Raw genomic sequence first — 43,338 nt, forward strand, 5'->3', positions numbered from 1 at the left:
TAAGCTCGTTTGTCTTTTCGAAAAAGACTAATGATTTAAACGTTGACGTTTTGTTCGTTCAGTTTTCAAAGATCAATTCCTCTTGTTATATTTTACCTAATCGCTCAGAAGCGACTTTATCAATATAACATGTCATCCAAAAACAAGTCAACAACTTTTTGAAAATGTTTTTTTATCTGTTCAACTTGCCTCGTTGAGGACAAGAATTAATATACCATGACTCATTAAATGTTTGCAATATAATTTTTAAAAAATGTTTATCTTTATATCTTCGATGCATTTTGTTTTTAATCTCATCTCTATTAAATGATTGATTTGGAACCAATTATTAGATTGCACCTTTATTGAAGCGGCAGAAAATCTAACTAATCTGCACCCGGATCTCATAATAGGTGCAAGTTCTACAAGCTAAATTAATGCGTATTTACCTTGAACTTTCAAAAGTAAGTTATATCAATATCATATTATTCGACAGCTATATCAGACATGCCCACATACTTATCCACTGCAAAATACTTATTATTTCAGTTGTCAACAGAGTTACACACAGTCTGTGGATAACTTTGTTCACTTTTCCACAGTTTTAAAAGCAACCATAAAGAATAATAAATTTATAAGTAATTTTAATAGCTGCTTATTGAAGTACAAACTCAAAGTTAAAATATAATCGATATAAAGAAGAAATAGTAATAGTTTGAGTTAATTTTCATAATATCTATTAACTCTACTTTAAACGGAAGGTGTGAATCATACTGGAAACCGCAGCACTATACCTATCAGTAATCATGGCCGTATTTTTGTTTGCTTATGCTTATGCAGAGGGAATTAAAATTGCAGACTCAGATGAAGAGGTCTACGGAGGCACCTTCATCTTTTCTGTTACAGCTGCATTTATTTTTTCAGCTCTGACCTATGTATTCAGATAAAAAAAATCTCCCCGCTTCAGGGAGATTTTTTCACTAATATACCTGTAGACAGCTCCCTTTTATCCGGAAACCGTTGTTTTTTTCTTCAATTCTTTCATTCGAATCCTTCTCTCATCTAATAAGAAGAGAGTTATTCCTCCAATTACAAATGTTCCCCCAAGAACTTGTGTCCATATAATAGACTCATGAAGCAAATAATAAGCTAAAACAGCAGCACCAACCGGCTCGAATAAGATGGCCATAGAAATGGTGGAAGTGCTGAGCCACTTTATTGACCAATTGAATAATGTATGTCCGAGCAGGGTGGGAACAAGTGCGAGCAGGATAAAATATACCCAATCACTGGTTCCATACGGGAGTAAAGGTTCTCCGGCGATTAACACATAAATGAACAATGTAATAGCGCTAATACTGTAAACAACAAAAGTATAAGTGATGAGCGAAAGCCTTTTTCTGACTGTCTGGCCAAACATTAAGTAAGCCGTCACAAGGGCACATGCAATGATTGCCAGTATATCCCCGAACAAAGCAGTCCCGCTGATCTGAAAATCTCCCCAGCTGATAATAACACTGCCTGCAATTGCGAGAAGCCCGCTAAGTATTGCTTTCCAGGTAAACTTTTCTTTAAAGAAGAAATATGTACCTGCAAACGCAAAAAGTGGCTGAAGAGTCACAAGAACTGTAGAACTGGCTACAGAGGTGTAGTTCAGCGACTCAAACCATAGAATAAAATGGAAGGCAAGAAACACACCGGCAATGATGGAATAGATCCAATCCCGCCTTGTAATAAGACGAAGTTCCGGAACATACTTTATAAGAAATACAGGCAACATGAAAAGAACAGAAAAAAATAATCTGTAAAAAGCAATGACTCCAGATGGAGCGCTGGATACCTTCACCAATATAGCGGAAGTAGAGACAGAAATGACGCCAATGGCCAGGGCAACATAGGGATTTATTTTGGTTTTAGACATTTTTTATACTCCTTGTTTCGGTTTCCTAATAATGAGGGTATATTTCATTTTACAACGGATAGCCAATCTTTTACTACGGTTTTATTAGATCCTATTTTGGATATATAATACTTTAAAAAGCGGGAGATATTATGAGCAGTTTAGAGATAGAAATATTAATGAAGCTGGGCATATCAGCAGTCCTGGGGCTTGTTATCGGCCTGGAGAGAGAATTAAAAAGAAAGCCGGTCGGCCTAAAGACCAGCTTAGTTATTTCCATAGTAAGCTGCCTCTTGACCATTGTGTCTATTGAATCAGCCTATATGTTTCCCGGTAATGATGACATCAACATTACGATGGATCCTCTGCGTTTGGCTGCCCAAATTGTTTCAGGAATTGGCTTTTTGGGTGCAGGCGTTATTTTAAGACGAGGAAATGATAGCATTTCGGGTCTTACAACAGCTGCTTTAATCTGGGGGGCAGCAGGGATTGGAATTGCTGTAGGAGCAGGCTTTTATATTGAAGCAATGGCTGGAGTAGCACTGCTGATTATTTCAGTAGAAGTAATTCCTTTTATAATGGGCTTAATTGGTCCTAAACGTTTAAGGGAAAAAGAGATAAACCTGCAGCTGAAAGTAAGGGATAAAGAAAATATCGCAGACATCATCCCAGCGGTAAAAGACCTTGATATATCTATTAAACATATTCGCATTAAAGATTTGGAGGATGAGAATCTGCATCTTGTACAGCTGATTGTCGCCGTCGACTACAAAAGAAGAACCACTGATGTATATTACAGTGTTTCAAGTATTCCTGGAGTCCAGTGCATGGAAATCGATAGTATGCAGTAAATTTTTTTAATAATTCCTCTTGCAAGATAGCCCCGATGTGGTTATAATTTTTCTTGTACCACCACCCGGGGGATTAGCTCAGCTGGGAGAGCGCAACGCTGGCAGCGTTGAGGTCAGGGGTTCGAGCCCCCTATTCTCCATAACTAAGAAAAGCTGCAGGGCCAAAATTGGCCCTGCAGCTTTTCTTATATCAATTACCTGTTATTCCTCTATTCTTCCATCCTTCCCCGCCAGCCAAAAAGCCGCTGCGATGGAACCAAAGATCACGATAAACGGTGCATAAAACATTACAAACTCCGCCATGTTTCTCCCCTCCTATGCATGGTCGTCACGCTTCCCCTGAACATAGTCTTTATTGAAAAGAAACAGCCTGAGCAGCAGATAAAGGGACGGCAGCAGCAAACCCAATCCTGCTATAAAAGCAATGACCAGTGCGATGGCCATAGCTTCGTTTGTGAAACCATCATATATGGTCAAGTATGGATAGAGCAGATACGGATAATGTGAGATCCCATAGGCAAAGAAAGCCACAAAGAATTGCCCTGTCAGCAGCCCGAATGCAAGGCCGTAGTACCTTCTCTTCCATATTAGATAAACCGTTCCCGCAAAGAGCAGGAATGAGATGCCGAACAGCCACCACAGGTTCATTAATCTGCTGAAATGTTCAGGGTTGTGATCCCTCAGTTCGACAATGATGCCTGCCGCTGTAACGATAGCAGGCACTGCCCAAATAAGTGCGTATTTTCTCAGCAGTTCTGCAGCCGGTTCATCGTTTGCTTTATTGGCATACCATGTCAGGAACACTGCTGAAATATAAAGTACTGCTGTTATACTCAGCACAACAATACTCCATGTCAGCGGGCTGGTGAACAATGTCCAATAGTCAAGCTCCAGTCCCACGTGACTCTCACTAACGAATCCGCCTTCTGAAATGGTCAGGACGATGGACAGGGATGCAGGAATAAAAAGACCTGAAAGCCCGTACAGATAGGTCCATCTTTTTTGTCTAAGCCCGCCGTAGGTGGTAAAAGCATAATAAGAACCGCGAATGGCAAGCAGGACTACTGCAATGCTTGCCGGCACCAGCAGAATCGTTCCATAATAGTAGGCTGTTTTTGGAAAGAATCCGACAATGCCAACAAAGAAGAACACCAGGAATACATTTGTAACTTCCCAAACCGGTGATAAATAGCGCTGTATAATTCGCGTTAAAATATGCTGTTTTCCGCGAAACAGGCTGTATGCATTGAAAAATCCTGCTCCAAAATCAATAGACGCAACGATGACATAGCCGAATAGAAACAGCCATAAGACGGAAATACCGAGGATCTCAAGCGTCATCGAAGCTCACCTTCTTTCTCCAGTTCACGGTCAGCCAATTCCTGCTCAACCGTATTTTTGCGGAACATTCTGGTGAGGACAATAAAACTTCCGATTGCCAGCACGAGATATAAGCCTGCAAACAGCAGAAGCATAAGGTCTACCTGGCCGCTTGAAGTGGCAGCATCTTCAGTACGCATAATACCCCGGAGAATCCACGGCTGCCGGCCCACCTCCGCAAGCCACCATCCCGCTTCAATCGCAATGATCGACAATGGCCCGCCAAGAACAATTAGCCAGCGGAACCATTTCGCCGAAACAAAGCGCATTTTAAACCAGGTGCCCAGAACATAGATGAGTGATAGTGCCGTCATCCACATGCCGATGGTCACCATAAGGTCAAATAAATAATGAATATAAAGCGGCGGAATTTCATCTTCAGGGAATTGATCGAGTCCGATCACCTCAGCATTCGGATTGCTGTGTGCAAGAATGCTGAGTGCATATGGAATCTTAATGGCATACTTCACTTCACCGTCATCAAGAACACCATATAGCATTAACGGCGCCCCTTCTTCTGTTTCAAAATGCCACTCAGCAGCAGCCAGTTTTTCAGGCTGGTATTCTGCAAGATATTTTCCCGAGAAGTCACCAATTACCGCTGTAGCGATTGAGAAAATCAATCCGATTTTCATTGTTAGCATTAAGGCCTTCTTATGATAAATATGATTCGATCCTTTCAAAAGGCGATAAGCACCTATTGATGCCAGAACAAACGCTGATGTCATATACGCAGTGGAAAGCACATGCGCAACCTTTGTCGGCATGGCAGGAGTGAACATCGCCAGTACCGGGTTAACATTAACAAGCTGCCCATTCACAATATCAAATCCCTGCGGCGCGTTCATAAATGCATTTACAATTGTAATGAAAATTGCTGAGAATGATGCCCCAATGGCCACTGGGATTAATAAAAGTAAATGCTTCTTCTGATTCTCAAAACGATCCCAGGTATAGAGATAGATCCCCAGAAAAATAGCTTCAAAGAAAAAAGCAAATGTCTCCATAAACAGAGGAAGCGCAATGACATTGCCGGCAAGTTCCATAAAGTTAGGCCACAGCAAAGATAGCTGCAGTCCGATGGCAGTGCCGGTAACAACTCCGACAGCCACGGTAATGACAAAACCGCGCGTCCATCTTCTGGCGAGCAGAATATAATGTTCATCCTGCTTTTTGATTCCCACCCACTGCGCTATCATAATCATGAGCGGGATGCCGACACCAATGGTTGCGTAAATGATATGGAAGGATAATGTCATCTCTGTTAAAACACGGCTGAAAAAAACTGATTCTTCATTTCCCATTTAACATTCTCCTTTTCCTATCCTGCAAAAATACGGCCAATAAAAGAAAGTCCCATAATGATAGCCACTGTAAAAGCAAGCCACATCAAAATACGTTCCTGTTTTTTATACATTCACTCACTCCTCTTGAATGCTCACTACATCACATTATTCCACAGCTCCAGCCTAAAAGCTGTGACACTTAAACAACATTTTTATGAGGAATATGTGAAACTATGTAATTCCTATACAGCTCCCTATTCCCTTTTGAGCATAGATTAAAACGAATAGGACATTGGAATTTGCCAATGCTAAGTTTCAGCAGATTATTTATTTATCTAACTTGTAGAATGACTTCCTATCTTCAGATTCAGGCGGATTCTCCATCCAGCCCCTTGCAATCAACAATTTGAGCCCTTCATTTCCATACTTCAAAATCTCACCAATAAATAATGTATACTTAACGCCCAAATCCTTGCGAATAGATACAGACAGAGCAGTTGCAAGCGCCGGAATTGCAACCTGATTGGAAGCAGAAATGATAAACAGCATCAGCTTCTCGGAAAAAGGGGGAACTCTTGATGCAGTTACCTCCAGTGAAACTGGATAAATTCCAAATGAATTGTCTTCTTTCAGAAATTTATTAAAAGTTTCTATTTGCCTCTCCGTCAGCTTTTTTCCTTTTAACAAATATTCTTTAACTTCCCTGTCTCTGGAGACTTGAATCAAACCAATAAGAAGCACAAGACCAATACTGTTCCGTTCGATTGAAAAGAATAATTCACTCATTTCCATTGAATTTAACGGGCGTCCATTTCCAAACCAGCTGCTCAGGAGAGAAGGTTCATTCTTTTTAAATTCCACTGAACCCGGATACTCGATTTTGGGAGGACGATCATAGATGCCTTTTTCCAGCATTATCGATAAAGACTTCTTATACAGCTCAATGGTCTTGCGCAAGCAGCCATCATAGAATTCCACAATATCTGCCCTTGCGATTTTTGTAAGAGCATTGGAATAAAAGTCAATAATCATCTGTCCGCCCCGGTAAACAAAGCTTAGAGCAAATAATTCCGTATAAAGAGGAGGAGCATTCAAATTTACATCTTTGTCTCCAAATCCCTTGGGTATAGGGAATTCTTCTTCTGCAAATATTTTTTTTATATTTTTATTAAAGGAAGCAGCGAGGCTCATCGCTTCCTTTAGATTTACCTTAATATGCTTATCCTCCACATACTGCATGAAATGGCTATAAAAACAAATCATGGCTGAGTTCTGTGTATATGTAGCCCATAATGCCGATATCTCTGCGGTTGTTAGCTTTGTCTTTTTTTTATCCATTGAGCCGGCTCCTGTTTTTCTTATTAATCTGTTCAAACTCGCCAAGTTTATTCTTTTTTGCCAATAAAAATCCCGGTGCATACACACCGGGAAAGAGTTATATTTTTTGCACTGCCATTTCTGGATCTTCATCGCCTGATACCAGGTCGAATGCCCGCTTATAGGTATTTTCCTTATCCAGCACAGCATAAAGGGTCTTAGCTACATCCTCACGGGGAATGAAGCCCCGCTCCAAGTTTTCCGCCGCTTTAATTTTGCAGGTTCCCGGATCATTTGTCAGGCCGCCCGGACGTACGATTGTGTAGTTCAAGCTGCTGTTTTCCAACATTCTGTCGGCATAATGCTTTGCAGCGTAATAAGGCTTGATCGCTTCACTCCACTTATCGCGATTATTTGCCTGGATAGCGCTGACCATAATAAACCGGTCCACCCCGGCCTTCTCTGCCGCTTCAATTGTTTTTGCGGCTCCGTCCAGGTCAATCAGCAGAGTTTTGTCATAGCCGGTATTTCCGCCTGAACCTGCAGTAAAAACAATCGCATCACAGCCTTTGGCTGCTTCAGCCAACTCATCAACTGATCCTTCAAGGCTTGCTAATGCCGTTTCCACTCCCATTTCTTCAAACTGGCTGACCTGCTCTTCTTTTCTGACCATAGCTCTTGCTGTATGTTTATCCTCTTCATTTATCAGCTTGACAAGCTGCTTTCCAATTTGCCCGTTTGCTCCGACGATAAGAACCTTCATGGATACCTGCCCCTTTCTGTTTAATGGACTTTATTATTTCAAAAGAAAAATGCGTTATCAAATGAACTGTTTATGAGCCCAAACGAACAATTCGCTTTTTATAAAGAGCCGCAATTGTATTCATAATTAATACAGGGATCTTCTTTGGAAAATATCTTCTTCTGTAAAATTTATAGAACGCATGCTTCAAGTCATCCCACTGTGTACAATTCTTCGTTTGCTTAAAACGGGCAACATCAATGATTTTAATATGCCCATCCTCTGTGAGAATAATATTGCGCAGGTGAATATCTGAGGGATTTAGCCCGCTTTCCCTCGCCAGTTTTAAGGCTTCATCAATTTCTCTTATTGTCTCCTCTTTTATTGGTACCCCTTGCGCAAGACAATCAAACAGAGTGAGCCCCTGTACATAATCAATGACTATATAGTTATCCCCAGAGTCATATAAAGAAGGGTAGTATGGATGGTCAGGCAATGCCCTGTAGATCTCTGCTTCCTCCCTGGCAATTCTTTTAAATTCCGGAAAAAAGACTTTTAATACAAGATTGGTTTCTTTAATCCTAAAAGCAAAGGCACTTCTCCCCGCCCCAATAAATTCCAGGCTGTCGTCCTTTTCAAGAAGTCTGGTCCAATTAAGACTTCTTGAAAATTTCACACTGTCTGCAAGCTCATAATACAGTTTCATTATTAAACCTCCCTGTTCCAGACTCTTCTAAAAAAATAAAAGACACTGAGCCATTTATTGGTCTCAGCGCCTTAAAAACAAAAGAGACCTTACCAAATAAATGGTAAAGGTCTCGCAAGCAACATCTGTTGCCAGTATAGCCGGAGATTTAACATCCCGTATTGACGACTCTACTTGAAAGCTACTCCCCTTTAGGAAGAATCCGAACTATTTTATTAACTTAATTATATGTTGTATGCATATATTAGTCAAATGATTCGGCCGCGGAAAAACGAATTACTCCTCAAAAATTGATTCAAATGTGGCAATGCTACTATTTTCCTAAAATAGTCTACTAAAATAGAAAAGAGGGACCAGAAAATGATCCCTCTGCTTCTCTACTTAAATGCTTTAACTCCACCCTGCACAGGAAGCATGATATGGCTTCTTTCCGGATCGATGGTTATTTTCGTGCCTGTCTCCGGTCTAATTGTATAGTTATAATCGCTTGATAAAACAACTACTCCCAGACGATCACCTTCTTTAAACACATAATCATCCGGCTGCATATCCCAAGTAAATGTATATTCACGGTTCGGTGTAAGCCCTGTTGATCTATTTTCACTGTGAAGGTTTTGCGGATCCATCCACCCTCTAGTAACAATTTCCGGCTTTCCTTCCCCATATTTTACAAGGAGGGCTGTTAAGTTGGCTGTTTTCCGATCAATGCTTGCACGAATCTGAATCTCCGGTGTCCCGCTCATGCGAATATCGTTTTCTAAAGGCGGGGTTAAATAGACGAGCCTATTAGCTAATGGAGCATCATGATTCAGAATCAGCTCTTCAGCCTTAATTGATGCATCGTCCACAAAATGCTGATTTTTCTTGTTCTTCTTCGGTACAGGCTGCAATTCTAAGCTGCCGCCTCCTTCTGAAGCCGGTTTAAAATGCAATTTCGTGCCTAAGGTTCCTTTAGCAGGCCAGTCGGCCTCTGAATGCCACGTCTTATCCTCTCTTTGAATATCAACCATCGGTTCATTCATGACATCATTATTAATATCATACAGCCAGTAATCAAACCATTTATTTAAAGTCGGGAGCCAAACATCACGTCTGAAGCTGTATGGGCTGGAATGGCCGCCCTGGTGAAGCCACATTTTCCTCGGAACATCGTTCTCGCCAAGTGCCTGCCACCAATCTGAAAAATGCTTTGTTTTAACATTCCAGTCATTTAATCCATGGACAATAAAGACACTTGCTTTAACCTGGTCAGTATCTTTTGTATAATCTCTTTTACTCCAGAAATTATTATAATCACCGGTTTCCCTGTCCTGTCCTTCGGTTAATTCTTTCATGACATTCCTGCATGCTTCAGGGTTATTCCTGGTTAAGATCGCTTCGGCCATATTATCTGCATCTTCACCTTGATACCCGCCTGGCGCAATCACAGCACCGTTTGAACGATAATAGTCATACCAGCTGCTGATTGCAGCAATAGGCACAATTGTTTTAAGGCCCTCAACTCCTGTGGCAGCCACAGCATTAGGCAGTGTTCCATTATAGGAAACTCCCGTCATCCCCACGTTACCTGTTGACCAATCAGCATTTATTTCCTGTCCCTCTGCATTGAAAGCTTTTGTTCTTCCATTCAGCCAATCAATTACAGCCCGTGTTCCAAGGATTTCATGCTCATCCCCGGTTGTAGGACAGCCATCAGACAGGCCTGTCCCTACGCTTTCCGCCAGAACAACTGCATAGCCTCTGGGCACAAAATAGTCATCATAATATCCAGGGAGATTTGCCTGCGGTTTTCCCTTTTCACCCTTGTCATTCCCTTTTCGCGGCACACTATTAAGTTCTGTATCCACATCATAAACCGGTACATTTTTAATTCCGGAACGGTAAGGGCTCATTTCATAAATAACGGGTACCTTTAACCCTTCCTCTGTTTCTTTTGGCCTGATAATATCTGCACGTACCCGATCCAGTTTTCCATCCCGATCACTGTCAGTTGCTGTTTCAACAAAAACTCTTTCGACAATGGCATCGTCCAGAGAAAAAACGGGCTGTGTCATTCCATTTTCGACATTAATCTGTGTTTCAGCTGAGGCAATGCCGGTGTGGCTGTCTTTACCTGTTGAAGGCAAAGCCCCGCCGGCAATCAGCGGGAAAGCGATGGCTGATGTTATGAACACTTTTAATGCAGCTTTTTTCATAGTAAATCCTCCCTTTATAAAACTTTATAATTTTCAGAATATATTAAAATCACTTAAGTTTCGATAGTCGAAAGACCTGTATTTTCCAAAAGAAAAGTGATAACAAGTCACCGGAGCCCTCCAAAAGTCATGACTGAAAAAGTATGAATCTTAGATGTAGCACTTTACAGCTACCATTTCCTCGAATCCAAAAAGTAAATATATTCCTTTTCTCCCAGGATTAATAAATCTGCTAGGATAATCGATTCGTTTTACTCTCTATTAAAAGGAAGCAGAGCTATGTAAGCGAATACATATAGCTGGACTACCAGTCGAGGGGGAATAAAAGATGAAAGTTGGAAAGAAAGCTTCTTCTGTCATGCTTGCGGCAGTTCTGACAGCTTCAAGTTTATATGGGGTGCCTGTACAATTTGTACAGACTGCTGAAGCAGCACAAAGCCAGACTGAACATCCCGGCTCAAAAGCGTTTGATCAGAAGGTTATCGCAAGGATAGATGCAGCTCGCATGATGGAGGATGTCAGGTATTTATCAGAAACCATCGGGCCGCGGGCTGCAGGAACTGATGCGGAAAAAGAGGCGGCAAATTTCATTCGCCAACGCCTTGAATCATATGGATACACAGTCGAAACACAAGAGTTCAGCATTCCTGATAAAATGGCGGGAGGTTTGCACACCAGTGATTTGAAGGAGATTCTTATAACTATTCCTTCCGGGTCAGGATCGACAGCTGAAGAAGGAATTACCTCTGGATTATATGATGCCGGATTAGGAAAGGCAGCTGATTTCACGGAGGAAGCATCTGGAAAAATAGTACTGATTTCACGAGGAGACATTACGTTCTCTGAAAAAGTTTTAAATGCAGTAAATGCCGGTGCTGCAGGGGTCCTTATTTACAATAATGTGGATCAGCCGGCCCCTATGAATCCTTCAATCGGGGGTCCATATAATATTCCTGTAGGAAGCATAACGAAAGCAAGCGGAGAAGCACTCCTTCAAGATGTTGCGGCACAAAACAAAACGGTTACGCTGACTGTAAAGAGATTTCAAAACATAAAATCGCAAAACATTATTGCCATCAAGAACCCTAAACCTAATAAAGGCGGGGAAGCTGATATTGTCCACATTTCTGCGCATTTCGATAGTGTCCCATTTGCTCCGGGGGCAAGCGATAATGCATCAGGTACTGGTGTTGCCTTAGAGCTGGCGAGAGTTCTGAAAAGTTATCCTGCTGACAAAGAATTACGATTTGCATTTGCAGGTGCAGAAGAAATCGGTCTTCTTGGTTCTCAGTATTATGTCAGCCAGCTGAGCGGCAATGAAAAAGAGCGGAGCATTGCAAATTTCAATATGGATATGGTAGGTACAGCATGGGAAAATGCAACTGCGATTTACATGAATACCCTTGATGGCCAGGCAAATATTGCAACAGAAACTGCTCTTGCCACTGCCGGGCGTATTGGCACACCATCTGAATTAGTACTTTATCAACGGGGCGCATCCGACCATGTTTCTTTTCATGATGCAGGCATCCCAGCTGTTAATTTTATCAGGCGCGAGCCTGTCACAGCCAATCTTGAGCCGTATTACCATACACCGCTGGATTCCATCGAGCACATTAGCGCCGAGCGGATGAAAGAAGCTGGGAATCTAATTGGCGCTTCAGTTTACAGCTTAATCCGAAAATAGAATTGTCTCAATGAATCCTCGGAAATACCACGAGGATTTTTTTGTTTTTTACTTACCAGCTATTTATTAACGCCATTGTGTTTACATGCAAAAAAAGAGGGTAGAATATATTCGTTCTAAATTTCATGTTTAATATTTAGACGTTTTTACCGTTTAAATTTTAAAGAATTCGGGTAACATAATTGTAACATTACAAATAAATAAATTAACTAACTGCCTGTTAGTCCTTTATATCCCTAAAGGAGGGAGTCATCATGGATTTTGAACACGAGGCTGTCATACTAAAGAGAGAACTCTCCCTTCTCATGGATGAATATGAAAGGTGCGAGATTGACGACGTGAAAAATGAAATATCAAAGGATATTCAACTGCTGAGCCGTGCAATAGACGATATACTTAATTAGTATATACGTGGCATGGCTTTTTTTTATATTTTAATAACATTTTTAAACACACATGTTTTTTATTAGGAGTGATGTTTTATGCCACAGCAAATTTATTACAGTTTCATCCGTCTGCCTTTAGTAATCAGGATTCTGTTGATTGCCCTGTTGGTGATCTTTCTTTTTGGCGGATTAATACATATAGTCGAACCCTCCTCCTTTCCGACCTTTTTTGATGGAATCTGGTGGGCTGTGGTTACAGCTTCCACCGTGGGATTTGGGGATTTATATCCGACAAGCACAGCCGGGCGCATTATAGGTATTGCGCTTATTTTAACAGGAGCGGGCTTTCTGTCTACATATTTTATTTCTCTCGCAACAGCTGCAGTGACCCGGCAGAATGACTTTTTGGAAGGAAAAGTTGAATATCGGGGCAAAAACCATATTGTTGTGATCGGCTGGAATGAACGTGCACGAGAGATCGTAAATACACTCGGGGGCGATGGGATGAACCATTCCATTGCTTTAATCGATGAAACATTAAAATCAAATCCTGTCCCCCATAATAATGTACATTTTATTCAGGGACGAGCTAACAGAGATGATGTCCTTATGAAAGCAAATATATTTGATGCGCAAAAAGTAATCATAACAGCAGATCAGAATAAAGATGAATTGCATGCTGATATGAATTCAATCTTAACCTTATTGGCAATCAAAGGGTTGAATCGGGATGTTCAATGCATCGTGGAAATATTAACTTCTGAACAGGCAGCAAATGCCAAAAGAGCGGGTGCTGATGAAATTGTCCAGACGAATGTGCTCACAAGCTTCGTTATGATCAACAGCATTTCTTCCCAGGAGCTCGTTACTTCTTTTCTTGATTTGCTGGGACAGCTTGATAAACGAAAATTAACGTTTCAGCCTGCATCGGAAGAAATTGAAAATAAAACCTTTGCTGAACTTAGTGCAGAGCTTATGAATGAAGGCATCCTCCTTTTAGGTGTTAAAAGAGGGGAGGAAACTCTGGTTAATCCTCCCCAGCCTTTTAAAATTCTTCAGCAGGATCAGCTGATTGTTATACTCGGTTAATCTCTTATTAATATGGATTCAAGCTCTTCGACAAGTGCTTTGCCAAGATCAATGAATTCCTTCGGAAAACTGGCGTCCTTATCCACTGGCTCAGAGAATTGATCAAAGGAGGCGCTGAAATTTCCGGTATAGGCGTGGTCATCAAGACCGCGCTGGTACTTATGGGAAAGCAGAAATGGCCTGCCTATCTCCACGGTACAGCTTGGATCATCAAGCTGCCCATCAATTGCCTTAAATGGGACCCTTAAAAACTGGTACCCCACCTCATCATCAATTTTATAGTCAAAAGAACCGTGATCATAATCCCAGTTCCCGCCAATCGAATAGCCAATCGGCTTCAAAGCCTGCTCCAGCTTATATAAATCAAAATGCTTTCCTTCCACTTTTGAAGGTATCTCAATCACTGAATCCATCCCCTTTTTCGCTTTTTGCTTAGTTTCTCCAAAGTGGGGGATATCATGAATGCGATGTTAGGAATTAGATGGAACTTGTTTTTCTCCAATAAAAAACGCCTGCCCGCAGGCAGACGCTTCTACACTATTACTTCAATCTCTTTTCAAGTTCAGCTTTTTTCTCTTCAAATCCTGGTTTACCCAACAAGGCGAACATGTTCACTTTGTATGCTTCAACACCAGGCTGGTCAAATGGATTCACTCCCAGAAGATAGCCGCTCATTGCACAGGCTTTTTCAAAGAAGTAAACCAGATAGCCAAATGTATAGGCATCCATTTTTGGAATGGAAACGATCAGGTTTGGCACTCCGCCATCTGTGTGGGCAAGCATGGTTCCTTCAAAAGCTTTGTTATTCACAAAATCGACAGTCTCACCCGCAAGATAGTTCAAACCATCAAGATCATTTTCAGCCTCTTCAATGGTAAGTTCATGTCGTGATTCTTCCACCTTGATAACCGTTTCAAAAAGGTCTCGGCGGCCTTCCTGCACATACTGGCCTAATGAATGAAGATCAGTGGAGAAGTTAGCTGATGAAGGGAAAATTCCTTTCTGGTCTTTTCCTTCACTTTCACCGAACAGCTGCTTCCACCACTCTGCAAAATATTGAAGACCTGGTTCATAGTTGATCAGCATTTCAATCGTTTTGCCTTTGTTATAAAGAACATTGCGGACAGCAGCATACTGATAGGCTGCGTTCTCCTGAAGCTCAGATTTGCTGAAGTCTTCGCGCGCCTGTGCAGCACCGTTCATCATATCTTCAATGCTTGCACCGCTGACAGCTATCGGCAAAAGACCTACTGCTGTAAGAACAGAATAGCGGCCGCCTACATCATCAGGAATTATAAATGATTCGTAGCCTTCTTCTGTCGCAAGAGTTTTTAAGGCACCTCTCGCTTTGTCGGTCGTAGCATAAATTCGTTTACGCGCTTCTTCCACACCATATTTTTCCTCGAGCATTTTGCGGAAAATACGGAAAGCCAATGCCGGCTCAGTTGTTGTGCCTGATTTGGAAATCACATTAATGGACCAATCTTTTCCTTCAAGCAGATCCATTAAATCCTTCATGTATGAAGAACTGATATTGTTGCCGGCAAACAGCACCTGCGGAGTACCGCGCTTTTCTTTTGGAAGTGCATTATAGAAGCTGTGCTGAAGCATTTCTATAGCCGCACGCGCTCCAAGATAGGAGCCTCCAATTCCAATGACAATAAGAACATCGGAATCGTTCTTAATTTTCTCAGCCGCTTTTTGAATGCGGGAGAACTCTTCTTTATCGTAGTTTGAGGGCAGATCGATCCAGCCTAAATAGTCGCTGCCAGCTCCAGTTTGTTCATGAAGGGAGTGGTGAGCAACCTTCACTGCATCCTGCAAATATGTAATTTCATGTTCGCCAAAAAAAGGAAGTGCTTTTGAGTAATCAAAACGAACGTGTGTCATGAATGTCCTCCAATTTTTCTCAAATTTAAACAGCTGTTATCAATTGCTGTCATCTCTACTCCACTTTAACGAAAGCATCAAAGTTAATCAAGAATCATCCCATATTGTAAGCGTGTCCAATTTTGACATATTTTTTACACATAAAGTGAAACTTCAATCAGTGGGGGTTTTCCTTATCCCCCACTGATTGTTAGTTGAACCAATCGGGCCTTTACGGGCAGTTTGACCCCCACTTATCCTCCTTTGCCTTTGATTCCTCTGAGTCTTGAAGTGGGGGTATTACTGCCCGTTAGACTGCGATAAATAACGCCGGGAGAAAATGTAAAAGGACCCCGCCCATTGGCAGAGTCCAATCTGAATGTTATAAAGAAGCGCGGTAGATTGAAACTACGTCGGCATGATTTAATTTTGCGAAATTGCCAAATTCACCATTGACCGTTGCTTTGTCTGCCATCAATTCGATCCTGCTGTCATCGATGTCATAATCAGCAAGGCGGGAAGGCGCCCCAATGCTGTTCCAGAATTCACGAAGCTTTTCGATTCCTTCAAGTGCTGCCTCTTCATCCGTTTTTCCTGCCGGATCCACATTGAATACACGGACAGCCAGCTGCTTAAAGCGTTCAGGCTTCACGTTCAGATTATGCTTCATCCAGTTCGGAAACAGAATAGCAAGGCCGCCGCCATGAGGAATATCGTAAACAGCCGATACGGCATGCTCAATATTATGCGTTGCCCAGTCACCACGATAGCCCATATTCAGGATTCCATTCAACGCCATCGTGCCTGAATATAATATGGTTGCACGATGCTCATAGCTTTCAAGGTCTTCAAGAAGCTTAGGAGCTGCTTCCATTATGGTAATCAGCAGCGATTCGCACATGCGATCCTGAAAATCAGTATTTTCTTCAAGATGGAAATAATGCTCCAGCACATGGGACATCATATCGACAATTCCATACACCGTTTGATTTCTTGGCACTGAAAACGTATTAACAGGATCAAGAATTGAAAACTTAGGAAATGTCACAGGACTTCCCCATCCGTATTTTTCGTTTGTTTCCCAATTCGTAATAACAGATCCGGCATTCATTTCAGAACCGGTAGCAGCTAGTGTAAGAACCGTTCCAAACGGCAGAGCTTCTGCAGCAAATGCTTTCTTGATAACCAGATCCCAGGCATCGCCATCATATTTAGCACCGGCAGCTATAGCCTTGGTGCAGTCGATTACACTCCCGCCGCCAACAGCCAGCAGGAAATCAACGCCTTCATTTTTACAGATTTCAACACCTTTTCGAACCGTAGAGATTCTTGGATTAGGCTCAACCCCTGCCAACTCAAAAACTTCAGCACCAATTTCAGACAGCTCAGCCATCACTTTATCATATAAACCATTTCGCTTAATGCTTCCTCCGCCGTATACAACAAGTACCTTCTTGCCGTACTGGGGGATTTCAGTCTGCAATTGGGACAGCTGATCTTTCCCAAAAATTAATTTTGTCGGATTATAGAAGGTAAAATTTTGCATATCACCATCTCCTTTTCCCCATCATTATCTTTCAAATTTTAAGCTATTGCAAAAAGTATGATTCGATATTCGGCCTCCTTTTCATTATGGCCCTTAACGAATATTAAGATGAATATTTTTTATTTCCGTGCAGCAACATAATAGTGAACCTATACTATAAGGAGGAAACATCATGAGTGGCATACAGCGTATTGCACTGGTTCTAACAATTATTGGCGCTATAAACTGGGGTTTAATCGGATTTTTCCAATTTGATCTTGTGGCAGCTATTTTTGGCGGCCAGGATTCAGCCCTTTCAAGAATCATATATGGCCTTGTAGGCATCGCCGGCCTAATCAACCTTGGCCTTCTCTTCAAACCGAATGAAGAACTGGAAAGAGAACCTGAAACTAGGCCAACCCGCTAATATATGCAAAAAATCCTTGCACGTTGAGTGCAAGGATTTTTTTAATGAATCAGTATATATATACCGGATTAAACCCAGCCTCTGAAGCGGGAGGCTTCAGACATTTTTCTTGCGCCGACCATGTAAGCAGCTAAACGCATATTTACCTTTCTCTGCTGTGAAGTCTGGTAAACATTATCGAAAGCCTGAACAAGCACTTTTTTAAGCTTTTCTGTAACTTCATCTTCAGTCCAATAGTACCCCTGGTTGTTCTGCACCCATTCGAAATAGGATACGGTTACACCGCCTGAGCTTGCTAAAACATCAGGAACAAGCAGGATTCCCCGGTCTGAAATAATTTTTGTAGCTTCAAGAGTGGTTGGGCCATTTGCTGCTTCTACAATGATGGAAGCCTTAATATTATGAGCGTTTGCAGCGGTAATCTGATTGGAAACAGCCGCAGGAACCAGGATATCGCAATCAAGTTCAAGCAATTCTTCGTTTGTCAAAGTGTTATCGAAAAGGGTCGTTACCGTTCCAAAGCTATCGCGCCTATCAAGAAGGTAATCAATATCCAGTCCATTCGGATCATATAGAGCACCATAGGCATCTGAAATGGCGACCACTTTAGCGCCTGCATCATGCATGAATTTTGCCAGGAAGCTTCCTGCATTTCCAAATCCCTGAACAGCCACACGTGCTCCTTCAATGGAAATGCCGCGCTTTTTCGCAGCTTCCTCGATGCAGATCACTACCCCTTGTGCAGTAGCCTTTTCCCTTCCTTGTGACCCGCCGAGAACAAGAGGCTTGCCTGTGATAAATCCGGGAGAATCATACTCACGGAGGCGGCTGTATTCATCCATCATCCAGGCCATGATCTGTGAATTCGTATAAACATCCGGAGCAGGTATATCTTTTGTAGGGCCAACGATCTGGCTGATTGCCCTAACATAGCCTCGGCTTAAGCGTTCCAGCTCCCCCATTGACATGGAACGGGGATCACAAATAATGCCGCCTTTCCCTCCTCCATAAGGAAGATCCACAATTCCGCACTTTAAACTCATCCACATGGATAATGCTTTTACTTCATCTTCATTTACTTCAGGATGAAAACGGACACCGCCCTTTGTCGGTCCCACCGCATCATTATGCTGTGATCTGTAGCCGGTAAAAATTTTTATCGATCCGTCATCCATCCTTATCGGAATTCTTACTGTGAGCATTCTCAGCGGCTCTTTCAGCAGCTCATAAATCTCATCCCCATAGCCGAGCTTGTTCAAAGCTTCCTTGATCACAACTTGGGTTGAAGTAAATAAATTTAAAGACTCTTCCATTTTTTGTTCAGATACTTTCCCAGCTACTCCTGCAGCTCCCATCATGGCACCTCTTGATTTTAATATTTAGGAAAATTACAGCAATAATCCATAACCAGAGGCCCTGCATCACAAATTCAGATACAGGGGCCAACTGTCCGTAAATTTGTATTAGCTTAATACTTTATTGATTCTTTCTATTGCCCAATCAAGCTCTTCTTCAGAAATGACTAAAGGCGGGGCAAAGCGAATAACCGTGTCATGCGTTTCTTTGCAAAGCAAACCTTGTTCTTTAAGCTCTTCGCAATATTTGCGTGCCGGCTCATTCAGCTCAACACCAATAAATAAGCCGCGGCCGCGCACTTCTTTAATGACAGGATTATTAATTTCTTTTAATTTGCCCATGAAATATTCACCCAGCTTAAGCGAGCGCTCTGCAAGCTTCTCTTCAACCAATACGTCCATGGAAGCAACTGAAACCGCACAAGCCATTGGATTTCCTCCAAATGTTGAACCATGGGATCCTGGATTAAATACCCCAAGAACATCTTTATTCGCAACCACACACGAAATCGGGAATACTCCTCCTCCAAGCGCTTTCCCTAAAATGTACATATCGGGATCCACATCTTCCCATTCGCAGGCAAACATTTTACCGGAACGCGCAAGACCTGCCTGAATTTCATCTGCAATGAATAATACATTGTTCTCCTTGCAAGTTTCAAATGCTTTTTTCAAGAAGCCTTCTGGAGGAATCACAATTCCAGCTTCACCTTGAATCGGCTCAATTAAGAAAGCTGCCGTATTCTCAGTGATTGCTTCTTTAAGAGCGTCAAGGTCTCCGTACGGGATCAGCTTAATGCCTGGAAGCATTGGTCCGAATCCGCGCTTATATTCTTCTTCTGAAGAAAGGGAAACCGCTGTCATTGTACGGCCATGGAAGTTTCCGACACAAGCAATGATCTCCGCCTGGTTATCTGCAACCCCTTTTACGTCATAAGCCCAGCGGCGTGCAGCTTTGATTGCCGTTTCGACTGCTTCAGCTCCTGTGTTCATAGGGAGTGCCATCTCTTTTTTTGTCAGTTCACAGATCATTTCATACCATGGTCCAAGCTGATCGTTATGGAAAGCACGTGAGGTTAATGTTACACGATCTGCCTGGTCCTTCAGCGCCTGAATAATTTTTGGATGACGGTGCCCCTGGTTTACAGCCGAATAAGCACTTAGCATATCCATATATTTATTGCCTTCAGGATCTTCCACCCAAACACCTTCCGCTTTGGAAATAACAATTGGCAGCGGATGATAGTTGTGTGCACCGTATTTTTCAGTTTGTTCAATTAGTGATTTTGATTTTGTCGCTTCAGTCAATTAAAATTCCTCCTTTTTCAGAATAGTCCTTTCTATTGTAACGTTAAGCTATTCTTCTTTAAACTATTTAAGGTTTTAGCATGTACAGGATATTAAATATCCCATACATGCTTTAAAGATTTTAATACATTTCAGAAGTCGTCTTTGCCTGCATGTGCAGCAGGATATAGTCAGGGCCGCCTGCTTTGGAGTCTGTTCCTGACATGTTGAATCCGCCGAATGGCTGGTATCCAACGATCGCACCTGTACAGCCGCGGTTGAAGTATAGGTTTCCAACATGGAAATCTTCACGCGCTTTTTGGATGTGTTCACGGTTCTGTGTGATCACAGCTCCTGTTAAGCCGTACTCTGTGTTGTTGGCAATTTCAAGCGCATGGTCGAAATCCTTTGCCTTTGTGAAACCAACGACCGGCCCAAAGATTTCTTCCTGCATTAAGCGCGCGTCTGGTGCAAGGTCAGCGAATACAGTCGGTTTGATGAAGAAGCCTTTTGAATTGTCCCCTTCTCCGCCTGTCATCAGCTTGCCTTCTTCTTTGCCGATTTCGATATAGCTCATGATCTTGTCAAATGCGCCCTGGTCGATGACAGGACCCATGTAATTGCTTTGGTCTTCAGGGTTGCCCTGCGTTAATTCGTTCGTCAGTTCAACCACACGGTTAAGCACCTGATCGTATACATCTTCTACGATAACCGCACGGGAGCAGGCAGAGCACTTCTGGCCTGAGAATCCAAATGCAGAAGCCACGATGGAAGTCGCCGCCAATTCAAGGTCAGCTTCTTTGTCGACAACGATTGTATCCTTGCCTCCCATTTCCGCGATTACGCGCTTCAGCCAGATTTGGCCATCGTTTAATTTAGAAGCGCGCTCATTGATGCGAAGACCCACGTCGCGTGATCCTGTGAATGAGATGAAGCGGGTATCTTTATGGTCAACCAGGTAGTCGCCCACTTCTGCCCCACTGCCAGGCACGAAGTTCAGAACGCCCTTTGGAAGGCCTGCTTCTTCCATTACTTCAACAAATTTCGCAGCCACAACCGGTGTTGTAGACGCTGGCTTTAATAGAACAGTGTTTCCTGCCACGATCGCAGCAACAGTTGTGCCGGCCATGATTGCAAGCGGGAAGTTCCAAGGAGAGATGATGATGCCCACTCCCAATGGAATGTAGTCATAACGGTTATATTCATTCGGACGGCTGTTGACTGGAACACCGTCTTTAATTTCTAAGATTTGACGTGCATAGTACTCAAGGAAGTCAATCGCTTCCGCAGTATCAGCATCTGCCTCGTTCCAAGGCTTTCCTGCTTCCTTCGTTAATAGGGCAGAAAACTCATGCTTGCGGCGGCGGATAATCGCAGCAGCTTTGAATAAAACATCTGCGCGTGTTTCCGGCTTTACTTTTCTCCATGTTTTGAATGCTTCCACAGCAGCCTGCATCGCTTTTTCCGCAAGCTCGCGGTTTGCCTTTGAAACACGGCCCACTACTTCTTCTTTATTAGAAGGATTGATTGATACAATTTTATCTTCAGTGGAAATTCTTTCTCCGCCTATTAATAAGTCATAGTCTTGTCCTAAATAGCTTTCGACTGTTTTTAATCCCTGTAAGTACGCTTCACGGTTTTCTTCTGTTTTAAAATTTGTGAAAGGTTCATGTTTGTACGGCTGTACCATGATGCCATCCCCCTTTAATAAATTCGTTTTTCATCCACCATTTAATAATGCAAGAAATGTGCCAAATATAAAAAGCTGATAAATGACAGTTCTTATAAGTTGAAAGCAAAATTTTTTTGCTCTTTTTGAAATACTAATAGTTTCTGGTGCAAATTTTCATTGCATATATTCAATTAAATATATACTATTGAATAAACTGCCGAGTGAAGGAGATTACAATGAATCACAGGGAAATTGAACAGCTCCAACTAAACAACAAGATCTTTCAGCGGATATTAGATGAAATTGATGTTGGTGTCCATGTAGTGAATGAGGAAGGAAGAACAACTTTCTACAATAAAAAAATGGCTCAAATAGAAGGCATGGATTATGAAGATGTATTGGATAAAAATCTTCTGGATGTGTTTTCTTTCAACCAGGACGAAGACAGCACCTTACTTCAGGCGCTCAAAAATGGCAGCAAAATTAAAAATGCCAAACAAACCTATTTTAACAATAAGGGGCAGGAAATCACCACGATCAATAATACTTTTCCAATTATGGAAGATGGCGAACAGATTGGCGCTATGGAAATCGCACGTGATGTGACCAAGCTTGAAAAGCTGATCAGAGAAAATATGAATAAACGGGGCGACACCCGCTATACTTTCGACAGTATAATTGGCTCAAGCGACGAGATCAATGAAGTGGTTGAAGCGAGCAAAAGAGCAACCCGGACAAGTTCTTCTGTCCTGATTATCGGAGAGACCGGTACAGGAAAAGAGCTCTTTGCCCAAAGCATCCATAATGGCAGCAGCCGATCTTCAAAACCATTTATCTCTCAAAATTGCGCTGCTCTTCCAGACAGTCTGATAGAGGGTCTTCTATTTGGCACAAAAAAAGGTGCATTTACAGGCTCCATTGAAAGGCCTGGATTGTTTGAACAGGCAAATGGCGGGACTTTGCTGCTTGATGAAATTAATTCACTTAATCCATCCCTGCAGGCAAAGCTATTGAGAGTTTTACAGGAAAAAACGGTCCGCAGGGTTGGTGATACGAAAGACCGGACAGTAGATGTTAGAATTATAGCAACCATTAACGAAGACCCGATTGATGCTATCTCAGAAGACCGCCTGCGAAAAGATTTATATTACAGGCTGAGTGTTGTTTCCCTCTTCATTCCGCCTCTGCGAAAGAGAAGAAAGGATATCCGGGATCTTGCACAATTTTTCATAGAAAAATACAATCAGCTCTTTGGAATGAATGTAGCGGAAATCGATGAAGAAGTAATGAGCAAATTCGAGCAATACGATTGGCCGGGCAATGTACGGGAATTGGAGCATATTATCGAAGGAGCCATGAATCTGATTGATCAGGAAGAAACCATCAGCTATGTGCATTTGCCTCTTCATTTCCGGAATAAGCCGCAATTCAAGGAGGAGCCGAACGAAACCGGCCATTTGGAGGATTTGCTGATTCAGAAAAACAAGCCTATTAAATCACTTGAACAATATATACAGGAAGCTGAAACCTACTATCTAAAGAAAGTCCTTAAACACCATGGCAATAATATAACCCAAGCCGCAAAATCCCTTGGCATGAGCCGGCAAAACCTGCAATATAGGCTGAGGAAGTACGGAGTCAGGAAAGAAAACAGCTGAGTGAATCCGGCGTGAGGACCTGCCAAAAATCGAGTAAAAAACGAAAAGCTCCCCACTGGGAGCTTATTTGTATATAATATCATCCCGAAGCGCTGCTACACGTGTCAATGCTTCATCGATATCTCGCTCACTCACTCCAAAATGCGCAAGTGCATCATGCAGATGCCTGGCAATCGCATCAAAGTGTTCCGGCTGCAGATTCATGCCCTCATGTGCTTTTGCCATGGAATTGCCTGAATATTGATTCGGCCCTCCCAGAGCATAACTGATGAACTTGGATTGATGGCGTTTCTGCTTTACCATATCGGTATGCTCGAAAAACTGATTGACGGTCGGATCCTTCAATACCAGTTCCTCGTAAAAATAATCGACAACCTTTTTAATAGATTCTCCGCCGCCTACTTTTTCGTAAAGTGTCTGCTCTGCCATATTTATCTCTCCTTTCAACAAACTATATTCTTTGCTGACTGACAGTTCCTATTCAAAAATAGTACAGTCAGGAACAATTTACCTTTACCCCATTATCTTTTCAAAAAAACAAATAGGCTCCGTGGGCACGGAGCATGAGATTTAAGAAGCTAATTGATCTTTCTCTTCCATTTCTTTTCGTTCCTGATCACTCATGAATGTTATTTTGTAGCCAAGCATCGCAAAGATAATAGCCAGAATCGGCACAGTGAAATTTAAAATCGCGTATGGTGCATATTCAAATGGATGAACCGCCAGAGTTGACATGATAAACACCGCACAGGTATTCCAAGGAACAAAAACGGACGTGACGGTACCTCCATCTTCAAGGGCCCGCGAAAGATTTTTAGATTGCAGATTTTTATCCTTAAATGCCTGTGTGTACATTCTGCCCGGCAGCAGAATGGAAATGTACTGCTCTGCAGCGGCTACATTGGTAAAGAAAGCAGATAGCACGGTAGTGGCTACTAAGCTCCTTGCTGAACGGGCCAATTTCAGGATCTGTTCAACAATGGCTTTTAGCATCCCGGTCTGCTCCATAACTCCTCCAAATGCCATCGCCACTATCGTAAGGGACACAGTATACATCATATCGTCAATGCCGCCTCTATTAAATAGCTCGTCCACCATTGTGTTTCCTGATTCAATCGAAAACCCGCCCTGGAGTGTATTCACAGCATCCCCTGCAGCGCCTCCCTGTACAAAAATATGGCAAAGCCAGCCAAGGAAAACACCAATAGCAAGCGCGGGCAATGCAGGCACTTTTTTTGCCACTAATCCTATAACAATTAAAGGAACCAATAATAGCCAAGGGGAGATGACAAAGTTCTCCGATAAAACATTCATAACACCAGAAATTTTATCATTATTCAAATCATCTCCGCCAAATTGCCTTCCCAAAAACCAATAAGCAATAATGGCAATGGCCAGCGCTGGAAGGGTTGTGTAAAACATATGTTTTATATGTTCAAAAAGATCTGTACCAGTAATTCCTGCAGCCAAATTAGTCGTATCTGACAGCGGTGACATTTTATCTCCGAAATAGGCGCCTGAGATGATAGCTCCCGCCACCATTGGAGCCGGAATACCCATGCTGATTCCAATTCCCATTCCGGCGACGCCAATGGTTCCCATTGTAGACCATGAACTTCCGATTGCCAGAGTGACAATGGCACAGATAATACAAATTGAGACTAAAAACATGGATGGAGTCATTAGATTTAATCCGTAAAAGACCATGGTCGCTACAATTCCTCCGCCAATCCAGGAGCCAATTGTCAAACCGACCATTATAATAATCAGAATTGCCGGGAGCGCTAACTTAATGCCTTTATAGAAGCCTTCCTCAATATCGTTCCATTTATAGCCAAAACGCCATGCAATGAAAGCGGATACAATTGTTCCGGCAATTAAAGGCACATGCGGGCTCCCTTCAAACTTAACAATCGTAATAATCATTGCAGCAATCATTACCAGCAGCGGCAGCACTGCAAACCAGAAGGGAATTTTCTTTCCTGTTGTTTCTTTCATATTGTTCCTCCTTTTAAAGTTACACGTCTGTGGTTAAACTATTGCAAGATTAATGCCAAGATATAAAATTCTAATATTTTTCAGACTATTTACCGTAAAAAAATTTAATTTTTCTCGGTTTTATGTAGGTAAGCATGCAAAATATATTGTCGAGCGCCCGCTCATTTTGCATACAAAAGCAAATATTTTTTGCATCAAATAAAAAATAAAAAACCGGGCAGCAAAACCCGGTTTTCATTTTTATTACTTCTTAATAAGATCCTCGCGCTGGGACTGGTCAATCCACTCTTGAAGCTTATCTTTAAGTGTATTGAATCCCTGTGCAGATTCGTCTTCCATTTTGATTGGAGCTGCCTGGCGCTTGCGAGGCTTTCTTGCTTTCGCTTCTGCTTGTGGCGCTTCTTCTGTTGCACGGATTGATAAACCGATTTTTCCTGCTGCTTCGTCAACAGAAAGAACCTTCACTTTTACTTCATCGCCCACTTTAAGATGCTCATTAATATCTTTTACGAAACCATGAGTCACTTCGGAAATGTGGACTAATCCCTGTGTATTCTCATCTAATGCTACGAACGCACCATATGGCTGAATACCCGTTACCTTTCCTGTAATAACACTGCCTACTTCGATTTTCTCAGACATGAAAACACTCCTATTTAAATTCAAATTTTATCTCTTTATACGCAATAAGAAATTATATCACAACTTGATCAAAATATCAAAAGGAATTCAAATGGAAACCCCAGACATTTTTATGCCATAAGGAATCACAGACTGTCATTCATTATAATAAAACAATCCGGAAACAATATGTAGACATTCTATTTGTTTGTTAACTAAATGTTCATGAAGTACAAAAAGGATCTTACGTTTGCCATGATAAAATATAGATAGAAGAAATTGTTAACGGGAGTGATGGATATGTCAAATATAGGCCATAACATTAAAGCTTGCCGCGAACGTGCAAACATGACCCAGCAGCAGCTCGCATTAAAGGTGAGAGTGGGGACGGGTACGATTGCAAAATACGAAAATGGAGATCAGATCCCTGATACACAGACTGTTTTAAGAATCTCAACAGCCCTGGATATTCCAGCTTCCGAACTGCTTGAACAGGAACTGCAGAAGGGCCAGTCAGGAATCGATTATGAAATCGAACAGCTTGTGCGTGAAATTGGCACAAAAAAAGCAAAGCTTATCTTGCGGAAGGCTAAGGAATTCAGTGAGGAAGATTTCCTGCGTGTCATGCAAATGCTATATGAAATTAAATATGATCAAAAAGTTTTATAAAAGGGAGTATAAAAAAAGGGAATACTGGTTAGCCTTGAAGTATAAGGCTTTCTAGTATTCCCCCCCTTTTTGAAGTTGACAATCTGTTGTGGATTGTCCTTTTTTTATGCCTTCTGATTTTGCTTTACAAAATGGCTAATTCTCTTAATCGCTTCCTGCAGAAGTTCCATGGAAGTGGCATAAGAGCAGCGCACATGGCCTTCCCCGCTTTCGCCAAAAATATTGCCTGGCACGACCGCTACCTTTTCCTCCAGCAGCAGCTTTTCTGCAAATTCTTCAGAAGAAAGCCCGGTACTTTCAATTGATGGGAAAGCATAAAAGGCTCCACCCGGCATATGGCATGTTAGCCCCAGTTCATTTAGAGACTGAACAAAATAATTCCGCCTGCGCTTATAGCTCTTTTTCATATCCTCGACATCGGATCTGCCAGTCTTCAAGGCTTCAAGTGCAGCAAACTGCGCCATCGTAGGTGCGCACATCATCGCATACTGGTGAATTTTCAGCATAGCCTGCGAGATCTCCTCAGGAGCACAGACAAACCCTAATCTCCAGCCAGTCATGGCGAACCCCTTTGAAAATCCCGAAATTAAGATTGTTCTTTTCTTCATCTCTCTGATGGCGGCAAAACTCGTATACTCATCATCATAAGCAAGCTCTGCATATATTTCATCAGAAAGAACCAGCAAGTCGTACTTTTCAGCTATTTGTGCAATTGCGTTCAGTTCATCTCCGGATAACATTGTTCCAGTCGGATTATTGGGCGAACAAAGCATAATGGCTTTAGTCCTGCCGGTTATTGCGTTTTGCAGCTGCTCAGGCATAATCTTAAACCCATTCTCCTTTAAAGTCTGGACCTGAACAGGCACACCTCCCGCCAGTGTTACTAAGGGAACATAGGAAACAAAGCTTGGTTCAACCACAATTACTTCATCACCCGGATCAAGGATTGCCCTTAGAGATATATCCAATGCCTGGCTCGCTCCCACCGTAACGATAATTTCATTTTGGGGTGAATAAGAAACTCCGAAGCTTTCCTGCATATAATCTGCAATTTCCTCCCGCAGCTCCATTAACCCGGCATTAGCCGTATAAGAGGTATATCCCTGCTCAAGTGAAAGGATGGCTGCTTCACGCACTGACCAGGGTGTGATGAAATCAGGTTCACCCACCCCAAGGGAAATGACTCCTTCCATTCCTGCAGCAAGGTCAAAAAAGCGGCGAATCCCGGAAGGTTTAAGCTCTTCTACCGTTTTGGATAAATAAGACTTTGTTCCCTTCATTACGGTGACACCACAATTCGTTTGTCATCTTCATTTTGTTCAAAAATAGTGCCGTCATGCTTATATTTTTTTAGAATAAAGTGTGTTGTTGTCGACAAGACGGAATCGAGAGTCGAAAGCTTTTCTGATACAAATCGGGCTACCTCATTCATGGAACGGCCTTCAATGATGACAGAAAGATCATAGGCGCCGGACATTAGATAGACAGACCTCACCTCTTTGAAACGGTAAATTCTCTGTGCAACTTCATCGAATCCTACCCCCCGCTTTGGAGCGACCTTCACATCAATCATAGCGGTAACTCCCTCTTGGCCATCCACCTTTGACCAGTCAATAACAGAATTAAAACGCACAAGCACTTTCATTTCCTCGAGCTTATCTAAAATGGTTTCAGTTTCCGCCACATTTAATTGAGCCATTTTCGCAATGTCTTCAACAGGGATTCGCGCACTGTTATTTTCTAAAATCTCAAGAACTTCGATTTGCTTTTCAGTTAATTTCAATACTTGTCGCTCCCATCCTTTAGTGATTTACTCTATAAAATAGTTCCATTATAGCAAAAACTTCGAAAAATAATTGTGTCACTTTCATTATTTATTAATTTCTTTAAAATCATATGTGTCAAGATTAAGATTAAGGGGAAAATACTGTGAAACTGAGTCTAGGAGGGGGAAGGCCCATGGAACGAGCGACATTTTCAGGAACAGAGCCAATTAATGGAACAGATGTTTATTATGAATACTATAAACATGAGTCCTCCAGGAATACCCTGGTTCTGCTGCACGGTTTTCTTTCATCCACCTTTAGCTTTCGCAGGCTGATCCCTCTGCTGCAAACGGAATTCAATGTGGTTTCGATGGATTTGCCGCCCTTCGGCAAAAGCGGGAAATCCCAGCAGTTCGTCTACTCCTATAAAAACCTGGCTGATACGGTTATCCGCTTATCAGAAAAATTGGGCTTTGAAAAGGTCACATTAATAGGTCATTCCATGGGGGGACAGATTGTTTTAAATGTTGCACATTCCAAGCCTGATCTGGTTGACCAGGCCGTACTGCTGTGCAGTTCCGGATATATGAAACGAATGAAGCCTCATATTATCTTTTCAAGCTACATACCATTCTTTCATTTGTATGTGAAATTATATCTTCAGCGCTCAGGGGTAAAACAGAATTTAAAAAATGTTGTCTACGATCATTCCATGATTGATGATGAAATGCTCTATGGCTATTTGTCGCCCTTTTTAGAAGACGATATTTTCCGAGCCTTAACCAGGATGATTCGCGACAGGGAAGGCGATATGCCTGCCGCTGCATTGAAGAAAATAGAAACACCGTGCCTTCTAATATGGGGAGAACATGACAGGGTCGTTCCGCTTCATATCGGGAAACGGCTGAATAAAGATTTAAAGAATTCCAAACTGGTGGTATTAAAAGATACCGGTCATCTCGTGCCGGAAGAGCGGCCGGAAGATGTTCTTAAGCACATCCGGACTTTTGTAAATTCCGTTCAGGTGTGCAGATAAAAAAGGCAGCCCCCGGGACGAGAGCTGCCTTTTTTCACTTTACATAGCACAGGAGCCATTATTCTTGATTTCAAGAAGACGCCCGGAGATTTCTTTGCAATTTTCCAATGGAATGACTTCCTCAAAGGAAAATTCATATATGGATTGAATCTTCCTGGCTAATTTCACCTGATCATCCAGATCATGGACTGCCTGAACTGAATCCGCAATTTCAGTGTCATAGTTGCCTGGCCCAACTCCAAACGGATCCCATTGATCCAGTGTATAAACTAGCAAAAGATTTGTTTGCTGAATTTCCATTTATATCACCTGATTATTATTCGGCTGAATGAAGCCGCAATATTTTAATTTTTAGCATCAATATCATATCATAGAGTCAGGATACATAAAAGAATTCTAAAGGCGGTGACAGAGTTGGATCGTTTTAATTTCCATCAAAAAATCAGCAGGGAAAATACAGCTTCTGTTAAGTGGGATCGGACCAGGGAGGTTTTCGGCAGATCCGATGTATTGCCGATGTGGGTAGCGGACATGGATTTTCAGCCACCAGAGGAAGTGAAGAAAGCCATAGAGGACAGAATAGCTCATGGAGTCTACGGATACACGTTTGCTCCTGATTCAACCGCAGACTCTATTGGGCAGTGGCTATACAGGCGGCATGGCTGGAAAATCAATAATGAGTGGATTTTATACAGCACCGGAGTGGTTCCCTCCATCGCAACTGCGATCCAGGCTTTTACGGAAAAAGAGGAGAAAGTAATGCTTCAGTCTCCCGTATATACTCCTTTCTTTGAAATGATTAAACAGAATGGCCGCAAAGTCGTTAATTCTCAGCTGAAGCTCGAGAACGGCCGGTACGAAATTGATTTTGCCGATTTTGAAGACAAATTGAAAGAAGGAGTGAAACTATTCCTCCTATGTAATCCGCACAATCCGGGCGGCCGCATGTGGACAGAAGAGGAACTTAGGAAAATAGGGGAGCTCTGTGTAAAATATAATTGCCTTATTCTTTCCGATGAGATCCATTCTGATTTAATTTATAAGGGCCATAAGCATTATCCCATTGCTTCAATGGATCCACAATTTGCAGACATTACGGTCACCTGCATAGCTCCGACAAAAACCTGGAACCTTGCAGGGATTCAAGCTTCAGCTGCCATTATTAGCAATGAGAAGCTGCGAAAGGCATTCCAGGCAGAACAGCACAAGCAAGGATTCTTTACGCTGTCGGCCTTCGGCATCATCGGCATGGAGGCAGCTTATCGACGTGGCGAAGAATGGCTCGATGGTCTGATGGATTATCTCGCTGAAAATAAACGGACAGCAGCTGAATTTATTGGTGAGCACCTTCCCGGTATTCGCCTGATGGAGCCGGACGGCACCTATCTTCTATGGCTGGATTGCCGCGGATTGGGATTAAGTGATGCCGAACTGCGCCAAAGGCTTTTGGAAAAAGGGAAACTCGCATTGGAGCCTGGCCCGAAATACGGCCCGGGCGGTGAAGGCTTCGTCCGGATGAACATTGCCTGCCCGCATGAAGTATTGGCGGAGGGACTGGATAGGCTGAAGCGGGCTTTTGAGTGATAGTATGTGGAGGCACGGCTAGGAGCCGTGCTTTTTTTGGTGTGTGTGTGGAGATTGCGTTTCTTCTCTTGGTCTCGTTTTTTGGCCCTATTGCCCCCTTTATGGCGACCATTTCCTTCTCTGGGCCCTTGTTTTCGTCCTCATGAAGCCTTTATGGCGACCACTTTCTTCTCTTGCTCCTTGTTTTCGGCTTCATGAACCCTTTATGTCTACCATTTCCTTCTCTTGCTCCTCGTTTTCGTCCTCATGAGTCCTTCATGGCGTCCATTTTCTTCTCTTGCTCCTTATTTTCGGCCTCATAAAGCCTTTATGGCGACCATTTTCTTCTCTGGGCCCTCATTTTCGGCCTCATGAACCCTTCATGGCGACCATTTTCTTCTCTGGTTCTCCATAATCGGCTTCATAATCTCCTCATGCTTCAATCCTGCTTTTCAATATAATAAGAATACTTTCCATGTCCCTGTATTAAATATTTCTTACTGAGTATCCTCCGCACAGTCTTCCCGGACCCAACACCACCGCACCAATCAACTATTGAATTTGTAGTAATTTTTTTATATGGAAACAGCACCCTAAATTCTTTCACACAACGCAGTATCGCAGTGTCTGCCTTTTCTTTCAAACCACATTCCCCGCACGTTAAGTAACCTTGTGTAAAGGGGGTCAAGAACGAAGAACACGAATCACACGGAATTCCTTTTCGCAATTGAGTATAGTTGTATTCTGGAATTCGCATGTAGGGATTTTCTTTCAGGCAGAGTGCATTCAACTGTTCAGCCAGCTTCATGTTTCTGGATTTTGCCTGATTTGGAGTATTTTTTAATTTTTCAAGGAATCGTTTTAGCTGTGAAGGAAATACGGCGGGAATATTTAGTGGAGCCTGATACAGCTGAAAGCCGGGGTTGATAAATATCAGATGAGATTTAATGGGAAGATGAAAGCCGAGTCCTTTTAGGAGTCCTCGCAATAGTGTTTCGCATCTCTGCAGCTGAAGAAGGGGATTTTTTATTTCTGTTTTGGACGGAAGGGAGTACCATCTTTCACTTTCTATGCAATAGTCACCTTCGTAGTTTTTCACTTCAAAGACAAAAAGAGTGCCGCCGGCGATAAGGAGGGTATCGATTTGGAAGTGGGTATTGCTGCTTTCCAGCAGGAGATCTTTTAGAATGATGAACGAGTCAGAGAAGTCCTGAAGTTCCCTGTCAAAATGAAGCTCGCCTGCATAGCCCTTCTCTAAAAAAAGAAATTGATTTTCATCTTTCAAAGGCAGCTCAAGACGGCGTGAAAGGTTGCGGAGCAATTCCAGCTCCCGTGGTTCGAAACGGGGTCTATTATTCATATTTCACCTCTCGTATTGAATTAATTTCATTTTATGAAAATTTTCCCACACTCACAAGTAAAATCCCCTCGCGCTTCAAGCAAGGGGATTTACAGTACATATTCAGCAAGCACGCTCTGCACTTCGTAGATGTTCAAGTTTTTATTAAAATGCTTTTCAATAGGTTCGTCTGATCCTGAGATCCAAATTTTTAATTCGGCCTCCAGATCGAAGCTGCCTGCGGTTTCAATGCTAAAATGGGTAATGTTTTTATAAGGGATACTGTGATACTCGATTTTTTTCCCTGTGATTCCCTGCTTATCCACCAGAATCAGGCGCTTGTTTGTAAAAATGAATAAATCACGGACCAGCCTGTAGGCTTTTTCAACCTGTTCACTTGGAGCAAGGACGGCTGAAAACTCGTCCTGAACCTCCTTAATGTCCGCTTCAGAGGCATTGCCGATAAAGCCATCGAAAATTCCCATTTAACCAACCTCCATTATAAGGTTAACTCCATTATACGGATCGTCCGGAAAAATTCCCAGTGATAAAGGCTTTCCCTTCCCGGAAAGCCTTCACTTATTTATTCTTCTGTTGACTGATCATCCTGTGCTTTTTTCTGCCCTTCTTCTTTTTTATCTTTTGAAATACGGCCGCAGGCAATGCGTTCTCCGGAATCTCCTGCTGGCTGGGTCATACCGTCATCCGGACCGTCATGGATGACAATGGAGGTCCCTTCCTTTGTCAGCAATGAAGTTTTGTCTTCTTTTAACGTGACCTGAGGCGCCATAAAATCAATCTTGACTTTGCCGTCATCCTCGACAATCAGGTTGGGAAGATCACCCGCATGAGATCCTTTTGGGTGAAGCAGGCCATGTTCCTTATTGTCAGGATTGAAATGATTCCCGGCGGATTTGAAATCAGGGGGTTCGCATTTTGCTTCTTCATGGATATGGATAGCAAGCTCACCCGGCGGCAGTCCGCTCAAATCTCCGGTCAATTTTACTCCGCTAGCCTGTTCCTGCACCTTAATGATGCCTAATGAATCGCCTGCAGCATTATACATTTCGACTTCTGTATTTGTTATGTTCTCTTCCCCGCAGCCGGACAGAAGAAGAACAAAACCCAGCATCAAAGCTTTTCTCATGATTGAATCCTCCATCAAGACAATTTGCCTTTAGTGTTGCCCAATCACTTTATTAATAAACAAGAAAAGCGCAATCGCTCCGCTCAATCCCTCCCCTCAGATGGGCAGGTGCTGGAGTTAGATCTTACAAAAAAAGAAGAACAGCCGCTCAGCTGTTCCCCTCTTGTCTATTTTGCCTGTCAATGCGCTCTTCAAGCTCTTTCGCTTTGGCTGCTTCGCGCCTTGATACACGGATAATTAATCTCATGGTAAGAATGGCCCCAATTAAGAAGATGGCAAACGTTAAAGCTGCCGGGCCGTATTCTGATTTATCTTCAGGAAAATACAAAAACAGTGACAGTACATACCATTGCAGCATTCTAATCCATCCTTTCTGCTAAAAGCAGTGTCCATTAAATTATTATATCAGCAATGATTGCACAGTCCAATGAACTTATTTCAATACCTCGATCTTTTCAATAACCACATCTTCTGCAGGCTTGTCCTGTTCGGCTGTTTCAACCGCTGCAATGCTGTCGACTACATCCATTCCCTCAACAACCTGTCCAAAAACGGTGTGCTTATTGTCAAGCCAAGGTGTACCGCCTTTTTCATAAGCTTTAATGATTTCTTCCGGATAGCCTGCCTTTTCCATTTGTTCTTTCAGGCTTGGATCAAGTGTCGTGTTCTGAACAATAAAGAATTGGCTTCCGTTTGTGTTTGGACCGGAATTCGCCATTGATAAAGCTCCGCGAATATTATAGAGTTCATTGGAGAATTCATCCTCAAATGCTTTACCGTAAATGCTTTCTCCGCCCATGCCGGTTCCCTCAGGATCGCCGCCCTGAATCATAAAGTCCTGAATGACACGGTGAAAAATCAAGCCGTCGTAGTAGCCATCTTCACTGTGCTTAATGAAATTTTCAACAGCTTTTGGGGCCTGGTCCGGGAAAAGTTTAATTTTAATATTCCCTTTTGATGTCTGCATTTCCACCAGTCTTTCATTTCCCTGAACTTCTTCAGTCAGCTGCGGAAAATTGTCCGGAGTTTCACTTGACTGGTTATTTGTCTGTTTTTCTTCAGTCTCAGAGCCATTTGCATTGTCCGTTTCTTTTTCAGTGCTTGTCCCGCATGCTGACAGGATAAACATCAGAATTAGAATGGGAGTTAACATTCGCCATTTCATTACTTTTCAGCCTCCTATAAAAAACTAATCATTTTTTAGCTTACCTGATTTATTGAAAATTTGCACTTTGTTTTTTCAAGCTTCATAATAGGGCTAAAGAAAATGAAAAAGGAGAGGTTAGGTTGGCAGAAGTAAAGATAGGCGACAAAGTAACAGCCATCTATAAAACAGGCAAGTATATCGGGGAAGTGACAGATATCCGGCCGCAGCATTATCTGGTCAGAGTGCTGGGGGTCTTAAAGCATCCCTTGCAGGGCGATTTGCATAATCCTAAAGAAGCGGACGTGATGCTTTTTCATGAACGCCGCGCGCTTGCTTTCAGAGAGCAGACGAATGTGCCTAAGCAAATGGTAAAGCCCTTCGCAGAAGAAATACCAGATTATAAGGATTCGCTGCAAATAGCACTGGATAGAATGAGAACGGAGCTGGAAGGAGATTCTTCTCCATGGGCTGAGCAAAGCATAAGAAATCTCGACTCATTGGAGAAAGATTATTTTAAGTAAAATGAATACAAGCCAAATCGCTTTGATGGATTTGGCTTGTCAGGCAAATTTATTAAACAGCTTCGAGAAGTCCACCCGGTCGCCAATTGTCGTAGGCTCCGGCTTTTGCAGATACTTTTTATCCTTTTCTACCAGTCTGAAAATATTGTAAGTCGTCAAGGCATCATCCAGAGCCCGGTGATGTTTTCCGGTTCCTTCCTTGCCGTATTCCTGAACTGCTTTCCATAATCCTGTCTGGTTTTGGTCCCCGAAGAATCGCTTATATTCCATTGAAAGGTCCACTTCCCTGCCCCTGAATGGAAAATCAACTCCAGCCTGGATACAATTATTTCTAAGCACCTTCATATCCATATTTCCCCACGTAACGATTGTGCAGGAACGATTTCTGTTCATATCCTTCATTTTCTTGACCAATTCAAGAAAATCCATTCCCTGGTCTACTTGTTCCTGTGATATATGCAGAAAGGATTTGCATCGCTCGGACAATAGCGGAAACCGGACAGGAGTTACATATGAAGAGAACTCTTCACAAACCTGATTGCTGATAACAGAAACGATGCCAGCTTCGATAATTTCCGGAAAAAAACCTCTGAAAGCATTGCCTTTATCAGGCATGGTAAACTCAAAATCAATAAATAGGTATTGATGTTCCTCCCCCATGTTTTCACCTGCTTTCCCTTAAAATTTAACGGACTTAATTTCTTATATTATAGCATGAAATATTTCAATTTTCTGATCAAATTGCTTTTATGCCGGAAATTCTCCATCGCTCTCCTTATCTAGCTTTCTATTAATGGAATAACCGCCCGGCAAGCTGTATATTTCCATTCTTCTCGGCATAAACATAAACCATATTCTAGTAATTTAAGAGACAAATAGAAAAAAGGGGGCAGGAAATGAAAAAAGGAATATGCTGTTTTTTATTTGCAGTCCTACTGTCAGTGGGATCCCTAATGCCTGCGAAAGCTGCCGATGCTGAAAGAGAGTTTGAAGACATACTCGAAGAACAGCTTCGCAGCACAGTCCATTATTACAACGAAAACTCCTTTACAGTCATTGATGCATACGGAATGCAGGGAAAGGTAACAAAGATCGTTACAGCCGATGACCCGCAGACATCAGAAAATGAAGAGGTTATTGAGGAATATACTTCCCATATCGGCATTGTTTTTTTGGAAATGGAACAAAAACGGGATGACTTATTTATATTTAAGAAAAAAGATTTCTTTTACTATGATTTTGACAAAAAAGAATTTCTGACAGCATCCAATGTGCTTGGCAATGAATCCATCAGGGAATTTTTTGAACGGTATGTTGATGATATCGAAAAAAGCATTACCCCTATCTCCAAGTTACTCTTCCTATTCTTCCTTTCCTTTATCATTACGGTTCCGCTATTCATCATGATTTTTCAAAACCGCGGCCGCAGTAAAACTTAATACAGCAGAAAGAGAGGATGAGCCGCTGCACATCCTCTCTTTTTTATGACGCTGTCTGTATCCTCACATATTCTCTCGGTTCAAATACCTTCAGCTTTTGTTTATCTCCAGCTTCCATTTCATTATTTGCCGGTATTAATTCGACCACTTCTTCGTCTGCCGGAACATAGAATTCCCTTTTGGTTTCATGGTCTAATATCCAGGCGCCTGCAAACAGCAGGGCAAAGATTGTAATGGCTGCTGAAATTTTATGTTTGATCATGCATAACACCACCTAAAAGTAGTGTGCTTGAATGAATGGTTTTTTATACAAAAATGCGTTCTTTCGATAAATTTTTTCAAAAAAATTTTTCCTGATTCATTCGTGTTTCTACCTATTTAATAAGAAAGGATAAATCCTTTACTGATAAGGGTTGGAAGAATGCACAGACTTTCTTTTTAGGTTATAATTTGTTCTGAGGTGCATGAACGGATAGTAATGATGAATATGGCACGACTGTCATGCCTGCCCGGCTGGATATTATGGGGGAAGGTGGAAAAACTTTTATTAAGCGCTTTCTAATTGCAGAAAAAGATTATACATTCTGCGGAAGAAAAATACATTATTCCAAATATCCATCCTGAACCGTTAGATCCCATATAGCGGCTTCATCAAGCTGCCTGATAGGATACTCTGTTGAATAACTCGCAATTAATTTAAAGGGGGTAATGTTTTGTCTTTGCTTCACCTGGCAATAATTTCACCATTTTTGCTTGCCATCCTTGTGCCTATTGCGTACAAGCTGTTCAGGCAGATACATACGGGTTGGTTCGTACTTCCTCTGCCAATCCTTTTATTCAGTTATTTTATCTCTTATTTATCCATCACCTCCAATCAGCAATCCGTCACAAAATCTTTTGCATGGATTCCCGCTCTGGGGATTGATTTCACGGCAAAAGTTGACGGTCTTGGTTTGCTTTTTGCTTTGCTGATTACCGGAATAGGGGCATTGGTTGTTCTGTATTCCATCTATTATTTGGATAAAAACAAAGAAAAACTAAATACCTTTTATGTTTACTTGCTTCTATTTATGGGAGCAATGCTTGGGGTTGTCCTATCTGATAACCTGATTGTGCTTTATACTTTCTGGGAATTCACGAGTTTTTCTTCATTTCTTCTAATCGGGTATTGGTACCACAGAGAGAAATCAAGATATGGCGCACAGAAGTCGATGATCATCACCGTTTTCGGCGGTCTTTCTATGCTTGGAGGCATCATCCTTCTTTATTTGATGACAGGCACTTTCAGCATTTCGGAAATTATCGATGGATCAGATGAGATATTTTCACATTCATTATTCGTTCCTGCTCTGCTTTGCTTTTTGCTTGGGGCTTTTACCAAGTCCGCGCAATTTCCATTTCACATCTGGCTGCCGGATGCCATGGAAGCTCCAACACCCGTCAGTGCATATCTTCACTCGGCAACGATGGTTAAAGCCGGCATTTATTTAGTAGCACGTATGAGTCCGGTATTTGCTGAGCATTCGCTCTGGCTCTGGCTCATTGCTGGAGTTGGCATTACAACCTTATTCTGGGGTTCCTTTTCAGCTGTCAAACAGACTGACCTTAAAGCCATCCTGGCTTTCTCAACAGTCAGCCAGCTGGGCATGATCATGTCCCTTCTCGGCATTGGCGCTGCAGCGCTTCACTTCGAAACAGTCGATGACAGTTATTTTACGGTTGCCACAACAGCTGCTGTTTTTCATTTGATCAACCATGCCACCTTTAAAGGAAGTCTCTTCATGGTAGCCGGAATTGTCGATCATGAAACCGGAACCCGTGATATCCGCAAGCTTGGCGGTCTGATGAACTTTATGCCGATTACCTTTACTTTGGCGATCATCGGAACATTTTCCATGGCCGGGCTTCCGCCTTTTAATGGATTCTTAAGTAAGGAAATGTTCTTTACAGGAATGGTCCGTGTTCTGGAAATGGATATTTTCAATTTGGAAACATGGGGATTCTTGTTCCCTGTTCTTGCCTGGGTGGCAAGTGTATTCACATTTATTTACAGTATGATTCTTGTATTCAAAACGTTCACAGGCAAGTTCCAGCCTGAACAATTAGAAAAGAAACCGCATGAAGCTCCAATCGGGATGCTGATTTCACCCATTATCCTGGCTTCACTAGTAATCATTATCGGTTTCTTCCCTAATATTATTTCAAACACGCTAATCTCCCCGGCACAGGCAGCCATCATGCCTGTTGAAGGGTATGTGTATGATACTCATATTTATTTCTGGCATGGATTAACGCCTGAACTGTTCATGACTTTAGGTGTTATTACATTGGGAATTCTGCTTTTTGTCACTCTGCCGAAGTGGAGAAGTGTGTATAATTTGTTTCCTGAGAAATTGGCTCTGAATCGCTTTTACGATTCTATGCTGGAAGTTTCACAGAGGGCTTCCTTCAACTTAACAAGATTGTATATGAACGGATTCATCAGAACCTATCTTGTGTATATTTTTTCATTTTTCATTGTTTCTCTGGCTGCCACACTGGTTCTGAAAGATGCTTTTAAATTCGATACGAGCGATGTGGCAACCATCCATTATGCGGAGGTTCTGCTGGCATTAGTCATCGCTGCTGCATCTATTTCCATTCTTTTTGTAAAATCCAGAATGACATCCATCATTCTGCTGGGGGCGGTCGGATATACCGTTTCATTGTTCTTTGTTATTTTCAGGGCCCCTGATCTTGCATTAACACAGCTTGTAATCGAGACTATTTCTGTCTCTTTGTTCCTGCTTGCATTCTACCATCTTCCAAAGCTCCGGCATGAAGAGCGGATGGGATTTAAAATGACGAACGCCATTATTTCTGTAGGGGTAGGTGCGATTGTCACGATGATTGCCTTATCTGCCCACAGCAATAAGATGTTTCCTTCCATTGCGCAATATTACGTCGAGAATACGTATAAGGAAGCAGCCGGCAAAAACATGGTAAACGTTATTCTAGTTGATTTCCGTGGTTTTGATACCATGTTTGAAATTACGGTTCTTGGAATTGCAGCTCTTGGAATTTTCGCTATGATTAAACTTCGCCTGGAAGGAGGAAAGAAAAATGAAAACAAATGATATTATTTTGCAGACTGCTACGAAAGTAGTTTTGTTTCTCATTGTTCTTTTCTCTGTCCATATCTTTTTTGCCGGCCACTATACACCGGGCGGCGGATTCGTTGGCGGTTTGCTGACATCGGGGGCAATCGTGCTGCTGCTTCTGGCTTTTGACATGAAAACTGTCTCCAAGATCCTTCCTGTCAATTATATTCACATGATTGCAGTGGGACTGCTTTTTTCAATTGGTACAGGGGCGGGAGCATTGCTATTTAATGTCCCTTTCCTTACCCATGCCTTTGGACATATTGACCTGCCAGTTCTGGGGGACACTTCCCTCCATACAGCTACACTGTTTGACCTTGGTGTTTTTCTGGTTGTTGTTGGCGTTACGATGACCATTATTCAAACGATAGGGGAGGATGAATAATGGAAATATTAATGGCTTTCGTAATTGGAATTTTATTTATGTCAGCTACTTATCTCATGCTGTCAAAAAGCTTGCTGCGCATTATTGTCGGAACCGGGCTTTTAAGTCATGGGGCACATATGCTGATATTAACGATGGGCGGTTTAAAAACAGGATCTGCCCCGCTGCTGGGTGAAAAAGCACCCTATACCGATCCGATTCCCCAGGCACTTATCCTGACGGCAATTGTAATCAGCTTCGGGGTCACTGCGTTTTTCCTGGTTCTGGCATACCGTGCCTACCAGGAGCTTGGCACTGATAATATGGATCGAATGAGAGGAACTGAAGGAAATGATTAACTTTTTAATATTGCCCATCCTGATCCCTTTAGTTACAGGTGTCCTTCTCATCTTCGCTTCTAAAAGAATCATGCTGCAAAGGTGGATTGCAGGCATTTCATCAGTGATTGCGATCATTTTCTCAGCCCTGCTGGTTCAAAAGGTCCGAGTCAGCGGGATCCAAACGCTGGATGTTTCAAGCTGGGAGGCTCCGTTTGGGATCACGCTTGTTTCTGACATGATGTCAGCTCTGCTGGTGCTTACAACCAGTATAATCGCATTTCTATGTCTGATTTATTCATTTTGGAGCATCGGGGAAGCCAGAGAGAAGTTTTACTATTATGCTGCATTCAACTTTTTAATTGTTGGCGTAAACGGTGCCTTTACAACAGGGGATATCTTCAACCTTTTCGTATTTTTCGAGGTTATGCTGATGGCTTCGTATGTTTTGCTTGTATTAGGCGGAAAGAAGGCACAGCTCAGGGAGTCCATTAAATACATCCTTGTGAATGTAATATCTTCCGCTCTGTTTGTTATAGCTGTTGCCTATCTTTATTCTGTAGTAGGAACGCTTAATATGGCGCATATATCAGTCCGCATCAGCGAAGCAAGCCAAGGGAATCCCCCAGGAATCATTACAGTGATTGCTGTACTATTTTTAATCGTATTTGGATTGAAAGGCGCCATTTTTCCTTTATATTTCTGGATGCCAGGCTCTTACTATGCACCGCCTGCTCCTGTTTTGGCTTTATTCGGAGCGCTGCTGACAAAGGTCGGAGTTTACTCTATTACAAGAACCTATACGCTGTTCTTTTATCACGATACTGGCTTTACCCATCAGCTCTTAAGCTTTTTGGCTATTATGTCGATCATCGCCGGAGTCATTGGGGCAATTGCCTACTGGGATATTAAGAAAATCATCATCTACAATATCATCATTGCTGTAGGGGTAATTTTGTTCGGAGTATCAGCTATGACGACTGATTCCCTTACCGGGTCCATCTTCTATTTGATTCATGATATGATTATTAAGGCGTCTCTATTCTTACTTGCCGGCATCATGATTGCAATTACCGGGACAAGTAATTTGCATAATATAAGCGGGCTGATCAAGCGCTATCCCGGTCTGGGATGGACCTTTTTCATCGCAGCGCTTGCTCTTGCGGGAATCCCTCCATTAAGCGGGTTTGTTGGAAAGCTTCTAATTGTTAAAGGCGGATTCGAAGCAGAACATTACTGGGGAGCAGGGATTGTTTTAATGTCCAGTCTTCTTGTGCTGTTTTCAATCATGAAAGTCTTTATTAATGGCTTTTGGGGTACACCTCGCGCCTATAAAGAGGAAGCCAAAGTGCCTGTCGGCAAAATGTTGATTGCCCCGGTAATCCTTGTTATCATTGCCGTTTTCTACGGAGCCGGCTCGGAGTTTGTTTATCCGTATATCTTACAGGCTGCTGAAACTCTTGCAAATCCGGAAATATATATTGAAGCAGTTTTAAAGGAGTATTGAGTATGGCATTTCAAATATTATTAAATGTGTTCCTTGGGTTTATGTGGATGTTTTTAACAGGATCATACGAACCGGTTGCGTTCCTTAAAGGATACCTTTTTGGCCTGCTCATCATCTTTACTTTCAGAAGATTTTTCGATTCACGCTTTTATCTATTAAGAGTTGTAGCGGTAATCAATCTTTTGTTTCTTTTCATCAAAGAGCTGATCTTAGCGAACATCGGCGTGCTTAAAGTATTGTTAAGACCCAAACTTGATATGCGGCCAGGCATTTTCGCCTACCCCACTGTTCTGAAAAAGGACTGGGAAATAACAGTGCTAGCGAATTTGATCACACTGACTCCGGGGACATTGGTTGTAGATGTTTCCCCGGATAATAAGATTCTTTACATTCATGCAATCGATATTGAAGATGCAGAGGAAACCATTGATTCTATCCGGAATTCGTTTGAAAAAGCAATCTTGGAGGTGAGCCGGTAATGCTGAATACTGTTGTTCTAAGTGCCATCCTTATCATTTCGGCTGCCACCATCGGTTTGATCTACAGAGTGATTAAAGGGCCGACCACGCCAGACCGTGTTGTTGCACTTGATGCTATTGGCATAAATCTTGTTGCAATTGTTGCATTGATTTCTATCGCCCTTAATACAAGTGCGTTTGTGGAGGTTATCCTTCTGATCGGGATTCTTGCCTTTATAGGGACCGTGGCCTTCTCTAAATATCTGGAGAAGGGGGTTATTATCGAAAATGAACGAGATCGCTAATATTGTCATTATTGTGCTGATTATTCTGGGAGCTTTTTTAAGCCTTGTCGCTGCATATGGCGTTATCAGGCTTCCTGATATTTATACCAGGAACCATGCGGCATCAAAGTCCGCTACACTGGGGGTTATGTCCATACTGCTTGGAGCCCTGCTGTTCTTTTATGTTAAAGATGGCTTTTTCAATTCCAGAGTGCTGCTCGGAATTATATTCATCTTCATGACATCACCTGTAGCCGGGCATTTAATTGCCCGGGCAGCCTATAACTCCGGTGTAGAGCTATGGGATAAAAGTGTACAGGATGACTTGAAAGATGCACCACATATGAAGAAGACAAACAGCAAGGAACAATCATAAAGTGAAACTTCAATCAGTCAGTGGGGAGTGCTTTTCTCCCCGCTGATTGTTAGTTGAGGCCCACAGGAAGTGGGTCACAAAGACGTTGCCACAGGATGTGGCGTTCTTAGTCTTTGTCCTTCTTTTGGGCCTTTAGGGGCTGTTTGACCCGCTTATCCTCCTTTGATTCCTCTGAGTCTTGAAGTGGGGGTCTTACTGCCCGTTAGACTGCGATAAATAGGAAAACCGCAAGAGAAATGAACTGCCCCCTGTCAAGTAGACAGTAGAAATAATAAAAATGATTTAAGCGGCTTTAGTTCTATATTCCATAGGGC

General features: G+C 42.3%; 45 protein-coding genes and 1 tRNA gene. 19 read left to right on the forward strand and 27 right to left on the reverse strand.

Features of this window, described 5'->3' with window-relative positions:
* Positions 1-985: 985 nt before the first annotated feature.
* The gene (locus tag ACTHRG_RS22000; RefSeq protein ID WP_440232042.1) at positions 986-1,900 is read right to left on the reverse strand and encodes a DMT family transporter; all 915 of its coding nucleotides are present in this window, start codon (positions 1,898-1,900) and stop codon (positions 986-988) included.
* A 131-nt stretch (positions 1,901-2,031) separates the two neighbouring features.
* Between ACTHRG_RS22000 and ACTHRG_RS22005 the strand changes: the two genes are divergently transcribed.
* Positions 2,032-2,730 (forward strand): MgtC/SapB family protein, encoded by a 699-nt coding sequence (locus tag ACTHRG_RS22005; RefSeq protein WP_048011874.1) that lies wholly within the window; start codon positions 2,032-2,034, stop codon positions 2,728-2,730.
* 67 nt (positions 2,731-2,797) lie between these two features.
* Positions 2,798-2,870: transfer RNA gene (locus ACTHRG_RS22010), tRNA-Ala, on the forward strand.
* Positions 2,871-2,931: 61 nt separating this feature from the next.
* Here the strand turns inward: ACTHRG_RS22010 and cydS are convergent.
* The 7 genes from cydS to ACTHRG_RS22045 all read right to left on the reverse strand — a co-directional run bounded on the left by cydS (position 2,932) and on the right by ACTHRG_RS22045 (position 10,356).
* Positions 2,932-3,033, reverse strand: a complete 102-nt coding sequence (gene cydS / locus ACTHRG_RS22015) for a cytochrome bd oxidase small subunit CydS (protein ID WP_420485103.1) — start codon at positions 3,031-3,033, stop codon at positions 2,932-2,934.
* Between the two features lie 12 nt (positions 3,034-3,045).
* Positions 3,046-4,071 (reverse strand): cytochrome d ubiquinol oxidase subunit II, encoded by a 1,026-nt coding sequence (locus ACTHRG_RS22020; protein WP_440232044.1) that lies wholly within the window; start codon positions 4,069-4,071, stop codon positions 3,046-3,048.
* Positions 4,068-5,414, reverse strand: coding sequence for a cytochrome ubiquinol oxidase subunit I (locus ACTHRG_RS22025; protein WP_076263463.1), 1,347 nt, complete (start codon positions 5,412-5,414; stop codon positions 4,068-4,070). The genes ACTHRG_RS22020 and ACTHRG_RS22025 overlap by 4 nt, the downstream gene beginning before the upstream one ends.
* 309 nt (positions 5,415-5,723) lie before the next feature.
* Positions 5,724-6,734 carry a DUF3231 family protein gene (locus ACTHRG_RS22030; protein ID WP_440232045.1) on the reverse strand — a complete coding sequence of 337 codons (1,011 nt, stop codon included), beginning with the start codon at positions 6,732-6,734 and terminating at the stop codon, positions 5,724-5,726.
* Positions 6,735-6,831: 97 nt separating this feature from the next.
* Complete coding sequence (locus ACTHRG_RS22035; protein WP_076263458.1) at positions 6,832-7,476, reverse strand: SDR family oxidoreductase; 645 nt, start codon at positions 7,474-7,476, stop codon at positions 6,832-6,834.
* A 70-nt stretch (positions 7,477-7,546) separates the two neighbouring features.
* Positions 7,547-8,161, reverse strand: a complete 615-nt coding sequence (locus ACTHRG_RS22040; protein WP_440232047.1) for a protein kinase family protein — start codon at positions 8,159-8,161, stop codon at positions 7,547-7,549.
* A 377-nt stretch (positions 8,162-8,538) separates the two neighbouring features.
* Positions 8,539-10,356, reverse strand: coding sequence for a Xaa-Pro dipeptidyl-peptidase (locus ACTHRG_RS22045; RefSeq protein WP_440232048.1), 1,818 nt, complete (start codon positions 10,354-10,356; stop codon positions 8,539-8,541).
* A gap of 328 nt (positions 10,357-10,684) precedes the next feature.
* On the opposite strand from ACTHRG_RS22045, the gene ACTHRG_RS22050 reads away from it, so the two are divergent.
* From ACTHRG_RS22050 to ACTHRG_RS22060, 3 genes are all read left to right on the forward strand, one after another.
* Positions 10,685-12,043 carry a M28 family peptidase gene (locus ACTHRG_RS22050; RefSeq protein WP_440232049.1) on the forward strand — a complete coding sequence of 453 codons (1,359 nt, stop codon included), beginning with the start codon at positions 10,685-10,687 and terminating at the stop codon, positions 12,041-12,043.
* Positions 12,044-12,297: 254 nt separating this feature from the next.
* Positions 12,298-12,447 carry a hypothetical protein gene (locus ACTHRG_RS22055; RefSeq protein ID WP_175609186.1) on the forward strand — a complete coding sequence of 50 codons (150 nt, stop codon included), beginning with the start codon at positions 12,298-12,300 and terminating at the stop codon, positions 12,445-12,447.
* Between the two features lie 78 nt (positions 12,448-12,525).
* On the forward strand, positions 12,526-13,518 hold the full coding sequence (locus ACTHRG_RS22060) for a potassium channel family protein (protein WP_335688772.1): 993 nt from the start codon (positions 12,526-12,528) through the stop codon (positions 13,516-13,518).
* On the opposite strand, the gene ACTHRG_RS22065 is transcribed toward ACTHRG_RS22060, so the two are convergent.
* The 3 genes from ACTHRG_RS22065 to ACTHRG_RS22075 all read right to left on the reverse strand — a co-directional run bounded on the left by ACTHRG_RS22065 (position 13,515) and on the right by ACTHRG_RS22075 (position 16,933).
* Positions 13,515-13,922, reverse strand: coding sequence for a YugN-like family protein (locus ACTHRG_RS22065; protein WP_061793366.1), 408 nt, complete (start codon positions 13,920-13,922; stop codon positions 13,515-13,517). The two genes, ACTHRG_RS22060 and ACTHRG_RS22065, sit on opposite strands and share 4 nt — an antisense overlap.
* Positions 13,923-14,058: 136 nt before the next feature.
* On the reverse strand, positions 14,059-15,408 hold the full coding sequence (locus ACTHRG_RS22070; protein WP_335688773.1) for a glucose-6-phosphate isomerase: 1,350 nt from the start codon (positions 15,406-15,408) through the stop codon (positions 14,059-14,061).
* Positions 15,409-15,769: 361 nt separating this feature from the next.
* The gene (locus ACTHRG_RS22075) at positions 15,770-16,933 is read right to left on the reverse strand and encodes an iron-containing alcohol dehydrogenase (RefSeq protein WP_440232051.1); all 1,164 of its coding nucleotides are present in this window, start codon (positions 16,931-16,933) and stop codon (positions 15,770-15,772) included.
* A 172-nt stretch (positions 16,934-17,105) separates the two neighbouring features.
* Here ACTHRG_RS22075 and ACTHRG_RS22080 point away from each other — a divergent pair, with 172 nt between their 5' ends.
* Positions 17,106-17,339 carry a DUF378 domain-containing protein gene (locus ACTHRG_RS22080; RefSeq protein ID WP_048012022.1) on the forward strand — a complete coding sequence of 78 codons (234 nt, stop codon included), beginning with the start codon at positions 17,106-17,108 and terminating at the stop codon, positions 17,337-17,339.
* A 68-nt stretch (positions 17,340-17,407) separates the two neighbouring features.
* On the opposite strand, the gene ACTHRG_RS22085 is transcribed toward ACTHRG_RS22080, so the two are convergent.
* The 3 genes from ACTHRG_RS22085 to pruA form a co-directional block, all read right to left on the reverse strand.
* Positions 17,408-18,652: a Glu/Leu/Phe/Val family dehydrogenase gene (locus ACTHRG_RS22085; RefSeq protein ID WP_335691209.1), complete on the reverse strand. Its 1,245-nt coding sequence runs from the start codon at positions 18,650-18,652 to the stop codon at positions 17,408-17,410.
* Positions 18,653-18,802: 150 nt separating this feature from the next.
* Positions 18,803-20,002 carry an ornithine--oxo-acid transaminase gene (locus tag ACTHRG_RS22090; protein WP_076263568.1) on the reverse strand — a complete coding sequence of 400 codons (1,200 nt, stop codon included), beginning with the start codon at positions 20,000-20,002 and terminating at the stop codon, positions 18,803-18,805.
* Positions 20,003-20,123: 121 nt separating this feature from the next.
* On the reverse strand, positions 20,124-21,671 hold the full coding sequence (pruA, locus tag ACTHRG_RS22095; RefSeq protein WP_440232052.1) for an L-glutamate gamma-semialdehyde dehydrogenase: 1,548 nt from the start codon (positions 21,669-21,671) through the stop codon (positions 20,124-20,126).
* Between the two features lie 218 nt (positions 21,672-21,889).
* Here pruA and ACTHRG_RS22100 point away from each other — a divergent pair, with 218 nt between their 5' ends.
* Positions 21,890-23,311, forward strand: a complete 1,422-nt coding sequence (locus tag ACTHRG_RS22100) for a sigma-54 interaction domain-containing protein (RefSeq protein ID WP_440232053.1) — start codon at positions 21,890-21,892, stop codon at positions 23,309-23,311.
* Positions 23,312-23,374: 63 nt separating this feature from the next.
* Here the strand turns inward: ACTHRG_RS22100 and ACTHRG_RS22105 are convergent, their stop codons facing one another.
* The 3 genes from ACTHRG_RS22105 to yugI form a co-directional block, all read right to left on the reverse strand.
* Positions 23,375-23,740 carry a group I truncated hemoglobin gene (locus ACTHRG_RS22105; RefSeq protein WP_440232054.1) on the reverse strand — a complete coding sequence of 122 codons (366 nt, stop codon included), beginning with the start codon at positions 23,738-23,740 and terminating at the stop codon, positions 23,375-23,377.
* 141 nt (positions 23,741-23,881) lie between these two features.
* Positions 23,882-25,309 (reverse strand): Na+/H+ antiporter NhaC, encoded by a 1,428-nt coding sequence (gene nhaC, locus ACTHRG_RS22110; protein ID WP_440232055.1) that lies wholly within the window; start codon positions 25,307-25,309, stop codon positions 23,882-23,884.
* Positions 25,310-25,552: 243 nt separating this feature from the next.
* Positions 25,553-25,951, reverse strand: a complete 399-nt coding sequence (gene yugI, locus ACTHRG_RS22115) for a S1 domain-containing post-transcriptional regulator GSP13 (protein WP_035332058.1) — start codon at positions 25,949-25,951, stop codon at positions 25,553-25,555.
* 279 nt (positions 25,952-26,230) lie between these two features.
* Between yugI and ACTHRG_RS22120 the strand changes: the two genes are divergently transcribed.
* Positions 26,231-26,599, forward strand: coding sequence for a helix-turn-helix domain-containing protein (locus ACTHRG_RS22120; RefSeq protein WP_076258196.1), 369 nt, complete (start codon positions 26,231-26,233; stop codon positions 26,597-26,599).
* Between the two features lie 104 nt (positions 26,600-26,703).
* On the opposite strand, the gene ACTHRG_RS22125 is transcribed toward ACTHRG_RS22120, so the two are convergent.
* Positions 26,704-27,879, reverse strand: coding sequence for an aminotransferase (locus ACTHRG_RS22125; protein ID WP_440232057.1), 1,176 nt, complete (start codon positions 27,877-27,879; stop codon positions 26,704-26,706).
* Positions 27,879-28,382: an Lrp/AsnC family transcriptional regulator gene (locus tag ACTHRG_RS22130; RefSeq protein WP_440232058.1), complete on the reverse strand. Its 504-nt coding sequence runs from the start codon at positions 28,380-28,382 to the stop codon at positions 27,879-27,881. Before ACTHRG_RS22130 ends, ACTHRG_RS22125 begins: the two co-directional genes overlap by 1 nt.
* A 176-nt stretch (positions 28,383-28,558) precedes the next feature.
* Here ACTHRG_RS22130 and ACTHRG_RS22135 point away from each other — a divergent pair, with 176 nt between their 5' ends.
* A complete protein-coding gene (locus tag ACTHRG_RS22135; protein WP_440232059.1) occupies positions 28,559-29,401 on the forward strand; it encodes an alpha/beta hydrolase in 843 nt (280 codons plus the stop codon).
* 39 nt (positions 29,402-29,440) lie between these two features.
* Here ACTHRG_RS22135 and ACTHRG_RS22140 read toward each other — a convergent pair whose 3' ends face one another.
* Positions 29,441-29,701 (reverse strand): DUF1871 family protein, encoded by a 261-nt coding sequence (locus tag ACTHRG_RS22140; protein WP_440232060.1) that lies wholly within the window; start codon positions 29,699-29,701, stop codon positions 29,441-29,443.
* A gap of 114 nt (positions 29,702-29,815) precedes the next feature.
* On the opposite strand from ACTHRG_RS22140, the gene ACTHRG_RS22145 reads away from it, so the two are divergent.
* A complete protein-coding gene (locus tag ACTHRG_RS22145) occupies positions 29,816-30,985 on the forward strand; it encodes a MalY/PatB family protein (RefSeq protein WP_335691194.1) in 1,170 nt (389 codons plus the stop codon).
* Positions 30,986-31,403: 418 nt separating this feature from the next.
* Here ACTHRG_RS22145 and ACTHRG_RS22150 read toward each other — a convergent pair whose 3' ends face one another.
* From ACTHRG_RS22150 to ACTHRG_RS22170, 5 genes are all read right to left on the reverse strand, one after another.
* Positions 31,404-32,324: a nuclease-related domain-containing protein gene (locus ACTHRG_RS22150; RefSeq protein WP_335691196.1), complete on the reverse strand. Its 921-nt coding sequence runs from the start codon at positions 32,322-32,324 to the stop codon at positions 31,404-31,406.
* An 89-nt stretch (positions 32,325-32,413) separates the two neighbouring features.
* A complete protein-coding gene (locus ACTHRG_RS22155; RefSeq protein WP_035332043.1) occupies positions 32,414-32,788 on the reverse strand; it encodes a PH domain-containing protein in 375 nt (124 codons plus the stop codon).
* Between the two features lie 98 nt (positions 32,789-32,886).
* The gene (locus ACTHRG_RS22160) at positions 32,887-33,450 is read right to left on the reverse strand and encodes a superoxide dismutase family protein (protein WP_076258191.1); all 564 of its coding nucleotides are present in this window, start codon (positions 33,448-33,450) and stop codon (positions 32,887-32,889) included.
* Between the two features lie 148 nt (positions 33,451-33,598).
* Positions 33,599-33,808, reverse strand: a complete 210-nt coding sequence (locus tag ACTHRG_RS22165) for a hypothetical protein (RefSeq protein WP_035332039.1) — start codon at positions 33,806-33,808, stop codon at positions 33,599-33,601.
* A gap of 75 nt (positions 33,809-33,883) precedes the next feature.
* Positions 33,884-34,615 carry a peptidylprolyl isomerase gene (locus ACTHRG_RS22170; protein WP_440232064.1) on the reverse strand — a complete coding sequence of 244 codons (732 nt, stop codon included), beginning with the start codon at positions 34,613-34,615 and terminating at the stop codon, positions 33,884-33,886.
* Between the two features lie 122 nt (positions 34,616-34,737).
* Between ACTHRG_RS22170 and ACTHRG_RS22175 the strand changes: the two genes are divergently transcribed.
* A complete protein-coding gene (locus ACTHRG_RS22175) occupies positions 34,738-35,118 on the forward strand; it encodes a kinase-associated lipoprotein B (protein ID WP_440232065.1) in 381 nt (126 codons plus the stop codon).
* 39 nt (positions 35,119-35,157) lie between these two features.
* Here ACTHRG_RS22175 and kapD read toward each other — a convergent pair whose 3' ends face one another.
* On the reverse strand, positions 35,158-35,778 hold the full coding sequence (kapD, locus tag ACTHRG_RS22180; RefSeq protein ID WP_440232066.1) for a 3'-5' exonuclease KapD: 621 nt from the start codon (positions 35,776-35,778) through the stop codon (positions 35,158-35,160).
* Positions 35,779-36,014: 236 nt separating this feature from the next.
* Here kapD and ACTHRG_RS22185 point away from each other — a divergent pair, with 236 nt between their 5' ends.
* The gene (locus ACTHRG_RS22185; RefSeq protein WP_440232067.1) at positions 36,015-36,557 is read left to right on the forward strand and encodes a hypothetical protein; all 543 of its coding nucleotides are present in this window, start codon (positions 36,015-36,017) and stop codon (positions 36,555-36,557) included.
* 43 nt (positions 36,558-36,600) lie between these two features.
* Here ACTHRG_RS22185 and ACTHRG_RS22190 read toward each other — a convergent pair whose 3' ends face one another.
* Positions 36,601-36,819, reverse strand: coding sequence for a hypothetical protein (locus ACTHRG_RS22190; protein WP_335691202.1), 219 nt, complete (start codon positions 36,817-36,819; stop codon positions 36,601-36,603).
* Positions 36,820-37,270: 451 nt separating this feature from the next.
* Here ACTHRG_RS22190 and ACTHRG_RS22195 point away from each other — a divergent pair, with 451 nt between their 5' ends.
* Genes ACTHRG_RS22195 through mnhG form a run of 7 tightly spaced genes read left to right on the forward strand, consistent with a single transcriptional unit; the run spans position 37,271 to position 43,024 of the window.
* Positions 37,271-39,673: a Na+/H+ antiporter subunit A gene (locus ACTHRG_RS22195; protein ID WP_440232069.1), complete on the forward strand. Its 2,403-nt coding sequence runs from the start codon at positions 37,271-37,273 to the stop codon at positions 39,671-39,673.
* The gene (locus tag ACTHRG_RS22200) at positions 39,660-40,082 is read left to right on the forward strand and encodes a Na(+)/H(+) antiporter subunit B (RefSeq protein WP_335691205.1); all 423 of its coding nucleotides are present in this window, start codon (positions 39,660-39,662) and stop codon (positions 40,080-40,082) included. The genes ACTHRG_RS22195 and ACTHRG_RS22200 overlap by 14 nt, the downstream gene beginning before the upstream one ends.
* Positions 40,082-40,420, forward strand: coding sequence for a Na(+)/H(+) antiporter subunit C (locus ACTHRG_RS22205; protein WP_009331655.1), 339 nt, complete (start codon positions 40,082-40,084; stop codon positions 40,418-40,420). Before ACTHRG_RS22200 ends, ACTHRG_RS22205 begins: the two co-directional genes overlap by 1 nt.
* On the forward strand, positions 40,413-41,906 hold the full coding sequence (locus ACTHRG_RS22210) for a Na+/H+ antiporter subunit D (RefSeq protein WP_335691206.1): 1,494 nt from the start codon (positions 40,413-40,415) through the stop codon (positions 41,904-41,906). The genes ACTHRG_RS22205 and ACTHRG_RS22210 overlap by 8 nt, the downstream gene beginning before the upstream one ends.
* 2 nt (positions 41,907-41,908) lie before the next feature.
* Positions 41,909-42,385, forward strand: coding sequence for a Na+/H+ antiporter subunit E (locus tag ACTHRG_RS22215; protein WP_335691207.1), 477 nt, complete (start codon positions 41,909-41,911; stop codon positions 42,383-42,385).
* Positions 42,385-42,669: a Na(+)/H(+) antiporter subunit F1 gene (locus ACTHRG_RS22220; RefSeq protein WP_035332019.1), complete on the forward strand. Its 285-nt coding sequence runs from the start codon at positions 42,385-42,387 to the stop codon at positions 42,667-42,669. Before ACTHRG_RS22215 ends, ACTHRG_RS22220 begins: the two co-directional genes overlap by 1 nt.
* Complete coding sequence (gene mnhG, locus ACTHRG_RS22225) at positions 42,653-43,024, forward strand: monovalent cation/H(+) antiporter subunit G (protein WP_440232070.1); 372 nt, start codon at positions 42,653-42,655, stop codon at positions 43,022-43,024. The genes ACTHRG_RS22220 and mnhG overlap by 17 nt, the downstream gene beginning before the upstream one ends.
* Positions 43,025-43,338: the final 314 nt, after the last annotated feature.

It is taken from the genome of Cytobacillus sp. SAFR-174, from assembly GCF_051964675.1.
Classification (GTDB): Bacteria; Bacillota; Bacilli; order Bacillales; family Cytobacillaceae; genus Cytobacillus.

Excerpts from the sequence above, each read along its gene's own strand:
- kapD (WP_440232066.1), bottom strand. The coding sequence starts at position 35,778 with ATGGGGGAGGAACATCAATACCTATTTATTGATTTTGAGTTTACCATG.
- ACTHRG_RS22050 (WP_440232049.1), top strand. The coding sequence starts at position 10,685 with ATGAAAGTTGGAAAGAAAGCTTCTTCTGTCATGCTTGCGGCAGTTCTG.
- ACTHRG_RS22170 (WP_440232064.1), bottom strand. The coding sequence starts at position 34,615 with ATGAAATGGCGAATGTTAACTCCCATTCTAATTCTGATGTTTATCCTG.
- nhaC (WP_440232055.1), bottom strand. The coding sequence starts at position 25,309 with ATGAAAGAAACAACAGGAAAGAAAATTCCCTTCTGGTTTGCAGTGCTG.
- ACTHRG_RS22140 (WP_440232060.1), bottom strand. The coding sequence starts at position 29,701 with ATGGAAATTCAGCAAACAAATCTTTTGCTAGTTTATACACTGGATCAA.
- ACTHRG_RS22100 (WP_440232053.1), top strand. The coding sequence starts at position 21,890 with ATGAATCACAGGGAAATTGAACAGCTCCAACTAAACAACAAGATCTTT.
- ACTHRG_RS22205 (WP_009331655.1), top strand. The coding sequence starts at position 40,082 with ATGGAAATATTAATGGCTTTCGTAATTGGAATTTTATTTATGTCAGCT.
- ACTHRG_RS22000 (WP_440232042.1), bottom strand. The coding sequence starts at position 1,900 with ATGTCTAAAACCAAAATAAATCCCTATGTTGCCCTGGCCATTGGCGTC.
- ACTHRG_RS22120 (WP_076258196.1), top strand. The coding sequence starts at position 26,231 with ATGTCAAATATAGGCCATAACATTAAAGCTTGCCGCGAACGTGCAAAC.
- ACTHRG_RS22025 (WP_076263463.1), bottom strand. The coding sequence starts at position 5,414 with ATGGGAAATGAAGAATCAGTTTTTTTCAGCCGTGTTTTAACAGAGATG.
- ACTHRG_RS22060 (WP_335688772.1), top strand. The coding sequence starts at position 12,526 with ATGCCACAGCAAATTTATTACAGTTTCATCCGTCTGCCTTTAGTAATC.
- ACTHRG_RS22030 (WP_440232045.1), bottom strand. The coding sequence starts at position 6,734 with ATGGATAAAAAAAAGACAAAGCTAACAACCGCAGAGATATCGGCATTA.
- ACTHRG_RS22020 (WP_440232044.1), bottom strand. The coding sequence starts at position 4,071 with ATGACGCTTGAGATCCTCGGTATTTCCGTCTTATGGCTGTTTCTATTC.
- pruA (WP_440232052.1), bottom strand. The coding sequence starts at position 21,671 with ATGGTACAGCCGTACAAACATGAACCTTTCACAAATTTTAAAACAGAA.
- ACTHRG_RS22085 (WP_335691209.1), bottom strand. The coding sequence starts at position 18,652 with ATGGAAGAGTCTTTAAATTTATTTACTTCAACCCAAGTTGTGATCAAG.
- ACTHRG_RS22040 (WP_440232047.1), bottom strand. The coding sequence starts at position 8,161 with ATGAAACTGTATTATGAGCTTGCAGACAGTGTGAAATTTTCAAGAAGT.
- ACTHRG_RS22160 (WP_076258191.1), bottom strand. The coding sequence starts at position 33,450 with ATGAGAAAAGCTTTGATGCTGGGTTTTGTTCTTCTTCTGTCCGGCTGC.
- ACTHRG_RS22005 (WP_048011874.1), top strand. The coding sequence starts at position 2,032 with ATGAGCAGTTTAGAGATAGAAATATTAATGAAGCTGGGCATATCAGCA.
- ACTHRG_RS22220 (WP_035332019.1), top strand. The coding sequence starts at position 42,385 with ATGCTGAATACTGTTGTTCTAAGTGCCATCCTTATCATTTCGGCTGCC.
- ACTHRG_RS22155 (WP_035332043.1), bottom strand. The coding sequence starts at position 32,788 with ATGGGAATTTTCGATGGCTTTATCGGCAATGCCTCTGAAGCGGACATT.
- ACTHRG_RS22035 (WP_076263458.1), bottom strand. The coding sequence starts at position 7,476 with ATGAAGGTTCTTATCGTCGGAGCAAACGGGCAAATTGGAAAGCAGCTT.
- ACTHRG_RS22215 (WP_335691207.1), top strand. The coding sequence starts at position 41,909 with ATGGCATTTCAAATATTATTAAATGTGTTCCTTGGGTTTATGTGGATG.
- ACTHRG_RS22135 (WP_440232059.1), top strand. The coding sequence starts at position 28,559 with ATGGAACGAGCGACATTTTCAGGAACAGAGCCAATTAATGGAACAGAT.
- ACTHRG_RS22150 (WP_335691196.1), bottom strand. The coding sequence starts at position 32,324 with ATGAATAATAGACCCCGTTTCGAACCACGGGAGCTGGAATTGCTCCGC.
- ACTHRG_RS22080 (WP_048012022.1), top strand. The coding sequence starts at position 17,106 with ATGAGTGGCATACAGCGTATTGCACTGGTTCTAACAATTATTGGCGCT.
- ACTHRG_RS22045 (WP_440232048.1), bottom strand. The coding sequence starts at position 10,356 with ATGAAAAAAGCTGCATTAAAAGTGTTCATAACATCAGCCATCGCTTTC.
- ACTHRG_RS22165 (WP_035332039.1), bottom strand. The coding sequence starts at position 33,808 with ATGCTGCAATGGTATGTACTGTCACTGTTTTTGTATTTTCCTGAAGAT.
- ACTHRG_RS22125 (WP_440232057.1), bottom strand. The coding sequence starts at position 27,879 with ATGAAGGGAACAAAGTCTTATTTATCCAAAACGGTAGAAGAGCTTAAA.
- cydS (WP_420485103.1), bottom strand. The coding sequence starts at position 3,033 with ATGGCGGAGTTTGTAATGTTTTATGCACCGTTTATCGTGATCTTTGGT.
- ACTHRG_RS22185 (WP_440232067.1), top strand. The coding sequence starts at position 36,015 with ATGAAAAAAGGAATATGCTGTTTTTTATTTGCAGTCCTACTGTCAGTG.
- ACTHRG_RS22055 (WP_175609186.1), top strand. The coding sequence starts at position 12,298 with ATGGATTTTGAACACGAGGCTGTCATACTAAAGAGAGAACTCTCCCTT.
- ACTHRG_RS22210 (WP_335691206.1), top strand. The coding sequence starts at position 40,413 with ATGATTAACTTTTTAATATTGCCCATCCTGATCCCTTTAGTTACAGGT.
- ACTHRG_RS22190 (WP_335691202.1), bottom strand. The coding sequence starts at position 36,819 with ATGATCAAACATAAAATTTCAGCAGCCATTACAATCTTTGCCCTGCTG.
- mnhG (WP_440232070.1), top strand. The coding sequence starts at position 42,653 with ATGAACGAGATCGCTAATATTGTCATTATTGTGCTGATTATTCTGGGA.
- ACTHRG_RS22105 (WP_440232054.1), bottom strand. The coding sequence starts at position 23,740 with ATGGCAGAGCAGACACTTTACGAAAAAGTAGGCGGCGGAGAATCTATT.
- yugI (WP_035332058.1), bottom strand. The coding sequence starts at position 25,951 with ATGTCTGAGAAAATCGAAGTAGGCAGTGTTATTACAGGAAAGGTAACG.
- ACTHRG_RS22075 (WP_440232051.1), bottom strand. The coding sequence starts at position 16,933 with ATGCAAAATTTTACCTTCTATAATCCGACAAAATTAATTTTTGGGAAA.
- ACTHRG_RS22200 (WP_335691205.1), top strand. The coding sequence starts at position 39,660 with ATGAAAACAAATGATATTATTTTGCAGACTGCTACGAAAGTAGTTTTG.
- ACTHRG_RS22070 (WP_335688773.1), bottom strand. The coding sequence starts at position 15,408 with ATGACACACGTTCGTTTTGATTACTCAAAAGCACTTCCTTTTTTTGGC.